Annotated in this window: 61 protein-coding genes, 1 tRNA gene and 1 pseudogene (1 of these 63 only partly in view); 31 read left to right on the top strand and 32 right to left on the bottom strand. The window is 71.2% G+C overall.

Going from position 1 to position 53,670, the window contains the following annotated elements; genetic code table 11:
* On the top strand, positions 1-541 hold the 3' end of the coding sequence (locus AB0D67_RS17295) for an MFS transporter (RefSeq protein WP_362935794.1). The gene continues 755 nt to the left of window position 1, outside the view; 541 of the gene's 1,296 nt are visible here — the last part of the coding sequence; the start codon falls outside the window, past its left edge; its stop codon occupies positions 539-541.
* Position 542: 1 nt separating this feature from the next.
* Here AB0D67_RS17295 and AB0D67_RS17290 read toward each other — a convergent pair whose 3' ends face one another.
* Positions 543-1,025, bottom strand: coding sequence for a PspC domain-containing protein (locus AB0D67_RS17290; protein ID WP_362935791.1), 483 nt, complete (start codon positions 1,023-1,025; stop codon positions 543-545).
* Positions 1,026-1,158: 133 nt separating this feature from the next.
* Between AB0D67_RS17290 and AB0D67_RS17285 the strand changes: the two genes are divergently transcribed.
* A complete protein-coding gene (locus AB0D67_RS17285; RefSeq protein WP_362935788.1) occupies positions 1,159-2,316 on the top strand; it encodes an acyl-CoA dehydrogenase family protein in 1,158 nt (385 codons plus the stop codon).
* 214 nt (positions 2,317-2,530) lie between these two features.
* Here the strand turns inward: AB0D67_RS17285 and AB0D67_RS17280 are convergent, their stop codons facing one another.
* Entirely contained in the window at positions 2,531-3,157 is a 627-nt protein-coding gene (locus tag AB0D67_RS17280; RefSeq protein ID WP_362935785.1) for a 3'-5' exonuclease, read from the bottom strand.
* 116 nt (positions 3,158-3,273) lie between these two features.
* Between AB0D67_RS17280 and AB0D67_RS17275 the strand changes: the two genes are divergently transcribed.
* Positions 3,274-3,346: transfer RNA gene (locus tag AB0D67_RS17275), tRNA-Lys, on the top strand.
* A gap of 239 nt (positions 3,347-3,585) precedes the next feature.
* Here AB0D67_RS17275 and AB0D67_RS17270 read toward each other — a convergent pair.
* Positions 3,586-4,077, bottom strand: a pseudogene (locus AB0D67_RS17270) (site-specific integrase); the annotation flags it as partial.
* On the opposite strand from AB0D67_RS17270, the gene AB0D67_RS17265 reads away from it, so the two are divergent.
* Positions 4,003-4,518: a hypothetical protein gene (locus AB0D67_RS17265; RefSeq protein ID WP_362935782.1), complete on the top strand. Its 516-nt coding sequence runs from the start codon at positions 4,003-4,005 to the stop codon at positions 4,516-4,518. The pseudogene AB0D67_RS17270 and the gene AB0D67_RS17265 sit on opposite strands and share 75 nt — an antisense overlap.
* A 464-nt stretch (positions 4,519-4,982) precedes the next feature.
* Here AB0D67_RS17265 and AB0D67_RS17260 read toward each other — a convergent pair whose 3' ends face one another.
* Positions 4,983-5,771 carry a hypothetical protein gene (locus AB0D67_RS17260; protein ID WP_362935779.1) on the bottom strand — a complete coding sequence of 263 codons (789 nt, stop codon included), beginning with the start codon at positions 5,769-5,771 and terminating at the stop codon, positions 4,983-4,985.
* Between the two features lie 29 nt (positions 5,772-5,800).
* Between AB0D67_RS17260 and AB0D67_RS17255 the strand changes: the two genes are divergently transcribed.
* From AB0D67_RS17255 to AB0D67_RS17195, 13 genes are all read left to right on the top strand, one after another.
* A complete protein-coding gene (locus tag AB0D67_RS17255; protein WP_362935776.1) occupies positions 5,801-6,076 on the top strand; it encodes a helix-turn-helix transcriptional regulator in 276 nt (91 codons plus the stop codon).
* On the top strand, positions 6,076-6,384 hold the full coding sequence (locus tag AB0D67_RS17250; protein WP_362936011.1) for a hypothetical protein: 309 nt from the start codon (positions 6,076-6,078) through the stop codon (positions 6,382-6,384). The genes AB0D67_RS17255 and AB0D67_RS17250 overlap by 1 nt, the downstream gene beginning before the upstream one ends.
* 351 nt (positions 6,385-6,735) lie before the next feature.
* On the top strand, positions 6,736-6,939 hold the full coding sequence (locus tag AB0D67_RS17245; protein ID WP_362935773.1) for a hypothetical protein: 204 nt from the start codon (positions 6,736-6,738) through the stop codon (positions 6,937-6,939).
* Complete coding sequence (locus AB0D67_RS17240; RefSeq protein WP_362935770.1) at positions 6,936-8,435, top strand: phage/plasmid primase, P4 family; 1,500 nt, start codon at positions 6,936-6,938, stop codon at positions 8,433-8,435. Before AB0D67_RS17245 ends, AB0D67_RS17240 begins: the two co-directional genes overlap by 4 nt.
* Before the next feature lie 183 nt (positions 8,436-8,618).
* The gene (locus AB0D67_RS17235) at positions 8,619-8,819 is read left to right on the top strand and encodes a hypothetical protein (RefSeq protein WP_362935767.1); all 201 of its coding nucleotides are present in this window, start codon (positions 8,619-8,621) and stop codon (positions 8,817-8,819) included.
* On the top strand, positions 8,816-9,172 hold the full coding sequence (locus AB0D67_RS17230) for a hypothetical protein (RefSeq protein ID WP_362935764.1): 357 nt from the start codon (positions 8,816-8,818) through the stop codon (positions 9,170-9,172). Before AB0D67_RS17235 ends, AB0D67_RS17230 begins: the two co-directional genes overlap by 4 nt.
* A 167-nt stretch (positions 9,173-9,339) precedes the next feature.
* Positions 9,340-9,954, top strand: coding sequence for a helix-turn-helix domain-containing protein (locus tag AB0D67_RS17225; RefSeq protein WP_362935761.1), 615 nt, complete (start codon positions 9,340-9,342; stop codon positions 9,952-9,954).
* Positions 9,944-10,237, top strand: coding sequence for a hypothetical protein (locus tag AB0D67_RS17220; protein ID WP_362935758.1), 294 nt, complete (start codon positions 9,944-9,946; stop codon positions 10,235-10,237). The genes AB0D67_RS17225 and AB0D67_RS17220 overlap by 11 nt, the downstream gene beginning before the upstream one ends.
* A gap of 2 nt (positions 10,238-10,239) precedes the next feature.
* Complete coding sequence (locus AB0D67_RS17215) at positions 10,240-10,632, top strand: helix-turn-helix domain-containing protein (protein WP_362935755.1); 393 nt, start codon at positions 10,240-10,242, stop codon at positions 10,630-10,632.
* A complete protein-coding gene (locus tag AB0D67_RS17210; RefSeq protein ID WP_362935752.1) occupies positions 10,629-11,288 on the top strand; it encodes a hypothetical protein in 660 nt (219 codons plus the stop codon). The genes AB0D67_RS17215 and AB0D67_RS17210 overlap by 4 nt, the downstream gene beginning before the upstream one ends.
* A 14-nt stretch (positions 11,289-11,302) precedes the next feature.
* Positions 11,303-11,887: a hypothetical protein gene (locus tag AB0D67_RS17205; RefSeq protein ID WP_362935750.1), complete on the top strand. Its 585-nt coding sequence runs from the start codon at positions 11,303-11,305 to the stop codon at positions 11,885-11,887.
* Between the two features lie 175 nt (positions 11,888-12,062).
* Positions 12,063-12,353, top strand: coding sequence for a hypothetical protein (locus AB0D67_RS17200; RefSeq protein ID WP_362935748.1), 291 nt, complete (start codon positions 12,063-12,065; stop codon positions 12,351-12,353).
* Positions 12,346-16,629 (top strand): hypothetical protein, encoded by a 4,284-nt coding sequence (locus AB0D67_RS17195; RefSeq protein WP_362935745.1) that lies wholly within the window; start codon positions 12,346-12,348, stop codon positions 16,627-16,629. Before AB0D67_RS17200 ends, AB0D67_RS17195 begins: the two co-directional genes overlap by 8 nt.
* A gap of 148 nt (positions 16,630-16,777) precedes the next feature.
* Here AB0D67_RS17195 and AB0D67_RS17190 read toward each other — a convergent pair whose 3' ends face one another.
* Together AB0D67_RS17190 and AB0D67_RS17185 are read right to left on the bottom strand one after the other, a co-directional pair.
* The gene (locus AB0D67_RS17190; RefSeq protein WP_362935742.1) at positions 16,778-16,999 is read right to left on the bottom strand and encodes a hypothetical protein; all 222 of its coding nucleotides are present in this window, start codon (positions 16,997-16,999) and stop codon (positions 16,778-16,780) included.
* Positions 16,996-17,238 (bottom strand): hypothetical protein, encoded by a 243-nt coding sequence (locus tag AB0D67_RS17185; protein WP_362935739.1) that lies wholly within the window; start codon positions 17,236-17,238, stop codon positions 16,996-16,998. Before AB0D67_RS17185 ends, AB0D67_RS17190 begins: the two co-directional genes overlap by 4 nt.
* Before the next feature lie 185 nt (positions 17,239-17,423).
* Between AB0D67_RS17185 and AB0D67_RS17180 the strand changes: the two genes are divergently transcribed.
* Together AB0D67_RS17180 and AB0D67_RS17175 are read left to right on the top strand one after the other, a co-directional pair.
* Positions 17,424-17,687, top strand: coding sequence for a winged helix-turn-helix domain-containing protein (locus tag AB0D67_RS17180; protein WP_362935736.1), 264 nt, complete (start codon positions 17,424-17,426; stop codon positions 17,685-17,687).
* 882 nt (positions 17,688-18,569) lie between these two features.
* On the top strand, positions 18,570-19,097 hold the full coding sequence (locus tag AB0D67_RS17175; RefSeq protein ID WP_362935733.1) for an HNH endonuclease signature motif containing protein: 528 nt from the start codon (positions 18,570-18,572) through the stop codon (positions 19,095-19,097).
* A gap of 334 nt (positions 19,098-19,431) precedes the next feature.
* On the opposite strand, the gene AB0D67_RS17170 is transcribed toward AB0D67_RS17175, so the two are convergent.
* The 8 genes from AB0D67_RS17170 to AB0D67_RS17135 all read right to left on the bottom strand — a co-directional run bounded on the left by AB0D67_RS17170 (position 19,432) and on the right by AB0D67_RS17135 (position 24,665).
* Entirely contained in the window at positions 19,432-21,450 is a 2,019-nt protein-coding gene (locus AB0D67_RS17170; protein ID WP_362935730.1) for a hypothetical protein, read from the bottom strand.
* On the bottom strand, positions 21,450-21,836 hold the full coding sequence (locus tag AB0D67_RS17165; protein WP_362935727.1) for a hypothetical protein: 387 nt from the start codon (positions 21,834-21,836) through the stop codon (positions 21,450-21,452). The genes AB0D67_RS17170 and AB0D67_RS17165 overlap by 1 nt, the downstream gene beginning before the upstream one ends.
* A complete protein-coding gene (locus AB0D67_RS17160) occupies positions 21,833-22,063 on the bottom strand; it encodes a hypothetical protein (RefSeq protein ID WP_362935724.1) in 231 nt (76 codons plus the stop codon). The genes AB0D67_RS17165 and AB0D67_RS17160 overlap by 4 nt, the downstream gene beginning before the upstream one ends.
* 72 nt (positions 22,064-22,135) lie before the next feature.
* Complete coding sequence (locus AB0D67_RS17155; protein WP_362935721.1) at positions 22,136-22,861, bottom strand: DUF2637 domain-containing protein; 726 nt, start codon at positions 22,859-22,861, stop codon at positions 22,136-22,138.
* Positions 22,858-23,199, bottom strand: a complete 342-nt coding sequence (locus AB0D67_RS17150; protein ID WP_362935718.1) for a hypothetical protein — start codon at positions 23,197-23,199, stop codon at positions 22,858-22,860. Before AB0D67_RS17150 ends, AB0D67_RS17155 begins: the two co-directional genes overlap by 4 nt.
* An 80-nt stretch (positions 23,200-23,279) precedes the next feature.
* Positions 23,280-23,741: a hypothetical protein gene (locus AB0D67_RS17145; protein ID WP_362935715.1), complete on the bottom strand. Its 462-nt coding sequence runs from the start codon at positions 23,739-23,741 to the stop codon at positions 23,280-23,282.
* A gap of 101 nt (positions 23,742-23,842) precedes the next feature.
* Positions 23,843-24,229, bottom strand: coding sequence for a hypothetical protein (locus tag AB0D67_RS17140; protein ID WP_362935712.1), 387 nt, complete (start codon positions 24,227-24,229; stop codon positions 23,843-23,845).
* A gap of 175 nt (positions 24,230-24,404) precedes the next feature.
* Positions 24,405-24,665 (bottom strand): hypothetical protein, encoded by a 261-nt coding sequence (locus AB0D67_RS17135; protein WP_362935709.1) that lies wholly within the window; start codon positions 24,663-24,665, stop codon positions 24,405-24,407.
* Between the two features lie 88 nt (positions 24,666-24,753).
* On the opposite strand from AB0D67_RS17135, the gene AB0D67_RS17130 reads away from it, so the two are divergent.
* The 4 genes from AB0D67_RS17130 to AB0D67_RS17115 all read left to right on the top strand — a co-directional run bounded on the left by AB0D67_RS17130 (position 24,754) and on the right by AB0D67_RS17115 (position 26,771).
* Complete coding sequence (locus tag AB0D67_RS17130) at positions 24,754-25,017, top strand: hypothetical protein (protein ID WP_362935706.1); 264 nt, start codon at positions 24,754-24,756, stop codon at positions 25,015-25,017.
* Between the two features lie 488 nt (positions 25,018-25,505).
* A complete protein-coding gene (locus tag AB0D67_RS17125) occupies positions 25,506-25,628 on the top strand; it encodes a hypothetical protein (RefSeq protein ID WP_362935703.1) in 123 nt (40 codons plus the stop codon).
* A gap of 147 nt (positions 25,629-25,775) precedes the next feature.
* A complete protein-coding gene (locus AB0D67_RS17120) occupies positions 25,776-26,258 on the top strand; it encodes a hypothetical protein (protein WP_362935700.1) in 483 nt (160 codons plus the stop codon).
* 246 nt (positions 26,259-26,504) lie between these two features.
* On the top strand, positions 26,505-26,771 hold the full coding sequence (locus AB0D67_RS17115) for a hypothetical protein (protein WP_362935697.1): 267 nt from the start codon (positions 26,505-26,507) through the stop codon (positions 26,769-26,771).
* Between the two features lie 122 nt (positions 26,772-26,893).
* Here the strand turns inward: AB0D67_RS17115 and AB0D67_RS17110 are convergent, their stop codons facing one another.
* Together AB0D67_RS17110 and AB0D67_RS17105 are read right to left on the bottom strand one after the other, a co-directional pair.
* Positions 26,894-27,112, bottom strand: a complete 219-nt coding sequence (locus AB0D67_RS17110; protein WP_362935694.1) for a hypothetical protein — start codon at positions 27,110-27,112, stop codon at positions 26,894-26,896.
* Positions 27,113-27,207: 95 nt separating this feature from the next.
* Complete coding sequence (locus AB0D67_RS17105) at positions 27,208-28,314, bottom strand: GNAT family N-acetyltransferase (RefSeq protein ID WP_362935691.1); 1,107 nt, start codon at positions 28,312-28,314, stop codon at positions 27,208-27,210.
* Between the two features lie 30 nt (positions 28,315-28,344).
* On the opposite strand from AB0D67_RS17105, the gene AB0D67_RS17100 reads away from it, so the two are divergent.
* Entirely contained in the window at positions 28,345-28,809 is a 465-nt protein-coding gene (locus AB0D67_RS17100; RefSeq protein WP_362935688.1) for a MarR family transcriptional regulator, read from the top strand.
* Between the two features lie 296 nt (positions 28,810-29,105).
* On the opposite strand, the gene AB0D67_RS17095 is transcribed toward AB0D67_RS17100, so the two are convergent.
* Positions 29,106-29,831, bottom strand: a complete 726-nt coding sequence (locus tag AB0D67_RS17095; RefSeq protein ID WP_362935685.1) for a LysR family substrate-binding domain-containing protein — start codon at positions 29,829-29,831, stop codon at positions 29,106-29,108.
* Positions 29,832-29,885: 54 nt separating this feature from the next.
* Here AB0D67_RS17095 and AB0D67_RS17090 point away from each other — a divergent pair, with 54 nt between their 5' ends.
* The 3 genes from AB0D67_RS17090 (at position 29,886) to AB0D67_RS17080 (ending at position 34,961) form a co-directional block, all read left to right on the top strand.
* Positions 29,886-30,251, top strand: coding sequence for a DUF5997 family protein (locus AB0D67_RS17090; protein ID WP_362935682.1), 366 nt, complete (start codon positions 29,886-29,888; stop codon positions 30,249-30,251).
* A gap of 166 nt (positions 30,252-30,417) precedes the next feature.
* A complete protein-coding gene (locus AB0D67_RS17085) occupies positions 30,418-31,758 on the top strand; it encodes an SWIM zinc finger family protein (protein WP_362935679.1) in 1,341 nt (446 codons plus the stop codon).
* Positions 31,755-34,961, top strand: coding sequence for a DUF6493 family protein (locus AB0D67_RS17080; RefSeq protein ID WP_362935676.1), 3,207 nt, complete (start codon positions 31,755-31,757; stop codon positions 34,959-34,961). The genes AB0D67_RS17085 and AB0D67_RS17080 overlap by 4 nt, the downstream gene beginning before the upstream one ends.
* Positions 34,962-35,029: 68 nt before the next feature.
* Here the strand turns inward: AB0D67_RS17080 and AB0D67_RS17075 are convergent, their stop codons facing one another.
* From AB0D67_RS17075 to AB0D67_RS17065, 3 genes are read right to left on the bottom strand one after another with little or no spacing between them, the layout of a single operon-like run.
* Entirely contained in the window at positions 35,030-36,067 is a 1,038-nt protein-coding gene (locus AB0D67_RS17075; protein WP_362935673.1) for a LacI family DNA-binding transcriptional regulator, read from the bottom strand.
* 16 nt (positions 36,068-36,083) lie between these two features.
* Complete coding sequence (locus AB0D67_RS17070; protein ID WP_362935670.1) at positions 36,084-36,413, bottom strand: hypothetical protein; 330 nt, start codon at positions 36,411-36,413, stop codon at positions 36,084-36,086.
* Positions 36,414-36,418: 5 nt separating this feature from the next.
* Positions 36,419-37,336, bottom strand: coding sequence for a DUF6772 family protein (locus AB0D67_RS17065; RefSeq protein ID WP_362935667.1), 918 nt, complete (start codon positions 37,334-37,336; stop codon positions 36,419-36,421).
* A gap of 152 nt (positions 37,337-37,488) precedes the next feature.
* Here AB0D67_RS17065 and AB0D67_RS17060 point away from each other — a divergent pair, with 152 nt between their 5' ends.
* Entirely contained in the window at positions 37,489-38,799 is a 1,311-nt protein-coding gene (locus tag AB0D67_RS17060; RefSeq protein ID WP_362935664.1) for an MFS transporter, read from the top strand.
* 74 nt (positions 38,800-38,873) lie between these two features.
* Here the strand turns inward: AB0D67_RS17060 and AB0D67_RS17055 are convergent, their stop codons facing one another.
* Together AB0D67_RS17055 and AB0D67_RS17050 are read right to left on the bottom strand one after the other, a co-directional pair.
* Positions 38,874-39,176 (bottom strand): alpha/beta hydrolase, encoded by a 303-nt coding sequence (locus AB0D67_RS17055; protein ID WP_362935661.1) that lies wholly within the window; start codon positions 39,174-39,176, stop codon positions 38,874-38,876.
* 25 nt (positions 39,177-39,201) lie between these two features.
* Complete coding sequence (locus tag AB0D67_RS17050; RefSeq protein ID WP_362935658.1) at positions 39,202-39,363, bottom strand: helix-turn-helix transcriptional regulator; 162 nt, start codon at positions 39,361-39,363, stop codon at positions 39,202-39,204.
* Positions 39,364-39,469: 106 nt separating this feature from the next.
* Between AB0D67_RS17050 and AB0D67_RS17045 the strand changes: the two genes are divergently transcribed.
* Entirely contained in the window at positions 39,470-40,075 is a 606-nt protein-coding gene (locus AB0D67_RS17045) for a hypothetical protein (RefSeq protein ID WP_362935655.1), read from the top strand.
* A 300-nt stretch (positions 40,076-40,375) separates the two neighbouring features.
* Here AB0D67_RS17045 and AB0D67_RS17040 read toward each other — a convergent pair whose 3' ends face one another.
* The 9 genes from AB0D67_RS17040 to AB0D67_RS17000 all read right to left on the bottom strand — a co-directional run bounded on the left by AB0D67_RS17040 (position 40,376) and on the right by AB0D67_RS17000 (position 50,152).
* Positions 40,376-42,550, bottom strand: a complete 2,175-nt coding sequence (locus AB0D67_RS17040) for a DEAD/DEAH box helicase (protein WP_362935652.1) — start codon at positions 42,548-42,550, stop codon at positions 40,376-40,378.
* Between the two features lie 214 nt (positions 42,551-42,764).
* Entirely contained in the window at positions 42,765-43,586 is an 822-nt protein-coding gene (locus AB0D67_RS17035; protein ID WP_362935649.1) for a hypothetical protein, read from the bottom strand.
* A gap of 94 nt (positions 43,587-43,680) precedes the next feature.
* A complete protein-coding gene (locus tag AB0D67_RS17030; RefSeq protein ID WP_362935646.1) occupies positions 43,681-44,487 on the bottom strand; it encodes an ABC transporter permease in 807 nt (268 codons plus the stop codon).
* Positions 44,481-45,197 (bottom strand): ATP-binding cassette domain-containing protein, encoded by a 717-nt coding sequence (locus tag AB0D67_RS17025; RefSeq protein WP_362935643.1) that lies wholly within the window; start codon positions 45,195-45,197, stop codon positions 44,481-44,483. The genes AB0D67_RS17030 and AB0D67_RS17025 overlap by 7 nt, the downstream gene beginning before the upstream one ends.
* Positions 45,198-45,323: 126 nt before the next feature.
* Entirely contained in the window at positions 45,324-46,001 is a 678-nt protein-coding gene (locus AB0D67_RS17020; RefSeq protein ID WP_362935640.1) for a response regulator transcription factor, read from the bottom strand.
* Positions 45,998-47,086, bottom strand: a complete 1,089-nt coding sequence (locus tag AB0D67_RS17015; RefSeq protein ID WP_362935637.1) for a sensor histidine kinase — start codon at positions 47,084-47,086, stop codon at positions 45,998-46,000. The genes AB0D67_RS17020 and AB0D67_RS17015 overlap by 4 nt, the downstream gene beginning before the upstream one ends.
* Positions 47,087-47,185: 99 nt before the next feature.
* Positions 47,186-48,127, bottom strand: a complete 942-nt coding sequence (locus AB0D67_RS17010; RefSeq protein WP_362935634.1) for an LLM class flavin-dependent oxidoreductase — start codon at positions 48,125-48,127, stop codon at positions 47,186-47,188.
* 108 nt (positions 48,128-48,235) lie between these two features.
* Positions 48,236-48,700 carry a MarR family transcriptional regulator gene (locus AB0D67_RS17005; protein WP_362935631.1) on the bottom strand — a complete coding sequence of 155 codons (465 nt, stop codon included), beginning with the start codon at positions 48,698-48,700 and terminating at the stop codon, positions 48,236-48,238.
* 30 nt (positions 48,701-48,730) lie between these two features.
* The gene (locus tag AB0D67_RS17000; protein ID WP_362935628.1) at positions 48,731-50,152 is read right to left on the bottom strand and encodes an MFS transporter; all 1,422 of its coding nucleotides are present in this window, start codon (positions 50,150-50,152) and stop codon (positions 48,731-48,733) included.
* Positions 50,153-50,236: 84 nt separating this feature from the next.
* Here AB0D67_RS17000 and AB0D67_RS16995 point away from each other — a divergent pair, with 84 nt between their 5' ends.
* Positions 50,237-51,106, top strand: a complete 870-nt coding sequence (locus AB0D67_RS16995; protein ID WP_362935625.1) for an AraC family transcriptional regulator — start codon at positions 50,237-50,239, stop codon at positions 51,104-51,106.
* Here AB0D67_RS16995 and AB0D67_RS16990 read toward each other — a convergent pair.
* A complete protein-coding gene (locus AB0D67_RS16990; RefSeq protein ID WP_362935622.1) occupies positions 51,016-52,854 on the bottom strand; it encodes an ABC transporter ATP-binding protein in 1,839 nt (612 codons plus the stop codon). The genes AB0D67_RS16995 and AB0D67_RS16990 overlap by 91 nt on opposite strands.
* Positions 52,855-52,962: 108 nt before the next feature.
* On the opposite strand from AB0D67_RS16990, the gene AB0D67_RS16985 reads away from it, so the two are divergent.
* Positions 52,963-53,541 (top strand): sugar O-acetyltransferase, encoded by a 579-nt coding sequence (locus AB0D67_RS16985; protein WP_362935619.1) that lies wholly within the window; start codon positions 52,963-52,965, stop codon positions 53,539-53,541.
* Positions 53,542-53,670: the final 129 nt, after the last annotated feature.

Below are 53,670 nucleotides of genomic sequence, written 5' to 3'. Positions count from 1 at the left end.
CGTGCTGCCCGAGGGGATCGCGACGCCGTACGCCGCCACGCTGACCGCCGATCCGGAGCGGATCTCCTTCGTCGCGGGCCTGCTCATGGGGTCGATGCCGACCGGTACGGTCGTCGGCGCGTTCTTCTTCAGCCGGTACGTCACCCCGTCCCGGCGTCTGCGGTCGATGGGGTGGATGGCGATGCTGACCTGCGCGCCGCTGATCCTGTGCGCGGCGCGGCCCCCGCTCGCCGCGGTGCTGGTCCTGTGGTTCGTCTCCGGCATCGGCGGCGCCTACCAGCTCGCGGCGAACGCCGCGTTCGTGCAGTGCGTGCCCGCCGAGCGCCGGGCGATGGCCTTCGGGCTCGTGCAGTCGGGCCTGCTCGCCGTCCAGGGGATCGGCATCCTCATCGGCGGCGCCGCCACCGCCGAGCTGGGCCCGGAGGCCGTGGTGGGGCTGGCCGGCGCGGCGGGTCTCGTCGTCGCCGCCGCGCTGGCCGTACTGTGGTCGGGATCCCGCAAGGAGATCATCGAGAGGGTCCGCGCCGAGGCGGCCGCCTGAGTCACACCCGCGGCTCGTCGTCCCGCCGCGGGTCGGTGTCCCGCGGAGTCGTCGGCGTGGCGTAGGCGTCCTGCGGGGCGGCCGGGCCGGAGTAGTAGGGGGCGGGGTCGGCGTAGCCGGGGTGGCCCCGGTCCGGGTGGCCCTGGGAGCGGTTCTGGCCGGCGTTCCTGGCCCAGTGCTCGGCCTTGGCCCAGTTCTCCCTGGCCTTGACCTTGGCGTCCTGCCAGGCCGGGTCGTCCTTGTGCTTGTCGATCAGGCGCTCCAGGACCGACGTCCCGGTGGTCTCCGAGGGCATGAGCAGCCACCCGACGAGGTAGATGCCGGCCCCGAGGCCGCCGAAGAACGTGGTGACCGCGATGACCACGCGGACGACGTTCGCGTCGATCCCGACGTACCGTCCGATGCCGGAGGCGACGCCCGCGACGACGCGGCCGTCCCTGGTCCTGTAGAGCCGCTTGACACCCGAGAAGTCGTTTTCTTCCATGTCCTCAGACTGCCCCGCGAGGGGTCCCGATCCCATCGGGATTCGCCCTGGTGCGACCCTGACCTTCCATCCGGCGGCATCCGGAATACCCTGACACCGGGCCCAGGGAGCCCCCGGGAGAAGGGAACAGTCCATGGACGACCTGCTGCGCATCGACGACACGCTCTCCGAGGAACAGCGCCTGATCCGCGACACGGTGCGGCGGTTCGTGACCGAACGGGTGCTGCCCCACGTCGGCGACTGGTTCGAGGAGGGCGTCTTCCCGGCGCGCGAGCTCGGCCCGGCGCTCGGCTCCCTCGGTCTCCTGGGGATGCACCTGGACGGCTACGGCTGCGCCGGCATGGACGCCGTCTCCTACGGCATCGCCTGCCGCGAACTGGAGGCCGGCGACTCCGGCCTGCGGTCGTTCGTCTCCGTGCAGGGCTCGCTCGCCATGTTCCCCATCTGGAGGTACGGCTCGGCGGAGCAGAAGGAGGAGTGGCTGCCCCGGATGGCGGCCGGCGAGGCGATCGGCTGCTTCGGCCTGACCGAGCCGGACCACGGCTCCGACCCGGGCGGCATGCGCACCCACGCCAAGCAGGACCCCTCGGGCGACTGGATCCTCAACGGCTCCAAGATGTGGATCACCAACGGTTCCATCGCGGACGTCGCGGTGGTCTGGGCGCAGACCGAGGACGGCATCCGCGGCTTCGTGGTCCCCACCGACACGCCCGGCTTCTCCGCCCCGGAGATCCACCGGAAGATGTCCCTGCGCGCCTCGGTGACCTCGTCGCTGTACCTCGACGACGTCCGGCTGCCCGCCTCCGCCGTACTGCCGGAGGTGCGGGGGCTGAAGGGCCCGCTGTCGTGCCTGTCGGAGGCTCGGTACGGCATCCTGTGGGGCGTGGTGGGCGCCGCCCGGGCCTGCCTGGAGACGGCCCTGGACTACGCCACCAGCCGGGTGCAGTTCGACCGCCCCATCGGGGCCTTCCAGCTCACCCAGCGCAAGCTCGGCTGGATGTACGTCGGCCTGGGGCAGGCCCAGCTCACCGCCCTGCACCTGGGGCGGCTGAAGGACGCGGGCGCCATCACCCCGCAGCAGGTCAGCTTCGGCAAGCTCGCCAACGTCCGCGCCGCCCTCGACATCGCCCGCGAGGCCCGCTCGATCCTCGGCGGCAACGGCATCACGCTGGAGTATCCGGTGATCCGGCACATGAACAACCTGGAGACCGTGCTGACCTACGAGGGCACCGAGGAGGTGCACCTGCTCACCCTGGGGCGGGCGCTCACCGGCCTGGACGCCTTCCACTGAACCGGCCGCTCACCGGCCTGGACGCCTTCCGCAGGGCCGGCCGTACGCGCCGGCGGCGGTCGGGTCCGTACCGGGGTGGGCGCCGGACGGCCGCCGGACGGCCGCCTCCACCGGCCGTGGGGGCGGCCCCGCCGAACCGCTTCATGGTGTCGGCCGCCTCGCCGCCTTCACGGCCGTGGGGGCGGCTCTCCGGGGGACCGCGCCGTCCGGTGCGCTACCGCTGGAGCGCCCGGCGCTGCGGCAGGCCCAGGGGGTGCCACTCGGGCGCCCGGGTCGCCGCCCACTCCAGCTTCTCCGCCCAGGAGACCCCGCGGCGCAGGTAGAACCGGAGCAGCTCGGCGGCGGCGCGGGCGTCGACCAGCGCGTGGTGGGCGTCGGAGAGCGGGATGCCCGCCCGCTCGCAGCAGGCCGACAGCGTCCACTTGCCGTGCGGGATGAACTCGGGGGCGAGCTTCTGGGTGCACAGGGTCTCGGTCAGCCACTGGCTCCCGGGCAGGTCCCGCAGGAAACGCAGGTCGAACGAGGCGTTGTGGGCCACCAGGACGCGCCCGGCGATCCGCGACCACACCTCGTCCAGCACCTCCTCGATCGCCGGAGCGCCGGCGACCATCGCCCTGGTGATGCCGTGGACGTGCGCGGGCCCGGTGTCCCGCAGGGGGTTGATCAGCGAGTGCCACTCGTCGACGGTCTCGCCGCCGGTGTCCAGGGAGACGAGCGCGATCTCGCAGATGCGGTCGCCCCTCGCGGGAGAGAACCCGGTGGTCTCCACGTCGACCACGACATATCCCTGCCGCGCGGACACCCGGTGCCCCGGAAGCGACTCCAACCCCCAGCTTGTCATGAACGCCAGCCTATGGGGCGGGAGTTCATGGTCACGCGGTGTTCGGCGAACCGGGAGACCCGGCGGGCCTGGCGACGGACGATAGTGGACACTATCCTCGGTACGCTGTCTTCAGCGGGGCGTTAGCTCAATGGTTAGAGCTGCGGACTTTTAATCCGTAGGTTCTGGGTTCGAGTCCCAGGCGCCCTACTCCTCAACCCCCTGTTGACCAGGGGGTTTCTTCTTGCCCGGAAATCCGTAGGTCCCTGAACACCCCCGGGGGAGACCGAAGGGAGACCGGCGGTTTCGGACGCCTCCCCCACCACGGCCCGCCGCGGCACCAGCGCGGCGATCGCTTCGGCCGCCTCCCGGGCCACCTCCGGCATGATCGAGGTGTAGGTGTCCGACGTGATCGTGATCGACGAGTGACGCAGCATTGCCTGAACGGTCGCCATGTCCACCCCAGCCGACAGACCCATGGTCGCCGCACCGTGCCGAAGGTCGTGCATCCGGATCGGCGGCAGGCCGGCCTCGAAGGCCAGGCGCTCGAACTGTTCGCTCACCCACGCCGGGTGAAGCTCGGAGCCGTCCTCCCGGGTGAACACCCGGCCCGTCTCCTGCCACGCCTCACCCCAGGCGAGCCGCTCGGCGTTCTGCCGGCCGCGGTGTGCGCGCAGGACCTTCACCGTGGCCTGGTCGAGGGCGATCGGCGCTTCGCTGGAATCGGTCTTCGGGTCGCCCTCCTCAACGTCCCACCCGACCTGAACGAGCTGCGTCCGCACGATCACCTGTCCGGCGTCGAGGTCGGTGTCCTCCCACCGTAGCCCGCACGCCTCACCGCGCCGCAGGCCCCGGAAGCCGACCAGGTGGAACAGGCCGTACAGCCGGTGCCGCGCCGCGTGGTCGAGGAAGACGCCGAGCTGGGCGGGCGTCCACACCATGACCTTGCTCGGCCGGGGCATCGCCGCCCAGACCTTCAGCGCGTTGACGGTCTTCCCGCCGGCCTCTTCCCGGGCCTGCTCCAAGGCGCGTTCGTACTCAGCCGTCCAGGCGGTCACGCGCTCCATCGTCCAGACCAGGCCCTTGGGCCGCTTGGCCGCCTCGAGCTTGACCAGCTTGGCCACGTTCTCCGACACCAGGCCCTCGCGCTGGGCGTCGCTCAACGCCGAACGCAGGGTCGCCCGGATGCGCTGCTTGGTCGCCGGACCGGTGACGCGCTGACCGCGCACCGCGGCGCGGACCGCGGGATCCTCCGACGCCTTGGCCGCCAGCAGTTCGGCGTTCTTGTCGTCGATGCCGGCGAACAGCGCGTCGAGGTGGGTGACCCTCAGCCGGTCCATCCGGACGTCGTCGAGGACGTGCAGGTGGATCCGGTGGTGTGACTCGTAGGCCAGGAGCGTTGACTTGCGGATGTCCCCGGTGCGCCGGCGGCGCGCGATCCACCGCGTCCAGAACTCGCCGAACGTCTCGGGGCGGAACGCCTGCCCGGCCTGGTACTTGCGTCGGATCTCGTCGAACAGCGGCATCGGGCCGCGGTTCCGGCGGGCGTCGAGGATCAGCTGCCGGATCTCCATGCGCGCGGTGTGCCCGTCCGGGCCGCTGTCGGGGATGGAGATCAGCCTCAGCGCGTCCTCGAAGAAGTTCGCCAGCTCGGCCTCTGTCCGGAAGCCGCCCACTCGGAGGTCGACGCGCTTGCCGTCCGGCGCGGCCGGCAGCTCGGCTTTGCCGTACCAGCTGCCGTGCGAAGGGTTCCACGACCCGTTCGCCCGGCGGAGCTTGGGGCACTGGGCGCCGAGCTCGCGGCCATCTTCGCCGCGGCACTTGCACCGTTTGAACGTCGAGACCTTCATTTGGACCGCCTGTTCGTGGGGAGCACCAGCAGGCCGCGGGCCCTCGCCTCCCCAAGCCATCGGTGGACCGTTGAGGGCTTGACCTCGTTCGCCTCTGCCAGCTCTTGCGCTGGCCTTGAGCTGATCGCGGCCAACCACAGGAACAGGTCGGCGACCCGCTCATAGAACGCGTCCGGCTTGCGGTACCCCTGAGGGACTTCCAGGCGAAGATCCGGCTGTCTCACCTGCATGGGGTCGGGCCGGAAGGCAAACGAGAGACTCTCCCCCGGCATGGAGTCCGCGACGGCGAAGGCCGGCTTAACCCACTCGGCGAGAACACTGCGGTGGGCGCGCTGGTTGATTGCTGCCTCGATACGGTCCCAAGGAATCGTCCGCAGGACGGTACTGCTCGCATCCGCACCACTTTGGGCAATCACCCGGAGCTCGCGAATCTCCAAAGGAGTCGTCGGTGTGACCTCGGGTGGCACCATCCGCACCCCCGGTTTCCCGTCGACGAACACCACCTCCGCTTTCTGAGTCCCTTCATCGCGGGGGCCGATACGGATGAACACCTGGACGCCGCCCTGCTCCAACTCGTCAGAGTGATAGCCGGCCCACCCTGATTGGGGCTGCGGCTCAAAGGTCAGCGCCTCCCGCCCGTCAAGGCTCAGCGGGATGACGTATGGCGGCGGCTCTATGTCCCTGATGTTCGTCACCCTGGCGACGCTAACGCCGGCGTCACCTTTCGTCAACGACAGCCACGACTCGCGGTAGTCGCTGCCCGAACTTACGTTAGTCGTTGCCATAACACACGATCTTGGTTACGGTGTTGGCCATGACTTCGAAAGTCGTTGCTGAAAATCCGGGAGCTTCTGCACCCGAACAGGGAAATGCTCTGGTTGTACGGGTCCGGGCCGCTCAGCTCCCCCCTCCGCGAGTGCGCCGCCGAATCCGTCGCGCCTCGAAGGCGTCCCTACGAGACTTCGCCGATCACCTCGGGGTCAGCGCCATGACGGTCCTGCGATGGGAGCAGGGGAAAGCCGAGCCGCGGCTGAGCCACGCCATCGCTTACCGGCGCCTCCTGGACGAGATCAGAGAGGCCACATCGTGATGACCGCCTCGCGGAGCCGAGAGACGAGAAAAACCTCAAGCAGCGACAACACCTCGCCGAAACACATGTCCCTCGAAGAGCTGCGCGCCCTGCCTGTCGCCGTCGACCTGGTGACCGCTGGCCGCGCCTGGGGATTTGGCCGCACCAAGTCACACGAACTCGCACGCCGCGGCGAGTTCCCCTGCCCCGTCCTGCGTATCGGCAACCAGTACCGAGTCACCCGCGCAGACCTGCTACGAAGCCTCAGCATTGATGTGGAGAACGTTCGCGATGAAGAGCAGATCAGCGGCCCCCATGTCGCCGCCTGATAGCGAAAACGGGCCCCGGAGCACCACCTCCGAGACCCGCCCGAACGACCAGATGGCCGCCAACACCACGGCCCACTCTAACCGCCCCCGCCGGACCCGTCACGTCTCCGGTCAGCTTCCCCTGATCCGCGTTGCCGACGTCCACCAGCCGCACCCCGGCCGGAAGCGGGCGGATGTCGTCCCGCACGATCAATGCCCCAGGTGCCGGTTCCAGCCGTCCCACTTCGTCGACTGGCCGCCGCCCGACACCGTTGAGAAGCGGTGCCCGTACTGCGGACTGCGGGACGAATTCACGCTGCAGGTCATCAAGGCCGGCCAGGGTGCCCGGCGTACGAAGAGGCGGGCCGCCTGATGACTGATGCGGAGAAGCTGCGCGCCCTCCTCGACGACTACGAGAGCCAGCGCAAGCGCGAAGACCAGGCGTTCGCCGAAGGCTTCCGGATCGGCTGGGACGACGGCTACAGCACCGGCTACGGCCGCGCCCTGGTCGAGATGGAAGAGGCATGGCACGCGCTCGCCGAAAAGGTGCGGGCGCTCGGGAAGGGACGGCAGTGACTAACCCCATGGACGCGGTGTTCGGCCAGCCCGACAGGGCGGGGCTGCGTGACCTCGGCTATGACGAGGCCGAGATCAGCATGCTGACCCAGCGGGAGCGTCGAGAGCAGCGCAAGCCGATGGTCCTAGATGAGGACCCCGCCCCGGCCGAGCCGTACACCGAACTCGGACACGCCCGCCGGGTGGTCACCGCCTACGGCGATGAGCTGCGCTATCTGCCGACGTGGAAGAAGTGGCTGGTCTGGGACGGCGCCCGATGGGAGACCGACAGCACCGGCAAGACCCAGCGGCGAGCCAAGGCCGTCGCCCGCGGCGCACTCGGCTGGGCTGACGAGATCGAGGACGAAGACATCCGGAAGCAGACTCTCGCCGCGGCCAAGCGGCTGGAGAGCTCCCGAGGCATCGGCGGGATCCTCACCCTCGCCGGGACCGAGAAGGTGGTCGCCCTCGACCCGTCCGAGCTGGACGCGGACCCGTGGCTGCTGAACTGTGCCAATGGCGTGCTCGACCTGCGCACGGGCGAGCTGCTCGACCACGACCCCGAGTTGCACCTGACGAAGGTCACCCGGGCCGCCTACAACCCGGCCGCCCCGGCGCCGAAGTTCAAGGCGTTCGTCGAGCGCATCCTGCCCAATCCGGACGTGCGTTCCTTCGTGCAGCGGTATCTCGGCTACGCCCTGCTGGGCACCGTCCAAGAGCACGTCCTCGCGGTCTTCCACGGGAGCGGGGCGAACGGGAAGGGAACGCTGACGAACACCGTGGATTACGTCCTCGGCGACTACGCGGTGACCCCGGACCCCGAGCTGCTCGCCGAGCGGACCGGCAACTTCCACCCGACGTCGAGCGCGAGCCTGTTCGGCGCCCGGCTCGCCGTGGTGCAGGAGTTCGACGAAGGCCGGCGTCTCGCCGAGGGCACCGTCAAGCGACTCACGGGCGGTGACCCGATCCCGTGCCGCCGGATGCGGGAAGACTTCTGGGAGTTCGACCCCAGCCACACCTTCATCCTGGCGACGAACTACCGGCCGGTCATCCGCGGCACCGACGAAGGCATCTGGCGGCGCCTGCGCTTGGTCCCGTTCGACGTCGTGATCCCCGAGGTGGAGCGGGACGGCAGCCTGCCCGATCAGCTCAAGCTCGAAGCTGACGGCATCCTCACGTGGCTGGTCATGGGCTACCAGGAGTGGCGGGAGAAGGGTCTCGCCGAGCCGAAGGCCGTGACCGACGCGACCCAGGCGTACCGCGACGACTCCGACCTGATCGCGCGCTTCCTCAAGGAGAAGTGCACCACGGCGGGCGCGCCGTCGGTCAACTCCACGATGCTCTTCGACGCCTGGTCGAGGTGGTGCACCGCCGAGGGCGGCGACCCCGGGACGCAGACCGCGTTCTCCAACACGCTGGTGCAGCGCGGGTTCGACAAGGGCCTGAGCGCTGGCCGCGCCACGTTCAAGGGAATCGGCCTCCTCGCCGAGCCTTCGAACCACTCTGACCAGCGATAACACGCCTCATGGTGAGGGTTGGTGAGGGTCTACGCATTAACTTCCTAGCAGGATTGTTACCGGTCGGTAGGTCCCCTGCTAGGAAACAAACGCACAGACCCTCACCAACCCTCACCACACCCACTCTGACCTGCGCTTAAGCACGGGTCTGATCCTGACAGCAACGAAGAGCAGGAGACCTCGATGGTCGAACTCAGCGGCAAGTACGTCGAACACTGCGACGAGGCCGAACGCTTGCTATCACAAGTCGGAAAGGCAGGCATCACGGCCTACGGCGAGCAGGCGCACATCGCCACAGCCCAAGTTCACGCCCTGCTCGCCGTGGCATCCGCAATCGATAACCTTCGTGCCGCCACCCATGACGCGTTGCAGGACCTTCGGTGACCACCCACCACGAAGCGCAGGAGCAGCGGGCCGCAGACCTCTTCGGCCTGCGGCCCTCCCGCGCCCGGATCTGCCCCCGCGTCGTCGCCGGCAAGCACTGCCAGGCCGACCACGGAACATGCGCGTGCCAGCGCCATCACCGACTGCTCGACCACGGCCGCATCTGGCTCGACCCCGAAGGCCACCACGTCCTCACCGGCGAGCCGTACAGCGTCGGCGGCGACGACCTCGCCGCCCTGGTCGCCGACATGGCCGACCTCGGACTGACGGTCAGCATCACCGGCCGCTCCCTCTGGAACCCCGGGCAGACGGTACTGATCCGCATCGCCGCCGACCGGCCTTCCACCGACTAGCCCATGACCACCTCGACCACGGCCGGACACCTCGGGAGCGCGCCCGGCCACGGGAACGCCATGCCACGGGAACACGCCCTCGACCCTGTCCCACGGTTGACCCGTGCGGCGGTTGACAATCCCGCCCCTGTCCCACTTTCCGCGTCAACGTCAAGGAGGCGACCGATATGACCCGAGGCTTGGGAGGCACCCTTCCAGATGGGACATACGCCGCCGCAGATCCGAGCGACCCGGGCACGGTCACGCTCTGGTGGGTCGTCGGCGGGAAGCTCAAGCCCTGGCCCCTCGACAAGCGGTGGGCGCCCCTCCCGCCGCGGCGACCCAAGGGCCTGGCGCCCGCGGAGCGCCGGGCATGGCGAGACGACTGGTACGCCAGCCACTACTACCCGTGGAAGGACGCGGTCATCGCGGCGATCGCGGCGGACCTTCCCGCCGCGGCGGCCCTGTTCGACGAGCTGGTGCCGCCGGAAGAGCGGCCCACCCCGGGCATGCTCCCCGTACGGCCGGCCCGCCAGCGACCCAGCAGGGCCCGACTCCCCAAGGGGGCGAAGAAGCCCAAGAGGGACAGCGAACTCCGGGAGGCGTTCACCGCCGCCGCACTCGCCAACGCCGGCATGTCGGTGCGTCGAGTAGCGAAAGCCCTCGGCGTCACCCGCTCGACCGCCTGGCGCCGGATCGAGGTAGGCAGGGTCGAGCACGCCGAACTGCTGGCGCGGATGGACCGCCTAAAGCGGGGCGGCCCGTTCGTCATGGGAGAGGGCGGGGCGCGCCATGACCTGTGACACTCAGGCGCGTCGCCTTGCCCTGGCCCTGCTCCGCCTCCGAGAGGCCGGCGACCGTCAGGGCATGGCCCTGCTCGCCGCGTCCCTCGATGCCGAGCAGGCGCGGGCGGCACTTCTCGCCCAGACCGAAAACGCCTCGGTCCTGTTCGAGGCGCTGTTCGGCACGGTGGTCGAGTCGTGGCTACCTCTCATTGCCGAGCAGTTCGGCCGTAGCCGTGACGACGTCGTGGACCACCACCCCGAGCGGCTCATCCTGCGCATGGCCTTGGCTGAAGGCGAGTAGCCATGACGTACGTGGAGAGCGGCGCTCTGGTCGCCGGGTTCGGGGCCCATGTCGTTGACCGGCTGCTCGCCCGCTACCTGCCGCCGCTGCTGCAGTCGACGCCGTTCACCGCCGAGCAGCGCAAGGCGCTGGAGGCCACCCGGGATGCCATCGCCCAGGCTGCGGACGCCTACACCCGGCAGCCCGTTGCCGGCGCGGCAACTCCGGTTGCGGCAACCGGGCCATCCTCGACCCGTGGGGAGATCACGACGGCGGAGGCCGCTGTGGTGCTCGGCGTGAAAGAGCGCCGGGTGCGGCAGCTCGCCGAAGGCGGACTTGGCCGGAAGGTCGGCCGCGTGTGGGTGATGGACCGGGCCGCGGTGCTGGCCTATCGAGACGAACGGAGATCGGCATGAGACCGAACGAGCTGCGACACAGTCGGAAGGAGCGGGCGGCCACCGCCGGGGAGGGGTTCGTGGCCCGGCTCGCGGAGGGCGCCCCGTGGGAGCGTCGGATGGCGGAACTGATGAGGTCCGGCGCCGATGAGTTCACGGCCCGCCGCCAGGCCCTCGCCGAGGCCCGCACCGGTACGGCCCCGCTGGGGGAGACGGTTCTCCCGGCGGCGGGCGGCCGGGCGGTCGCGCTGGTCGAGTCGGCCCGCGACGGCTACCCGCACGGGCAGGCCGGCGCGGCTGAGGTTGCCGCTCTGCCGCCCCGGTCGCGTGCCCTGTTCGAGCAGTGGCGGGCCGTGGGCCGCACCGACGACCAGGCGCTCACAGAGGTCCGCCGCTCCGGCCTGGTCGAAGAGGAGCAGCTGGAGGAGCAGTTCCGGGCCCGCGGGATGAGTCCGGAAGCCGCGCGGATCGCCGCCCGGGGCCGCGAGGGCGACGTGCCGCCGGCTGATCCTTTCGACGCGCTGGTGGAGGCGTTCCAGGGGTGCGGCCTGTCCCCGGAGGCGGCGCGGGTCGCCGCGATCGGCAGGGACAGGACCGAGACCGAAGCCCGCCAGGAGATGCAAGAGGCAGCCAGGGCGCACATCGCCGCCCGCACGTACGGAGGACGCACCCGATGACTACGAACACCGCTGTGAAGCCGAAGCCTCTCAGCGAGGCCATCGCCGACATCGCCCGCCTGGACGCCGCCGCTGAGCGGTGGGCAGGCGAGAGCAGGGCGAAGTCCGCCGAGCTGGAGACGTTCGAGGCGGAGGCGGCTTCCCGTCTCGTCGCCAGCCCTGAGGACGCCGACGCCCTGACCGAGCAGGCGCTTCGGCTGCGCACCGGCCTGGACCTGGCCCGGCGCACCACCGAGACCGCCCGGGACAAGGCGCTGGAAGGCCGCCGCAGCGTGCTGCGGGCGGCGGCCGGCGAACACCGGATGGAGGCCGCAAGCCTGCACGCCGAGGCTGACCAGCGTGAGGCGCGCACCAGGGAGCTGCTGGAGCAGCTCGCCGCGAATGAGGGGTGCGCCTTCGAGCCGTACCGGGAGCTCAACAGCTGGTTCCAGCACCGCACCCGCACCCAGCTGTCGCGGATGAAGGCCGCGAAGCTGGAGGCCGCGGCGGTGGAGCTGGAGCAGCTCGCCGACACGGGCACGGCTGAGCAGGTCACGCAGCGGGTGGCCAGGATCGCCGAGCAGGCCCAGACTCCCGCGCTCACGGCAGTGGCGGGCTGATGACCAGGGTGGGCGCCGAGGGCGGCGTTAACGTCACCGCGGCCGTGCGGACTCGTGCGGCGCGCGGATCGAAGGCCGAGAGGCTAGGTGTCGGCTCCTCTTGGAGGAGTGCGCGTTTTGGGGCTGTAGACCGGCCTGCGCTGCTCTCGGCGCCCACCCGAACCGAGGTGACGCTGTGAGCGAACAGACGTTCGACGAGCTGACCGGGCATCAGCAGCGCGCACTTCTGCGGCTCCACCGCATCGTGGCCGACCTCGGCGAGAACGACCTGATGTCCCTGGGCGGGATCTGCCACTTCCTCCGCTCGGACCTGCAGGGCGAGTCCGTGGTGTTCGCCGAGGTCCTCGACACGCTCAAGCGCCTGGTGGTCGCCGCGTGGCTGCAACGCCAAGGCGACCCGGACGCCGACCTCGACGAAGTCCTGACCCTCATCAGCCACGACATGCAGGAGTACCGAAATGGCTGATCGGTCAGTGAGTGTCCAGCTTCGGGCCGACGTCAAGCCTTTTATCGCGTCCATCGCTCAGGCGGAGGCGGCGGCAAGGCGACTCCGTAACACCCTGGGCGACACGTGGGAGCCATTCGAGCGGGAGACCCAGAAGCAGAAGCGGCGGGCCCCCAAGCAGGCCGAAGAGGTCGCGGGCGCGTTCGCCCGGTCGGTCTCCCGGTCGCTGGAGAACGCCTGGCGTGCCCTGCCGAAGATGACCATCACCGCCGACTCCACCGATGCTCAGACGCAGCTCGCTTCGATCCGCCAGGCGATGGTGACCCTGTCGGACCGGCGGATCGGCATCGACGTTGACGCCTCATCCGCCCTCGGCGAGCTGCGCGCCATTCAGATGGAGCTGGAGCGGCTGACCACCTCGGCTGACATCGATATCCGCGCGGACGCCGGCGCAGCCCTGGCGCAGCTGCAGAGCGTGCAAAAGGAGGTTGACCGGCTCGGTGGGGAAACCGCCCACGTTGGGGTGGACGTGGATGGCGCCGGCGCGCAGACGCAGCTACAAGGCATCAACGCCGAGGTGTCCCGGCTTGACGGCCGCACGGCCCGCGTCAAGGTCGACACCGACGTCATCGGCGCCCTGTCGGGTATCGCCGCGGTCGGGGCGGCGCTGACTGCTCTGCCTGTGGTGACGACGCTCGCGGTGGGGGTGAGTGCTCTCGGTGGGGCGTTCGCCGCGGCCGGGGTGGGAGCTGCTGGGTTCGCCGCGGTCGCGGTGCCGTCGATGGGGCGCGTGAGTGATGCGCTGAAGGCTCAGGAGGCGGCGGCGAAGGCCGCGGGCGGGGCGACGGGCGGGGCCGGCCAGTCCGCGGCTCAGGCGGCTCAGCAGGCGATGCAGCTGGAGCAGGCGGAGAAGCGACTCCGGGACGCCCAGTCCGACGCCAAGTCCGCCCAGGAGGATCTGACGCGGGCGCGGGAGGACGGCCGCCGGGCGTTGGAGGACATGAATTTCAGCCTCGACCGGTCGGTCCTGTCGCAGAAGGATGCTGCGTTGGCCGTGCGGGAGGCCGCGGAACGGCTGGCGGAGGTCAACGCTGACCCGAAGGCGACCAGCTTGGAGCGGGAACGCGCCGAGCTGTCGTATCAGCAGGCGTTGCAGCGCTCCGAAGAGCAGCAGGTCAAGACGCAACGAGCGATCAAGGACACCACCGCGGCGAACAAGGCCGGCATCCAGGGCACGCAGGAATACCAGCGCGCCCAGGAAGACGTCATCGCCGCCCAAGAGAAGGTCGCCCAGGCCGAACAGCAACTCAAGGTGCTGCGGCTGCAGCAGAAGGAGGCGATGTCCTCGGCGGGCGGTGCCGCTGGCGGGTTGAAGGACGCCCTGGCCGACCTGTCGAAGGAAGAGCGCGCCATGGTCAAGGACCTGGAGGCGTTCCAGAAGGGCTACCAGAGCTGGCAGCGGTCGTTGCAGCCGGACGTCTTCCCGGCGATCCGTCAGGGGATGGATCTGGTGCTGCTGGGGCTGGACAAGATCGGCCCCGGGGTGAGCGGCGCGGGCAAGGCACTCACGGCGCTGGGCAAGGAAGCCGAGACCGCGTTGCGGGGCCCGTTCTGGACGGACTTCTTCAACGACGTCAACACCAAGATCCCCGGCGCCGTCACGTCCCTTGGCCACGTCGGGATGGACGTCTTCACCGGCCTGGCCGGCGTGGTGCAGGCGTTCTTGCCGTACGCCGACGACGTCACCACAGCGCTGGAGCGGGGCTCGGAGAAGTTCGCCGACTGGGGTACGGGCCTCGGAGAGTCCTCCGGCTTCCAACGCTTCCTGCTGATGGTCCGCGAGGACGGGCCCGTCGTCGTCGATGCGCTGGGCAACCTCGCGACGGCCGCCGGCCATGTGGTCGAGGCGGCGGCGCCGTTCGCCGGCCTGTCGGTGACGGGCCTGTCGCTGCTGTCGGACGTGCTAGCCGGCATGTCCCCCGAGCAGATCCGCGGCGTAGCCCTCGCGGTCGCCGCGGTGTACGGGGCCGTCAAAACCGGCCAGGCCATCAGCGCCGGTACCGAGGCACTCGGGGTGTTGCGGGAGCGCATCAGCGGCACCGGGGACGCGGCGGGCGGCGCGAAGACCAAGCTGGGGCAGATGGCCGGGCTGCTGGCCGCCGGCGGCCCGTGGGGCATCGCGGTCGGCGCGGGTATCGGGGTGCTGGGCATGTTCGCGTCCAAGCACGCAGAGGCCGAGGGGAAGGTGCGGGAGCTCACCGACGCGATCAGCGCTGACTCCGGGGTGCTGGGGGAGAACACCCGGGCGAAGGTCGTGAACGTGCTGCAGACCGAAGGGCTGCTCAAGGCCGCCAAGGAGGCCGGGGTGAGCCTGCCGAAGCTCACCGATGCGATCCTCGGCAACAAGGACGCCTATGCCGAGGTCGAGGGGCAGATCCGCCGCGTCATCGACTCCGAGCAGGACAAGGCCGAAAGCGACTTCTCGCTCGTGTCGAGCGCTCTGGGACGCCGGGATGCGGCCAAGGAACTCATGGGCGCCCTGCAGGGGGAGAGCCAGAACATCCGGGAGGCGTCGGAGGCCGCGAAGTTCAACCAGGAGGCGCTGGGCGGGGCGGCGAAGAAGACCAACGAGGCCAAGAGCGCCGTCGACAACCTCAATGGCTCGCTCACCCTGTTCGCTGGCCGTACCGATGCCTTGCAGGCGATTCGCAACATGGAGAGCGCCTATAAGGATGCCACGGCAGCACTTCATGACAGCAACGGCCGGTTGAACGTCAACGCTGAGATGACCGCCCGGCAGAGAGACACGGTGATCACAGCCCGGGAGAAGTTCGCCGGCTACATCGAGTCGATTCGCGCCGCGGCGGACGGCTCGGAGGCACTGAGCGGCAAGACCTCGGACGCCACGGGGGCGGTGCTGGAGCAGCTGCCGCACCTCGCGAACCTGGCCGGCAAGAGCAGCGAAGCGAAAGCCGAGATCCTCAAGCTGGCGCAGGCGTACGGCATCAGCCGCGATGACGCGATCAAGGCCATGCGGGGCGGTGAGGACCTCGAAGAGGTCCTGAAGCGCCTGAAGTCGCCGCCGCCTATCCGTATCGACGCCGACACCTCGCCGGCGGAGGCGAAGTTCAAGGCGCTGCTGCGGAGCTTCGGCCTGGCGTCAGCGGAGATCCCGGTGGGTATCAGGGCACCGGGGACGTCGTCGAAGGCGCCGAAGCTCGGCGCGTACGGCGGAGTCTGGAACGCTGACGGCCGCGAGTACATGGCGAACGGTGGTATCCGCTCGGCGGGCTCCAGCCCGGCGGGGATGATCGCCAAGAGCCCGTACATGATCAGCGGCAGGTCCGGGCCCGACGTCGTGTTCGGTGAGGCGGGGTGGGAGGCTTTCATCCCGCTCGACCCGGGCAAGCGAAGCCGCGGCCTCGATGTCCTGGGTGAGGCGGCCCGCATCATGGGCATGGCGGTCGTCCCGGCGAAGATGAACGTCAACTCCGCGGGCGGGTCGAAGACCGGCGGCGGAGGGCTCACCGCCCCAGGCGCGGCGTCGGTGACGCTGACCGGCATCGACGCGCTCAAGTCGAGCATTGACACCACGGCTCTCGACCTGACGTCCTCCCTCGCGGGCGCGACGAGCACCCTGGACGTCACCCTCGGGGACGCTGGGTCGCTCACCACGGCGGTCTCCGGGGTTGGCTCGGTGGCCGGCCACCTGGCCGACGAGGTCACCGGGTGGGGTGAGGTCATCTCCGTGCAGGTGCCGCCGCTGACGGACGCGGTCGCGCAGCTCGGTGCGGCGGTGTCCGCGGCCACGGCGGCAGCGAAGGGCGACAGCGGGTCGAAGGCCGACGAGCTCAACCCGCGTGGCTCCTCGTCGAGCTCGGCGAAGGGCACCGCGTCGGGCGGCTACTCCCTGGCGGCGCTGACCGGCATGAACGCCGCGATGGCGAAGTACGTCGCGGACCAGAAGAAAGCCGCCGAGCAGAAGATCGCGATCAACACGGTGGCCGGCTCGTCGGGTGGGTCATCGGTGGTGTCGATGGGCGGCGGGACGAACTGGTCGACAATGTCGCGGCCGGTGCAGTCGAGCACCTACAGCAGCACCTCGGGAAGCAGCGGCGGCGGGTGGAGCTCGGCGGACGTGTCGACGATCACCGGGCAGCTCGCGACGGTCGTGACGCGCCTGGACTCGATGGAGCGCCGCATGCCGGTCAACATCGAGAACATGCAGGTCCGGGAAGAGGCCGACATCGGCCGGATCTCGGCTCAGCTGGCGTTCCGGCACGGTGCCCGGGGCTGAGCATCAACGAGTGAAGGCCGGACAGTCGCTTAGCTGTCCGGCCTTCGTTCCCCGTGCCTCGACACCCCTCCGAGAAGAGGACGGGGGAAGGTCCGCGGCGGGCCTCGACGTGCCGCGGACTCCTCCGGCCGGCGCGCGACCGGAAGCTCTACATGGGATCGCGGTACAGGTGGGCTATCGTGCGCGGGCTGGGGCGAATCGCATCCAGGAAGTCCAGCCACAGCTCTTGGAAGTCGGCCCTCTTGGCCATCAGTTCCTCATCCCCGCCGGACTCTTCGAGCGCGATCTGGCGGAGCCGCGCGAGCTTCTCGGGGTCGGCGCCGAGGCGGATGGCGCGGTCGTACCGGGCTTGGAGTTCCTCGGGGGTCACAGCTCGACCCCCTTCCGGCCCAGGGCGGCGGCGAGCTGCTTGCACAGGTCGCCGGCGGTGGGGGCGGTGAGGGTGTGGGATCCGCCGTCGGGGGTGGGGCCGGGGGCGTAGTAGATGCCGGCGGACCACCAGACGCGGTACGGCGGGTAGGCGCGGCTGATGGCGCGGATGAGGTCCGCGCGCCGCTGGGCGGTGAACTCGATCGGCGATGCGTGTTCGGGAGCCGTATCGTTGGCCATGGGTGGACCTCCATCGTCCAGCCGAACGGCCGTTCCGGTGTGCTCAGCACCGGGGCGGCCATTGTCTTGTGTGCGCTGCGTGGCGTCAGCGCCACCCAAAGATATGACGCGGCAGGGAGCGGTGTATAGCAGTAGGCCGCTACCTATACGTTTGTGCAGCTCAGCGTAGTTTTACAGTGAGGCGCATGGCAGATACGGACGTCCCGCCCTTCGAACCCGGACCGGCCCAATACACGTATGCGGCGCTCGCCGACCACATCGCCCTGCGGATCCGCGCCGGCGACCTCAACCCGGGCGCCCGGCTTCCCGGGGAACGCGACCTCGCCGTCGAGTACGGCGTCGCGATCGGCACCATCCGCCGCGCCGTCGCCGAACTCCGGAAGCGCGGCCTGGTCGTCACCTTGGCGGCCAAGGGAACCTTCATCGTCGAGCCGCCGCCCGCCGACTGAGCGCCGGATGGTCGAGGGTCCGCCCCGGGTGCGCGGGTCGACGAGGAGATGCTTTCCGCGTACGAGACCTGCTTGAGGTCCGTCTCGGGTGCGTGGGGTCGAGGGCCGCCACACTCTAGGAACTCGTAATACGAGTTCGTTCGCCCCGGGCGCGCGGGGTCGAGGGAGGGTGTGCGTCAGCTGCACACCCCGCCAGGAGGAACGATTCGTTCCCCCGTTCTTAAGGACAGCCTCAAAAATGGCCTGATCTGCGACTTTATGGGCGTCCATCACTTCCCCAATTGGGGAACCGCCAGCCTCGGGACCATGTTGGTGACGTCACCGACATGGTCCGCGCGAGGTCAGGAAGTTTCCGCAGGTCATCCCGCCGTCAACTTTCTTACGGCGGCGCCCCGGGCGGGTCGAGGTCACCTTGCCGCCTCCGGCAAGATCACGGAGGACGGCAGGAGCAACTCAACCATGGGCACCCCGCCCACGGCCGAGGCTTCCCGGCGCCGGGAAGCTTCCGGCCGGACCCCGCCGGACTAGTCCGGACCCTTCGTTGGCCACCCGTCATCACTGGTGACGGGTCGGGCGTTCGGTCTGCCGTTTTTCCCGGATCCGGGAAAAAGCCTGGTCGAAGGGTGGGATCTGTCTCCCCTCCGGGTGGGCGACAGTCCTTCCCGTGGGAGGCCAGTCGCAGGGGTACGCACCAGTGCGTACCCCGGGCGCCGGCGGGGCGTGGCACCTCGCGGAGGGGCCTGGGGTGCCACGCGGGAGAGGGTTACAGGTCAGAAGGGGTGCCACGGGCCGTGGCAGCAAGATCGTGGCGGGGTGTGGCACCTTCTCCGAGTCCGTGTGGCACCATCAAAAGCAAGATCGTGGCACCTAGAAAGGACCGTCATGTCTGACCGCGCTCACCATCTGGCGAAGGCATCTGAAAGGTTTTGGAGCAAGGTCGAGCGAAAGACAACGGAAGAGTGCTGGCTGTGGATGGGCGCCAGGAGACAGAAGGGCTACGGTCGATTCCGCGTCGAGGCGAACGGCCACGGCTACGCGCACCGGTTCGCCTACGAACTCCTGGTTGATGAGATTCCCGAGGGCATGACGATTGACCACCTGTGCCGTGTACCGTCATGCGTCAATCCTGCGCATATGGAAGTCATCACAGCGTCTGAGAACGCCTTACGCGCGGCCCGGAGCAGGGGTGTGTCAGTTTCCCCGAGTGCGCTCATAGAGCGCTTGCAGGCGCTCTATGACGCCGGGGTGCGTGACTTTGCCACCCGGGACATGAAGGCCCTATGGGAATCCAATGGGTTGTCCCGGCAGTGGGCCCAGAAGCACCTCAAGAGGCTCATCGAGGCTGAAGCTTTGGGCTACAGCGGTGAGCAGCAGCGGTATCTGTTGACGAAGCGTCCTGCCGTCGCGTAGCCGTGGCAGCAAGATCAACATGTGGTGGCGCGCATCCCACGCGCAGCCGTACGCGAGGAAACCCGTCTGAATCAGACGGGTTTCCTTCGGCCCCTCGCGCAGCCGCACGCGCGGGCCGGGCCTTGCACTTCCTTACGAACCCCTGACACGCGAGGGCCGCCCGGGGCCCGCGAAGGTGAAGAATCTACACCTGCTCTCAGATCTTCCTGGCGAGAGCAGGAAGATCTCATCGGGCAGCCGTGAGGGTGAGCGCGTCAGCAAAACGGTAAAACCTTTTTGCTGGAGTCGCAGGTGTTGGCGGTGAGCCCGTCAGGGTGACGGGCTCACCGCCAGCTCAGCCGACCTCGGGCCGCTCGGGCATCAGGTAGCGCTGGGCGTCGTCGTCGTAGCCGAGCACGTCGGCCTCGACCAGCTTCTTGAGTTGCTTCTGCGCCCACGCCCGGCTCATGTCCGTCGACTCCCACAGCGGCCTGAGATCGCGTGTGGCGAAGTCGCGGGCCCCGCCGTCCCAGAGCCCTTGGAGGTGCGCCATGAGCGCCTCTCCGCGCTGCTGAGGCGTCATGGTGACCTCGGATGCCGCGAACTCCCACGCCGGGTCGTCGGGCTGGTCGACGATCGGGTCATCGGGGCCGGCCTGAACCTCGGGGTCCGGGTCGTCCTCGGTCAGGTACTCATCCGCTACGTTGCGCACCTCCTCATCTTCGTCGTCTCCGGGGTCGATGGCGTGTTCCAGCGCCTCGGCCGGGGCGGCGAGCGCCTGGCCGCCGCCGGGAAGGCGGGAGATCGCCGCGGTGCCCTCGTCGACGGGCTTCGCCGCGGCCGGCCACTGCGAGGCGTGTTCGCGCATCGCGGCGTTCGCCCGCTCGTCGTCGAACCCGCCGGCGGAGTCGAGGCCCCAGGCGAAGGTCCGCATCGGCATCGCGATCCGCTCATCCGGGATGGACGGCGCGTCCCAGTACGTCATGCCGGGCTGCTTGTTGCTCCACAGCTCGGGGCGGGCGCCGGCGTCCTGCTGAGCTTCGCTCAGGCCGAACCCGGCGTCATGCCCGGACTCGACCCCGAAGCACGCCTTGGCGAGCTGGCCGCGCGCCAGGGTCGGCATCTGCGTGTAGTCGCTGCGCTGCAGGCTCATGACCACCGACCCGCCCGCCGAGCGGATCGCCTTGAGCATCGACAAGAACGCCTCCTGCTCCTTGTCGCTCAAGGCGTCGTAGACGTCGGGGAACTCCTCGATCCACACGACCCAGTACGTGAGGCCGCAACCGGGCTTCCACTTCTGCAGCTGCTTGGCGGCGAGCTGGTCGGTGCGTTCCTTCACCCGGGCCTGCACGTCCGCCAGGAGTGCCTTCGCGCCGGCCTTCGTGGTCTCGAAGCGGTGCAGCGCCTCGGCGAGCGGGCCCAACGTCTGCTCGCCCTTGGTGATGTCGATGGCGAACACCGCGGCGTCGTAGCGGGTGACGATCTCACCGAGCAGGTTCCATGCCCCGCCGATGCTCTTCCCCGATCCGGTCTGCCCCATGATCTGCAGGTGGTGGCCGACGATGACGTACGCGACTTCGTCGAGGTCCTGCCACAGCCCATGCCGGATCGGGTCGGCGATCGAGCCGCCCGGCCTGCTCGGTCCCGGCCACGGGATCGGGTGCTTCATCACCCGCGGGTCGGAGATGACGACCTTCGCTTTGCTCGCGTCGTCGGGGTCGATGCTGGTGATGACCGACCCAGGCGGCAACCCAATGCCGGACTCGATGTAGGGGACCTTCTTCTGCAGGTCCTCGGCGGTCTGACGGCCCGGCTCAAGCTGCACCGCGCCCTCGACCTTGTGTTCGGTCGCCGCGGTGGTGCGCGCCTCGACCGCCAGGCCGGCCCGCTCGGCGCCCTGCCCGAACAGGAAGGCGAGCGGGTCGGAGATCGCGCCCGGCGCATCCCACCCCTTCATCCTGATCACGGTCCGGATGTTCCAGGTGGCGCACAGGGTGAACCCTCCGATCAGCGCGATACGGCCCGTGACGACGGTGGCCGGACCGTTGATCGTGGCCGCCGTCACCCACAGACCGGTCAGCAGCGTCGTGGCGGTGGTGTGCGCCTTGCCCCACGGGCCGCGGGCGTGCGACTGGCCGTAGGTCACGCCGGTCAGCACGATCACCCCCACCGACATCAGGAACGCCGTCCAGGACGCCACGGCGGGATCATCGGTGTCGAGGATGAAGTGGAAGGCCGCACCGACGCCGAACAGCAGCAGCCCCACCACCCACGGCGAGGCGAGGGTGACCAGCTTGGACACGCCCTGAGCGGCGACCTTCTGCAGGCTCGACTCGGCATCGATGGTCGCGAGTTCCTTGCTCCGGGTGGCCATCACACGTCATCCCAGTTGAAGACGGGCTTCTTCTTGTCCTTGATCGCGGGGAGCTGCTCGATGAACTCCTTGCGGAACTGCTGGTGGAACTTCACCATCTCGACCGCGGATCCCTTCTGCAGCTCCGCGGCGCGCTTGAGGCGCCGCACCACGCGGCGGGCCCGCAAGCGCACGTCCGGGCCGCCGAGCAGGGCGAGCACCGGGTGCCCCTTGAAGCTGCGGATCAGCACGGCGTACAGCTCTTCGCTGGCCATCTCGAACTCGCCGCCGAGATCCCGGCACAGGGCCCGCCCGATCTGGGCGTAGTTGGTGATGGACACCGGGCCCTGCCACGGGATGTTCGACAACTCCGGGATGCGGGCCCGGCCCGGCCTGTCGGTGCTCACTGGCCGTCCTCCTCGACGTCGTCGGCCTCGAGCACGTCACCCTCGGCGACGTGGTTCTTGCCGGTCCGGTAGGCGTCGCCGACCAGGCGGGCGAAGTCCGCGGCGTCCCGGCGGAGCGGGCGGGCGCCGGCGAGCGCGGCCACCAGGTCATCGAGCGCCGACAGCAGCAGGCGCAGGACGGCGTACAGCCCCGCCCACACGCTGGGGCGGGGGGCATGGTGAATCATGGGGTCTCTCCTCTTCATGGGGAGGGCCCGCCCCGGGACTGTCTTGGTCGTCGGCCCGGGGCGGGCACAGGGTCAGGACGTGGCGAGCTGGTCGAGGTAGGAGCGGATCCGCGCGGCCCGCGGCTGACCCACCCGCAACTCAGTCTTGATGCGGGTGATCGACGGCACCCGGCCCTCGGCGAGCTGGTCGCCGTACCTGTCCGCGGCGACCGGGAACAGCTCATCGGGCGCGGGTGTGAGGACCGGCATCGGTGCAGGTGACGGCGCGGGTACGGCGGGTATGGCGGGCTGCTCGACCTCGCCGCCGGCGGGCTCAGCCGTACCCGGGCCGACCGGCTCGACCGGCACCTGTTCGGCCACTGTCCCGTCGACCCGGTCGAGGGTGTCAGCGGTGACACCCTCGGTGTCTGAAGTTCCAGACACCGGGACGGCGCCGCGTCGGATCATGCCCATCAGCAGCTCGTAGGACAGCACCAGGGCGACGGCCGGCCAGGCGGCGACGATCGCGCCGACCGGGCCGTGAGCCCACCCGTGCGCGACGTTCGCCGCCAGGGTGGCGAGGATGCCCAGGGCGAGCGTCCAGCGCGCCAGCGCGGGCACAGGGAGGCGGCGGCGGGCCGCGTCCAGCAGCACCATGGAGGACGCGAAGATCGCGCCGTCGATGGTGAGCGGCACCAGGTACGCGGTCAGGCCGGACTCGCCGTTGGCCACCACGACCTCGAAGGCGTGCCGGTAGCTGACGACCGCGGCGACGGCCGCCAGGAGGACGACAACAACTGTTGTGCAGACGCGGATCATGCCTCACCGTCCAGGGTGCGGGCGACGTCGCCGAGCGCAGAGGCGAACTCGCCGAACGAACGGATGTCGAGGCCACCGAGGATCCGCGACCAGTCCGCCGCGATCGGCCAGTCAATGTCCGTCAGGAAGCGGCGGCCCTCGTCGACGAACGACAGGCGCACCACGATCGGAGACGGGCCGCCGGCGGTGTCGGCCTGGGCGTAGCGGAGCATCACCTCGCCGGGGCCGCTGAACGGGCCGACGTAGGCGAGGTGGAGGCGCTGGCCGGGGGTGTCGGCGCTGTGGTCGGCGACGCACCACTTGGGGCACGGCGCGGGGGACTGTACGGTCTCAGACACGATCTCGTCTCCTGCTCTACTCAGGGGTTCGGGGTCGAGGCCCCGGGCCGGTGTCGCCACACCAGCCCGGGGCCGTCTCGCTACTTGGGGATGTTGACGAGGCTCTCGGCGAACGCCCGGACGGCGGCGAAGTCCAAGCCGGTGAAGTACTCCGACTTGTTGCCGCCGATGCGGATGCCCGTCGATTCGCAGTGCTCGATCAGGGCTCGCTCGTTCTGGTACCACCCCGTGTGCGCGGGGGACAGCCACTCGTCGGTCAGCTCAACGCCGTGGCGCGCGGCCTCAGCGCGGTGCTGGAGGATGCGCCTGCGACCGCTGTCGGTCCGCCCGACCTTCACGGTTCCGCTGCTGAAGGCCAGGACGTAGAGGTGACCGGCCGACTGTGGGGTGTTCTCCAGGCGCTCCGTGGTCTTCTGGGCGAGCATCTCCGGCGTGAGGGAGGGTTCTCCGCTGGGGCCGTGGATGATCAGCCGCAGGCGGGAGATCCGTTCGGGCGAGAGGGGCGGGGCCTGGTCAACCTCGCATCGGATTTGCTCCTTCATTCCCTCCAAGGTGAGAGGGTGCACCTTCCCGCAGTGATGCGGGGCGCGCGCCTGGTTGTTGGTCGTCACGGAATCCTCTTCTCGGGATCGGGGCCGTCTTGCTAGGAGGGGTCGGATTGGCCGCGGGCGTCGGCGACCCGGCGCAGCAGGACGCCGGCGAACTCCTCGGCCTCGGCCAGCGACAGGTAGAACACGAAGCGGTCGGAACCCTCGACGACGCACACCCGCGGCTCGGCCTCGCGGTAGCCCTGGATGAGGTCGATCAGCGCGACCTGGGGCCGGTAGTTCGGCCGGGTGGGCGACCCGTAGTCGACGAACTCCATCGTGGTCAGCTCGACCGCCTCGTAAGCGCCGTCGTGGTGGCGGTCGTCGGGGTGGTCGGACGCGCTATGAGGGGTGCTGCACCAGTCCGGGCACGGGCCGGTGAGCCACGTGGGCACCTCGGCGTCGGCGGGACGGTCAGCAGTGGGGGCCGTACGCTTGTCCATCAGGTGAGGGACCTTTCCGAGAGGTGGTTCCGATCCAGGGCCCGTTCCGGTGGTCGAGACCGGGCGGGCCCGCCGTGCGTTGGGAGGTCTGGCCTTCCGCTCGCCGTAGCTCTCGGGGAGGTACGGCGAGCGCAGGGCCAGCCCTGGGGCGGCCCGAAGGCCGCCCCGCGGGGCCCTAGTGGATGGCGATGAGGTGCTTGTCCTCGCCGTCGATGGTCACGGCCGCGACCTGCTGTCCGGGGGTGAGCATCTGTGAGTTGCGCTGGGTGGTGAGGCTGACGCCGTCCTGAGTGGCCATGGCCTGCAGCGTGGCGTCCACCAGGTCCCGGGGGAGGTCGACCAGGGTGACGCGGATCGCGTCGAGGCGGACGGGCCGGCCGGGGCGGCCCAGGGAGGCGCGGGTGTAGGCGGCGAGGATGCGGTCGGTGGTGGCCATGTTCGCTCCTTTGTTGCGCTTCTCTGTTGCGCTAAACACTAGCGGTCCCCTATGGCTACCGCAACCCTGTTGCGCTAATCTGTTGCGCATGACGAAGAACCCGCTTGAAGCCCTCGATGACAGCACCCGCCGGTACCGCGAGACCGAGGCGGAACACGAGAGGTCACGCACGGCCGTGATTGCCGACGTGGTGTCCGCGCTCAAGGCCGGCGAGAGGCCGACCGACGTCGTGAAGCGATCACCCTTCACCGATGCGTATGTGCGGAAGCTCGCCAGAGAGCATGGCATCGAGGCCAAGCCGAGAGGCGGCAAGACAGCAGAAGCGATCTCAAGGAGCGCCGGCGCTGAGTGAGTGGATGCGGGCGGGTGGGCGACGCCCGCCGCATCATGATCCGGATGGGAGACCGAGGGGGACCGTCGGGAGACCGGCAGGAACACACACCGCCGGTTCCGGGCGTTCATGCCGACACAGAGCGGCATACGGAAGCGCCATCTACCAGGCGAAACGTTCGGGGACGGCATCACTCGCCACCGTCCGGCACGTCTCCCAATGCTCTTTTAATCCGTAGGTTCTGGGTTCGAGTCCCAGGCGCCCTACCTCACTGAACTGGGCGGACTTCCCGATCGTCATGACCGGGGAGCCCGCCCGGTCGCGTTTCCCGCCGCGTCCGTCACCGTCGCGGCGGGAAACCAGCCGCGAGCGGCTGGCAGAGTTGCGCGGCACCCGGCTCGCCGAGATACGCAAGCTCTTGGGTGTCTCCCAGAAGCTTCTCGCCGCGCGCACGGGCGTCTCCCAGGCGCGTGTCCCAGGCGCGTGTCCCAGGCGCGTGTCCCAGGCGCGTGTCCCAGATCGAGCACGGCCGGATCGGCGGCCTGGACACCCTGCGTTCCTATGTCGTCGCGCTGGGCGGGACGCCGGACGTGGCGGCGGACTTCGGCGACCATGCCGTGAGGGTCGCCTGAACCACCTCCGGATGTGGGCAGAAGAGTACGCCGTTGGCCATCGATCTCAGCCGCCGAACCCGGTACGCATGGCCTCCATCAGGCCCGTGAACCTGAACGCTGCCAGGCAGCGGTCCGCCAGGACGTCCGACCCGAGAGAATGGCTGAATGCGTCGATTCGATGCCGCGGGGGCCGGCCTCGTCCCCGGGCAAACGGTCCGGGCTCGGGTGATCGCCCATCAACCGTGGGGCGTCAGCGTGGTGATCCCCGGGCATGAGGACATCGGTGCGTCCATAGACGCCGCCGTGATCGATAGCCCATCGGGCAGCCCCCGCGCCCTTCCTGAGGAGTACCCCCGGGTCGGCACCGAGGTTGACGCCGTCGTCCAGCAGCTACGCCGTTACACCTCGCCCGCCTGGGCACGGTTGAGCCTGCGCAGCCAAGACCTGGAACGCTTCCGATGGGGATGCGATTTCTGCGGCACACCGGCCGTCTTGAGCCCGGGAGGCGACGGCGTGACCATGGACGTCCGCAGCGCCGACGGCCCCGGCAGCACCGCCATCATCGCCCACCGCGAGTGCCTCGCCATCCGGCTTCATACCCGAAGCCTCGAACCGGTCCGTATCCGCTCAGTCGGGCGAAGGCCGTAGATCCCTCGTCAACGAGATCCGGAGCGTACGCGGAACGCCTGGCCTGCCTCGATCAGGTGGCGCAGGGCCGATGGCCGGATTCCCAGCCGCAGTTTCGTCTCGATCCACTCGTCAAGGCTGCGGCGCGCCGCCGCGCGGCCCGCCAGAACGCCACCCCCGAGGTTGCTCCAGCCATCGGGTCCTGACCGCTGTGCTCCTCGCATACATCTGGACCTTATCCGGACACGGCGCTTACGATCATCGGCTGTGACTCCCCTCGGCCTGCTTCTCGTTCTTCTTCCGCTGGCGGCTTTCGGCAACGCCGCATACCGCGCGCGACGACGTCCCACGGAGTCAGCGGCGATCTTCCGGCGGGCGTTCTTGGCCACCGGTGTCGCCTTTTTTGGAATAGCCCTGCTGATGATGCTCGGTATTTTTGACACGTATCGGCCCGAGGCCGCCGACCTGATCATCAAGCTGGGCTTCGGCATGATGATCGGCGGCGTGGCCTGCGCGATCACCGAGCGCAGGTGAAAGCGGGCCCTCCGGCGGGCCCCAGGTCCGGGGTGATCGCCGACCGTGAACGCCGGCTTCGTGGTGGCTGAGGTGAGGGCCTGATCGTCCCGCCTGCCACGTCCCGGCCCTCGGCCGTCTGCTCATCCGAGTCGGTGCCGCCTATCACGCAGGTGAGCGGCACGCTCCGCCGCCATGCGTTCCCGTCGCTCCTGCACCAGGATTTCTTGAGGAGTCGGCACCCGTCGTTTCTCGTGCCTGATCGCCAGGCGGATCGCCCAGTAAAGAGCGATGAAGAACAGCAATACCGGTATGGCCCACATCATCAGCAGTAGCAGAATACCGGTGAACCCGATCTCCATTTGATCCTCCCCGTGGGGAGAACCAGCATGCCCGATCTCACGGATCGCGTCCATCGACTGCTTCGCCGCCCGTCCCCGTCGAGGCGGCGGTCCCGTCATTCCGCCATCGCCGGTTCTCCATCGGGAAGCCCGACGGCGGCATCCGCGGACACGAGCTTGGTGAGGACGGCCTCCGCGCCATCGGACGACTCCGTACGGTAACCCTGGGCGTGGTAAAAACTGAGGTTGCGCAGGCTCCGGGCGCCGGTGGACAGCACGACGCGGCGGCAGCCGGCGTCGGCCGCGGTTTCGGCCTCGCGCAGCAGCCAGCGCCCCACGCCCTGGCCGCGCAGGTCGGGGGCGACGCCGAGGCGGCCCACGTGCCAGTCGTCCTCCATGCGGCGCGCGCGCACCATGCCCAGGAGCCGCCCGTCCCGCCACAGGCCCGCGGCCTGCCAGCCGGCCAGCCATGCGCGCACCTCATCAAGCGACTCCTCCAGGGCGGGGATGGCCAGGGTGTCGTTGGCCACCGCCTCCTCCACCCAGCAGCACCGCTGGAGCACCAGGACCTCTGGAGCGTCGTCCGGGGTCAGCGCTCTCACGTACGACCCCGGCAGCGGCACCGCCCCCGGACCCGAGCGGATTCGCTCGCGCATCGGCCGCAGGGCGTGAGCGAGGCGGACGAGCTCGTCCAGGACCCCGACGGCGGCCTCGTCGCGGCCGGCGTCCGGACGGATCCGCCCGCCGTCCACCGTGTCGGCGATGCGCAGGGCGACCGTGGCGCCCAGCGGCACCAGCCGCAGCGTGGTCACCACCTGCTTGGCGTGCTGGACAGACCGGGTGCCCGCCGAGGTGTTGCCGTAGCTGACGAACCCCATCGGCTTCCACGCCCATTCCCGGTTCAGGTAGTCGAGGGCGTTCTTGAACGTCGCCGGCATGCCGTAGTTGTACTCGGGGGTGACCGCGATGAAGCCGTCCGCGGCGTCCACCATCGCGCTCCACCGCTTGGTGTGCTCGTGCCGGTGAACGCCGGAGGCCGGCTCCTCCTCCTCGTCGAGGAACGGCAGGGCGAGGTCGCCGAGGGTCACCGGCAGGAGATCCACGCCCAGTTCCGCGGCGTGTGGCGCGATCGCGTCGATCAGCCACCGGCCCACCGCCGGGCCGAGAGCGCCGGGACGGGTGCTGCACACGAGGACGAGGACTCGCAAAGATTTCGTTGACATGTAAATGAACGTAGCCGGTAACTTGTTTACATGTCAAAGAGATGGTCCTCCGAGGCGGTGCGCTGGCTCGACGCGGACGAGGAACGCGCCTGGCGCGCCCTGCGCCGGATGATGGTCGCGATCCAGTCGCGCACCGCGCACGACCTGGCCGAGATCGGCCTGTCCGAGCCCGACTACGAGGTGCTCAGCACGCTCTCCGAGCGTCCGGGCCACGCCAGCACGCTGCGCGAGCAGGCCGCCAAGATGGGTTGGTCCCGCAGCCGCCTGTCGCGGCACGCCAGCCGCATGGAGGCCCGCGGTCTCGTGCGGCGCGAGCCCGACCCGGACGACGGCCGGGGCTGTTACCTCGTCCTCACCGAGAACGGCCTGGAAACGCTTGAGGACGCGGCCCCGATGCACCTGGAATCGGTCCGCCGCCACGTCATCGACCGGCTCTCGGCCTCCGACCTTTCCGTCCTGGAGGACATCGCCCGCAAACTGGAAGAACCCGCATGAACGTCACCCGAGGAACCGGGCTTCCCCCAACGGCTCGGACACCGGCGGTGCGGCATCAGACCTCCGGGTCCGGCGGCCGGTGGCGTTCGAAGCCGGGGAGCGGTTCATCGCGGCGCCGGCGCCGCGCCTGAACGCGGTCGGCGACGGGTCACCACCGGGCGATGAGCGGCGTTTCCGGTTCGTGCCGCCGCCAGGACCCGGCGAGACGGACCAGGCGACCCGATGCCGACCACCGTCGACGATCCGGTCGCACGGGCGGAAGGACATGGCTTCGCCCACCCCGCCTGATCCACGGTTCAGCGGGGACGGTGGCCCTTCCTGCCCCGGCCGGGCTGCGCGCCCCGGCGGCCCGATCCGCCCGGAGCGGGACTCCGCGGCTGCTTCCGCGCCTTCGCCGGAGCGGGTGCGGGCGCGGGCGCGGGGGTACGGCCTCGCGTGCTGTTCGCCGTACGGCCGCGGACGATGCCGATGAAGTCCTCCACCAGATCGGTCGTCGCCTCCGTGGGCCAGGCCAGCGCGACCTGCGACTGCGGCGCCTCCAGGACCGGCCGGTAGGTCAGGTCTCTGCGGTGGTGCAGACGCGCCAGCGACTGCGGGACCAGCAGCAGCCCGGCCCCCGACGCCACCAGCTCGATCGCCTCCGCCGTCGTGTCCGGACGTGTGAAGGCCGGCAGCCCCGGCGGAGCGGCCCATTCGAGGGTGTCGTCCATCGGGTGGAGCACCTCCTCGTCGGCGAGGTCGGCGACGGTGACCTCGTCGGCGGCGGTCACCAGGTGGTCCTTCGGCACCACGACCACGGTGGTCTCGACGTAGAGAGGGATCACGCTGAGCCCCTCGCGGGCCACGGGCAGCCGCACGAGCCCGGCGTCGGCGTCGCCGTCGTGCAGCGACCTCACCGCCTCGGCGGCGGCCACGGGGACCAGGGTGAGCGGAACGTCGGGCACGCGCTCGGCCCAGACGCCCGCCCATTTGGCGGGCGTCACCCCGGGCACGTAGGCCAGCCGGAACTCCCTGTAAGTCACCTCCTCACGGTACCGGTGTCCGGGGAGGCGGCTTCGCGCCCTACCCTTGACACCATGACCAAGCCCAAGACCACCCAGACGATGAAGCCCGCGACCGCGGCCAAGAAGCTGGGTGTGCTCCTGGAGGCCACTCCCGCCGAGTTCCAGGAGGGGGTCGTCTCCAGGGATGAGCTGAACGCGCTGCAGGCCGACCCGCCGGCGTGGCTGGCCGATCTGCGACGCAACGGGCCGCATCCCCGGCAGGTCGTCGCCGTGAAGCTGGGCGTCTCCAACTCGGGACTGGCCAGGGGCGGCGTCACCGGGCCGCTCACCACCGCCGAAATCGACGCCATCAAGGCGGAGAACCCCGAGTGGCTGCAGCATGAGCGGTCGGTTCAGGCCGAGGTGCGCAAGGAGGCGCAGCGCCTCAAGCAGCGCTAGGTGCTGTTTTGTGGATCTTCGCCGTAGCGAGGATCCACAAAACAGCACCTAGCCGGACCGTGGAAGCGGCGGTCCGGTTCGGTCCGCCGCCGTCCAGACCCGCGCCGCCGCCGTCCGGATCGGCCGCCGCGCCGGTTTGTCGGTGGGGCGATCTAACGTCCCGGCCATGACTTCAGCGACGCAGGCGTACACGTACGCCGCGCCCTCCTCCCTCGTCGGCGGCCGTCTCGGATTGGCGACCTCCGGCGGGCGGGCTCTGTCCGGCCCCGTCGTGGCCCCCCGGTTCTTCAGCGGCGTGGTGACCCAGGCCGCCCCCGCCGCGGCGGCCCTGCTCGGCGTCGCCGATGTGGCGCTGGCCCGCTACCACCAGCCGCAGGCGCGGCCCGGCTGGGTGCGCGACCCGGTGGTGACGTGCAACGGGGACCGGCTGCGGTTCGAGTCGTTCTCGGCCTGCGGCGGCGTGTACGCCCGGCTTGATCTGCTGAGCGGCGCGCTCGACGGCGAGGTGTTCGACCGGGGCACCACCAACGTCGACGTGAACGCGCCGCTCCGGGAGGCGCTGGCGCGCGTCGGCGCGCGTGACCCGTTGCACCTGGGGGTGGGCCTCGACGAGCTGGTCGTGACCACGATGGACGGCGCGGTGGTGGAGAAGAAGGTCCCCCTGCCCGAGCGCTGGTTGCGCGGCTTCGCCGAGGTGCAGGTCATCGCCTCGGGCATGGACCAGCGCGGTGAGCTGACCGGCATGACGGCGGTGCGGTTCCTGCGCGGGCTGCCCAGGAAGGGCACGGTGTGGGTGACGCAGGCGGGGCGGGAGCCGAAGGTCTCCGACCGCCGGGTTCCGGGCTCGGTCCGGCTCGCCGATCCCGGCCGGCTCGGCACCCTCCTGCCGCTGCTGCGCTTCGCGAAGTCCCTCCGGGTGTACGGCCCGGCCGACGCCGCCTCCGATGCCGCCTCCAGTGCCTGGGAACTGGAGCTCCCGGGCATGCGCTACACGCTCGCCCTCTCACCCGAGCGCTGGCGCGGTTTCTCCGGCGAGGGCGCGGTGCTCGACGACCTGGCCACCGACGAGGCCGAGGACGACGCCGACGTGGTGGGCATGCTGCTCAACTTCGAGCCCGAGGTCGAGATCGGCCTGCTGGCCGACCGGGCGGGCATGCCCGCCGACCGGGTGCGGGCCGCGCTGACGCGGCTCGGCGTCGCCGGGCGGGTCGGCTACGACCTGTCGGAAGCCGCCCACTTCCACCGTGAGCTGCCCTATGACAGGGACAACGTGATCGTGCTCAACCCGCGGCTGGCCAAGGCGCGCAGGCTCGTCGAAGCGGGTGCCGTGCGCGTCGACGGCGAGTCGGTCACCGTCCGCACCCCGGGCGGTGAGCGCCGGGTCTCGCTGGCCGACGGTTCCTGCACCTGCGAGTGGTGGTGGGACCATCGCGGCTCCCGTGGGCCGTGCAAACACGTGCTGGCCGCCCGGATCGTCGCCCGCGCCGCCGTGGAGGTCTCCCCGTGAGCCTCTGGACGGAGATCTGCGACCTGGTGGCCCGCAACCAGGTCCACCGCCTGGCCGATCGGCTGGTCACGCTCACCGAGGAGGAGCACGCCGAGCTGGGCGGGCGGCTGCCCGGCCTCGTCAAGGAGCTGCGCCGTGTCCGCACCGAGCAGGTGCGCGCCCAGCGTCCCGGCGACTTCGAGGAGATGGCCTCCTGGGAGGTCGGCGAACTGCTCGACGAACTGGCCGGCGCGCTGCTGCTGGCCGGTGTCGGCGTCATCACCGGCCCGGCGGCCGCCGTGACGTGGATGACCGGCCGCGACGTCAACCGCCGCTGGGCCGAGGACCCCGACGTCGCCCAGGTGTGCCGGGTGGCGGCCGCCCGTCCCCCGGAATGGCGTCGTGACGTCGCGGTCCGCCTGGCCCGGCGGGTGCGCCGCCCCGCCGACCGCGTCGCGCCGCTGGCCGTGGCGCTGCTGCGGGAGTCCGGCGCCGCGCCGCCCGACCACGACCCGCTGGTGGCCGCCTGGCTGGCCGCGCCGAGCGTGGCCGATGACCCGCTGGCCCCCGTGCTGCTGCCTCGTGTCTTCACCGCCGACGGCGCGGGCCGCGCCCTCCGTGACGAGCGGCTGGAGCCCCTGCCGACCCGCTGGCTGGCCGCCGCCGCCCGCGAGCTGCCCAGGGAGCAGGTGCTCGACGGTTGCGTGAGCCGTTTCCTGCGCGGCGGCGAAGCACAGGACCTGCGGTTCTTCGTCCGGCTGCACAGGCTCCTCGACCCCACGCCGGCGGAGACCATGCCCCGTCTCCGCGACTACCTGCGGCTGTTGCCGTCGGCTCCGGGCACGGTCGCCGAGCTGGCCACCGAGCAGGTGCGTGAGGCGATGCCACTCGACCACGCCGATCTGGTCGAGGCGGTCGAGGCGCTCACCTTCCGGGAGGAGGCCAAGTTCGCCGCCAGGGGCCTGCGCTGGCTCGACCATGCGATCCGGGCCACGCCCGAGACGGCCGCCGACTTCGTGACCGCGCTGACCACGGCGTACGCGCACAGGTCCTTCGACGTGCGCAACCGCGCGGCCGAGCTGACCCTGAAACACGCCGGCCTGCTCGCCGGCCGTGTCGGAGAGATCCTCGAAGGCGCCCGTCATCTCCCCGCCGACCTGGGTGCGAAGCTCGCCGAGCGGTTCGGCGGCGAGGTCCCGGTCGAGGAGATGCCGGAGCGGAAGGAGTTCCCGCCGCTGCCCGAGCCGGCGAAGGCACAGCGGTTCCCCGAGCCGTCGATCCTCCCCGGCCATCACGAGCACTGGATCGGCCAGGAGCGCTGGCTCGCGGCCTTCGTCGCGGGGATCGCCGAGAACAGGGAGGAGCTGCGTCGCAGGCTCAGGTCCCACGTCGAACGGGACGACGGTCACTGGCGGTCCGGGGATGTTCGCCTCGGCTCCGGCGACTGGCGGGCGGCGCTGTCCGCCGAACTCGTCACTCCCGGGAGCGTGCCGGAGCCGCCGCCGATCGGGCCGGAGAAGTTCTGGGACAGCGCGAGCCACTCCGTGGGAGTACGCGTCGTGACCCGTGGAGAGGAGCCCGATCCCGAGCCGGGGCCCCGGCGGATCATGGTGGGCGGCGCCTACCGGCCGGGCCGCTACCTCGACGACGACGCCCCGCTGCGTGCCTTCTTCATCACCTGGAACAGCGACGACGGTCCGGACGAGGCGGTGGCCCGCGAGGGCGACCGGCGGATTCCCTTCACCGGGGGCCGCATCCACCTGTACGGTTCCCCCGCCGACGTCGAGCGGCCGTGGCGTTCCGGCGCCGGGGAGGGCGAGGAGGTCCACGATGACGGGCCGCCGGATCGCTCCCGTCCGGTGCCGATGAAGCCCGGCGCCCTGTACGACGATTCCGAGGAGGCCATGCCGTCCTTCGTCCTCGACGGCGCCTATGAGCGGATGGCCGGGCTCGGCGTGGATCCCGCTCGGATCGCGGCGATGCGGACGGGGCAGCGGGTACCCCCTCCGGGTCCGGACGAGCCGCTCGTGGAGGTGACCGTCGTCTTCGTCCCGCCCCGGCTGCGTTCCTTCATGCCCCAGGAGTTGCCCGAGCACGACGAATGGCGGCGGCGCAACCGGCTGCCCCACCCCAATCGCGTCTCCCCGCCCCACGACTTCCTGCTGCACCGCTACGCGGAGCTCGCCGAGGCCCTGCGAAACGACGCCCTGCCGCCGGTGCTGCTGTCCACGCCGACCTGGATGAGCGGCCACCTCGACCCCGACGTGCTGGTCGACCGGCTGGAGACCTGCGCCGCCGCCGGGGTGGAGCCGCTCCCGGCCGACCTGGCGCAGGCGCTGCTGCGGCTGCCCAGGGGCGGCCACCCGGCCGCGGCGGACCGGGCCGCCAAGGTCGACTCGGAGGCGGCGCACTCGGCCGCCCGCTGGCTCGCCGGCGACGGCATGGCCGACCCCGAGTGCGGCCACCTGTGGCGCCACATGGTGGACGCGTCCATGGTCGAGTTCGGCGACGACGAGCCGGAGTACTTCACCGAGGTCAGGCTGCAGCCGGTGTTGCGGGTGACGGCCCCGACCGGTCATCGCCTGATCGACGAGGTGCTGCTGCGTCAGCCGTTCGACTGGATGGTCGACGAGTTCGGCGGCACGCTCCAGGCATGGCCTGCCATCCTGCCCTCGCACCGTGAGGTCGTGGCCGTCAACCTCCTGCCCTTCCTGCTGCGCGGCCACTGGGGCACATGGGCGACGCCCTCGGAGCTCACCGGCCTGGAGGTCGCCCAGGGCCCGATGGGTGAGTCCACGGCGGTGATCCTCGCCTTTCTCCTGGCCGGCGGCGTGCCCGGCGTGATCCCGCTGCTCCTGCGCATGGCCGCCGGGGGCGAGCTGCCCGCCGAGGCGATCGGCCGCCAGCTCGCGCTGGTGCTGCGCCGCACGTGGCGGGAGACCCGCCCCGCCGTCGCGACCCTGGCCGAGCTGGCCGACGCCGGCGGCCACCACGAGGTGTGGCGCATCCTGCGCGCCTTGCTGCCCGGGATGTTGCCGGGCGAGGGGCGGCGTATCACCGTGATCCACGCCGAACTCGTCGCCTTCGCCGCCGACGTGGCACGCTGGACCGGCGCGCGGGGGGAGATCCCGGTCGTCGCCGAGTTCGCGCGCAGCCGCCGGACGATCCGCTTCGTCCACGAGTGCAGACGCCTCCACGCCCAGCTCACCGCGGCCACGTCATGACCATGGCCTCGGGGGGAGAGTGATCGGCCCGGAGCCGTGCGGGTCCGCGCTTTCCGGCGCGGGCCCGCTCACCCCGTCGACCGGCGTTCGACCAGTTCGGCGGGGAGCCGGGTGCTGGTCCGTGGGCGGTCCGGCTCGGCGATCCGGCGCAGCAGCAGGTCGACCGCGGCCGTGCCCGCCTCGTCGGCGGGCAGCCGGATCGTGGTCAGCGCCGGCTGGAGGTACGCGGCGAACGGGTGGTCACCGTACCCGAGCACTCGGACGTCCTCGGGTACGGCCAGGCCGCACTCCCGGACGGCCCGGTAGACGCCCAGCGCGAAGTAGTCGTTCGCGGTGATCACCAGGTCCGGGTGGTTGTCCGGGGTGATCAGGTTGGCGGCCAGGGCGTAGGCGTCGTCGGGCCGCCAGGGCAGGCTGGCGCCGCTCGTGCGGCGGGTGGGCACCTTCAGCACGAGCGAGTGCTCGTGGGCGATGCCCAGCTCGTCGAGCGCGCGGCGGAAGCCCGCGACCCTGGCGGCGACCGTGCTGACGCGGAGGTCCTCCTCCAGCAGCCAGATCCGCCGGACGCCGGGACGGGCCACCCGGACCATGGCGTCGGCGACGGCCGCCTCCACGTCGATGCCGACGAAGTCCAGCCCGCGGCCGGGGATGTCACGGCTGATCTGCACCACCGGGATGTTCGCCTCGACGAGCCCGTCCCACACGTCGCTCCTGGACTCGGTGGCGACGCCCAGCACGCCGTCCACGCCGAACCGCAGGAGCTCCTGCACCGCGCGCTCCTCGTTCTCGTCGGAGTCCTCGGTCACGAGGAGCAGCACGGAGTAGCCGGCGGCGCGGCACCGCCGTTCGACCGCGGAGATCAGCGCGGCGTAGAACGGGTTCGACGGGTTGGTGATGACCAGGCCGACGACCATGGTCCGGCCGGACACGAGCGAACGGGCGTGGCTGTTCGGGACGTACCCGAGCCGCCTGGCCTCGGCGACGACCAGTGCCCTGGTGCTCTCGCTGACCTGGTCCTTGCCGGTCAGCGCCCGGGACACGGTGTTCGCCGACAGGCCCAGCCGGTCGGCGACATCGCGTAGCGTCACCCGTTGCGAACGTGCCATCCCGTCACCCTCCGGCTCAGCTCTTGCCGACCAAGTAGATCCGAAGTCTGGCAGCCGGGGCCTCGTCGCCGGAAACCCGGCAGCGTACCCGCAGCCACTGGCCGAAGCCGGTGATCGTCCAGCTCGTCATCCCGGGCGTCTCGACGCGGACCGGCGGCACGTCGGCCGGGCACCAGGTCAGGCCGTCCGGCGAGATCTCGGTGGTCAGCTCCAGCGTCCCGGTCAGCTCGTACGCCTGGACGAAGAAGCGAGCCTCCTGGGCCCACGGCAGCTCGTACGGCTCGGTGGCGAGCTCGTCGTTCACCAGTGCGGCGCGCTCCAGCACCGCGGTCATGGTCGATCGCATCGTCGTCACCAATCCACCGAGATGAGCACGGAGTCGAGGAAGAGGAAGTTGCGGATGTCGGCGTGGGTCCGGACGGAGAAGTAGAAGTTGAGCAGGTTGTCCAGGGTGCTGTAGCGGTCGGGGTAGATCGGCACCGGGACGTCTCTCATGTCCATGACCCGGTCGTTGAGCCGGAGTTCCACGTTCGACCGCGTGCGGGTGTCGATGTCCCAGCGCAGGTAGTGCCAGTTGATCTTGGTGGGCACCTCGTTGACGCACATCTCCAGCGGCTCGTCGAAGTACCGCCAGTCGTCCGGGTTCGGCGCGGTGAAGTCGGCGGCGTACGGCAGGGCGAACTTGCCCTCCTGGTGGTCGCGCGGCGTCGGCTCGGGCACCACCGGGTACATCCACCGCTGGGTCATCTCGCCGTCGAGGTTCGTGTTCTGGTAGCGGATGACGTTGTGGTACCGCACGCCGTTGTCCGCGCAGATGTCGGTGGCCACGGTGAACGCGCCGAACTGCGACTCCGACGGGTGCCGGTTGCCGTCCCAGGCGACGCTCGCGGGCAGTTCATGGCCGACGGTCGCCTCGGCCTTGAACGCGAAGTGGGCCTCGATGCGCACCAGGCCCCGCCCGGCCATGGTGAGCCGGCGGATGCCGGTGGCCGTGTGCCCCCGGTGGGCGCGGGTGGCGAGCTTCAGCGCGTAGTTCCCGCTGAGCGTGCCGTGCGTGCCGACGTCGAAGAACGAACAGGAGGAGAGCTGCGGTGGCCGGAAGTCGCGCATGTGGTCGTCGACCGTGCCGAGGTCGCCCCGGCCGTTGTAGTTGCCGATCAGCTCGGTCCAGCCGTGGGTGGTCGAGTCGAACCGGTCGAAGCACAGGATCCGTCCGAGCGGATCGTACTTCGACAGGCCGGCGTCGGTGGTCGGCGCTGCGAGTCCCATGCGCAGTCCTCTCTCATTAACGCTCATGTGAACAGCTCGGAGACCGAAACTCTTGACCTGCCGAGCAGCTCACTCGTAGTGTTGCGGCCACATTAACGTTAATGGTCCGAATGCGGGGGCGCAATCCGCAAGCTGTGATGAGGGAGTCAACGATGACAAGGCGGCTCAGCCGGGCCACGATCGCTTCCACCGTCGGCACCGCACTCGAGTGGTACGACTTCTCGCTCTACGGCACCGCCGCCGCGCTGGTGCTGCCCCTCGTGTTCTTCCCCTCCGGCGACCCGGTGGCGGCGACCCTGTCATCGCTCGGCACCTTCGCCGTCGGGTTCTTCGCCCGGCCCGTCGGCGGAGTCATCATCGGCATCCTCGGCGACCGCGTCGGCCGCCGCACGATGCTGTTCGTCACCCTGCTCCTGATGGCGACGGCCTCCACGCTGATCGGCCTGCTGCCCTCCTACGCCGCCGTCGGCCCGATCGCGCCGATCATGCTCGTGGCGCTGCGCGTGGTGCAGGGCCTCGGCGCAGGCGGCGAGTACGCGGGGGCCATGCTGATGTCCGCCGAGCACACCGAGACCCGGGCGCGCGGGCTGAACGCCAGCGTGCCGACCCTCGGCAACGCGATCGGCTCACTGGTCGCGACGGGCGTCTTCTTCCTCGTCTCCTCGGTCATGCCGCACGAGGCGTTCATCGACTACGGCTGGCGCATCCCGTTCCTGCTCAGCATCCTGGTCGGCGTGGGCGGCGTGATCGTGCGGCTGAAGGTCTCCGACACCCCCGAGTTCCGCGAGGCACGGGAGAGCGGCGACAGCGTGCGGGCGCCGCTGCGGGCGCTGTTCGCCTCCTCCCGCCACAAGATCATTCCCGGCATGCTCATCAGCGTCGCGCCGAACGTCATCAGCTATCTGCCGTCCGTCTACGCCCTGACCTACCTGACCACGCACGTGCACGCCGAGGCGTGGATCGGCCTGACCGCCGTGGTGATCGCCAACCTCGTCAAGATCGTCACCGTGCCGACCGCGGGCTGGCTGTGCGACCGGTTCGGGCGCCGCCCGGTGATGGTCACCGGATCGGTCGCGGCGGCGGTGCTGTTCTATCCCTTCTTCTTCATGCTCGACACCGGCACGCCCGTCGTGATCTGGGCCGCCTTCGTGATGATCTTCACGCTCTGCAACGACCTGACGCTCGCCTCGCAGGCCACGATGATGTCGGAGCTGTTCGACGTCCGGTACCGCTACACCGGCGTCACCTTCACCCGGGAGATCGCCGGCGCCGTCGTCGGCGGCTGCATCCCCTTCGTGGCCGCCTGGCTCGACGGCTGGTCCGGTGGCCAGATCTGGCCCATCGTGCTGGTGTCCGCCCTGCTGTGCCTGCTCTCGGCGCTCGGCACCCGGTTCATCAGCGAACCCGACCATCTGCGGCGGCCCTCACCGGTGACGGCGCGCAGCGGCGGCACGGCCGCGTAGTCCACGCACCGGCCCCGAGACGCGGGCGTGCCGTACCGGCGGGGCTCCTCGCGGAGCGTGTTCCACCGCGATCATCACCCCGCCGTGTGCGCGAGGATGGCGGCGGCCAGTTCCTCGTGCGCCTCCGGCGGCAGCGTGTGCCCCATGCCCTCCACGATCATGAGCCGCGCCCCCGGGATCCGCTCGGCGATGACCGCGCCATGGCCCGGCTTGACGGGATCGTGGCTGCCCTCGATGACCAGCGTGGGCGCCTGCACCCGGTGCAGCACGCCCACCGGCTCGAAGTCGGGCCTGGCCATGGCGGCCAGCCGGTGGTTGGCCACCGCCGACAGGTCACGGGCCCGCTCGTGGATCCGCCTCGGCGCCGAACTCTTCACTCCAGATGTTCACGTTCCGCATGCCTCACAGCATGCCGTCCCCGGTCACGGGCGCCTTCTGTAGAACTACCAGTCGCGCCAGGTCCGTACGTGAGCCGATGCCCAGCTTCGGATAGATCTTGTACAGGTGGTACTCGACCGTGCGCGGGCTCAGGAAGAGCCTGGCGGCGATCTGCTTGCTCGACAACCCGTCGGCGACCAGGCCCGCGATGCGCAGTTCCTGCGGGGTCAGCGTGTCCAGCGCGGACGTCGGCGGGAGCGGCCGCCTCGTGGAGCGCCGATCGGATGAGCGGATGGCGGAAGCGCACGCTCGTGCCCGACACCCCGGCCAGTCCGCTCTCCTCCAGCTCGGCCGGCGCCGCCCGCCCGGTTCCCGTATCCGTGCCGGGCGGCGTCGGCCGCCCGGCGGACAGCCGCTCGGTGACGCGCAGGACCAGGTCGAGATCGGCCTCGACGGCGGCGACCAGGGCGGCCAGCCGGGCGGGATCGGACAACCCGGCCACCCGATCGCCGAAGAGCCGGGCGCCGCCGGGCAGCGGATCGGGCAGCGGTTCGCGCCCGGCGAGCTGCGCGGGCGTCAGGCGGGCGGCGATCTCGCCCAGGGCGAGCGGGTTCGCGCCGGTGAGCGCGACGAGCTCCCACCTCACCCGGGCGGGCAGCGTACCGTGGCGGGACTCCAGCAGCTCGTCCGCGGCGGACTCGGCCAGGCCGCGCACGTCCACCGTCGACGGCACACCCTTGACCGGAGCCTCCCCGCGTACGGCGAGCAGCATCGCGATCCGTTCCGTCCCCGGCCGCCTGGCGGCGAACAGCAGCGCGTCGGCCGAGGCCTGATCGACCCACTGGAAGTCGTCGACCACGCAGACCAGCCCGTCCGGAACGGCCGCCTCGGCCAATAGCGAGAGCACACCGGCCCCCACCAGGAACCGTCGCCGGCCCGCGCGATCACCTCGTCGAGTGCGCTGATTTCCGCAGATCTGCCGTAAAGCACGAAAACCCACTGTAGAAGGCCCCGTACCGCCGTCCGCCGACGGCCGTGTCATCCCCCGCGCACGAGGACCGTACACGGCCTCCGCCGAACCGAGCCGGACGCGCGGCTTCGCCCCGATCTCCGCCCCGGCCGCAGGATCAGGTCCGCCGGTCCCCGCCGCGGCGATCCGCCGTCTCACCGGACGCTCAAGGAACGTTCTACCGGACGCTCAAGGAACCAGCGCGAGCCGTTCCTGTTCCTCCTGCACGATCCGGCGGGCCAGCGCCTGCTCGGAGACGTCGATCGCGTCGGGGGTGGACGCGGCGACCTCGCTGTGCCGGGCGTAGTCGTCGAACAGCCTGGCCTTGGTCCCCAGGATCTCGAGCATGCGCTGGTCGACGCTGTCCGCCACCAGGAGCCGGTGCACCTGGACCTTGCGGACCTGCCCCATCCGGTGCGCGCGGGCCACCGCCTGGCTCTCCATCGTCGGCTTGACCTGGGGCTCGCAGAGGATGACCACGGAGGCGGCCTGGAGGTTGAGGCCGACCCCGCCCGCCTGGATCTGGCTGAGCAGCACCGCGTGCCCGGAGGAGGCGGCGAAGTCGTCGACGATCCGCTGACGGCGGGCGGCGCCGACGTCTCCGGAGATCGGCCCGTGGAGCCGTCCGCCGAGGGCGTCGTGGACGGCGGCCAGGACGTCGCGGAAGTAGGAGAAGACCACGACCTTGAGGTCGTTCTCGGCCGCCTCGTCCACGAGCTCCCGCAGTCGCTGCAGCTTGGCGGACCTCCCGGGCACGGCGTAGGCGGCGCGGCGCATCGCCATGAAGTTCCCGCCGGTCACGGCCTCGCGGTAGGCGGCCAGGTCCTCCGGGCTGAACTCCTCCCACTCGTCCACCTGCACCAGGTCGGGCAGCTCGGTGAGGACGTCCCGCTGGTTGCGGCGGAGGTAGACGGGCGCGACGGCCCGCCGGAACGTCTGCGGCCCGGTGAAGGTGTTGTTCAGCTGCACCTCGGAGAGCAGACCGGGCTGGAGATGGCCGACCAGGGCGCAGAACTCCCCGACGCGGTTCTCCATCGGGGTGCCGGTCAGGAAGAGCACCCGGCCGACCCGGTCGCACCAGCCCGCGACGGCCTGCGAACGGCGCGTCTCCGGGTTCTTCACGTAGTGCGCCTCGTCGACCACGAGCATCCCGACGGGGACGTCCTCCCGGATCCGGAGGCGGTGCAGCGTGTCGATCGTCGTCACGGCGACCCCTCCCCTGCGGGTCCACTCCGCCAGGGCCGCGGCCCGGTCGGCGCCGTGCAGGGCGTACGCCCTGAGCCTGCTGCGGTTCTCGATCTCCCGCATCCAGTTGATCAAAACGCTGGCCGGGCACGCCACCAGGAAGTGCGTGTCGCCGCGGGCCCTGAGGTGGGCCAGGGCCGCGATCGCCTGGACGCTCTTGCCCAGCCCCATCTCGTCCCCCAGGATCACCCGGCCCTGGGCGAGCGCGAACCGGGCGCCGAACGACTGGTAGCCGCGGAGCGAGACGTTGAGATGGGTGTCGTCGAGCTCCTGGCCCTTGACCCGCGCGGCGATGTCGTCGGGCAGGAACCCCTCGGTGGCGGCGCGGCCGGGCCCGATGCCCAGGATCTCGCCGAGGAGGCCGTGGTACTCGGGAGCGCGGACCTCGAAGTCGATCCAGACCTCCGCCTCGGACGGTTCCGGGCGGAGCAGGTCGGTGGTGACCTGGGCGAAGAGCAGCCTCAGACCATCGTCCCCGGCCCGGTCGAGCGCGGCGGCGACCTGCTCCGCGGCCTCGCGTGCCCGGTCGCGGCCCCGCGCGCCCGCCAGCAGCATCAGCACCCGGCTGCGCGCCGGGGCCGCGACGGGCACGAGGGGCTCCAGCTTCTCCCTGAGCGCTCCGGCGGCCTCGCAGGCGCGGGACAGGTCGGGGCCGGGAGCCAGCAACCGGTGCAGGGCGACGAGCAACGCGGTGGTCCCGGGGTCCCGCCGGTCGACGTCGATCCGGACGGTGACGGACTCCTCCGCCGCCTTCGCGATCTGCGCGGCGGCCGCGTGCACCTGGGCCGCCGTACGCGCCCCGATCCCGGGCAGGAGCTGGAGCCCGTACGGCGTGTCGTCCAGGACCTGCCGGACGGTGGCGTAACCGGCCTGTTCGAGGGCCCCGAGCCGCAGCCGCCCGCCGGTGACGTCCTTCAGCCGGGCGACGGGCATCGAGCCCAGCTCTTCCCGCGCCCGCTCGGCCCGCACCTCCGACACCGCCCGCCGGGCGTCGGCGTCGGCTCGTCCGCTGTCGGCCAGCAGGGCCCCGGCCGCGGCCAGAAGACCTTCGGCCTCCGACAGGAGGCGCCTGATCTCCTTGGGGGCGAGTGGGATGGATTGCCGCGTGATCCCGTCCACGTTCCAGCTCCTCCGCCGTGATCCGGGCCGCCGCCGCCTCCAGAGAGATCACTCAGGAAGATCGGCCGTCAGGCGATCGTCCGTGTGGACTTTAACATTGTCTGTCCGTTTGGAACCGGGCTTTCGACAGTGGTTTCGATCCCAGGGCTCCCGCCGCCGGGAATTCCCGCCCGGCCGTTCCACCGCCTGATCGTGGAGCCGGAGCCGATCCGGCTCACCGGACGCGACCGGTGGAGGACGGCCGCCCGCGTCCGCGGGCCCGCTGACCGTTCCGCCGTACGGTGACCGTCCAGGCGGCGCCGACGAGGACCGCGGCCCACGTCGCGACCACCAGCAGCGCCCCCGGACGATCCAGTGCGACGTCCGGGCCCTCGGGCAGGCCGAGGAGACTCAGCATCGCCTCGTGCGGCAGCAGCCGTACCACCCCGGGACTGAGACCTCGCAGCATCGGCGACACCAGGACCGGCAGGACGACCAGTACGGCCAGCGGAACGACGACCGTCCTCGCCAGCACGGCGAACCCGTACGCCACCAGGCCGAGCGGCAGGCAGGCCGCCGCCTCGGCGAGCGCGCCGCCGACCGCCTCGCCCACGCCCGCGCCGGTGTCGCCGAGCGCGTGCCGCAGGAGGTGACCCGGCAGCATGACGGGGAGCGCCGCGACGGCGAGCACCGCCAGGATCGCCAGGAGCTTCGACAGGAAGAACCGGTTGCGGTCCGGCACCGCCAGAAGGCTCACCCGGATCTGGCCGCCCCGGTACTCGCCGCCCGCCGCGAGGACCGGCACGGCCACGAGGGCGTACACCGGGGCCAGCAGCACGACGCCGAGCCGGGCGATCGGGGTCTGCCCGTCCGGGCCGGCGACGTGTACGGCGTCCGAGGCGGCCAGCAGGCCGACCAGCGTGTGGCCCGTCAGGGCCAGGGCGAGCGCGGCCCACGTCGCGGGCAGGGTACAGATCTTGGTGAGTTCGGCGCGGACGAGATCGGACAGCCTGATCCCGCCCGTGTCCGGCGCCCGGCCGGCCGGGGCGGCGCTCATCGCGCGCCCGCCGGTTCCGGGGCGACGGCCACCGCGTGTCCCGCCGGTTCCGGGGCGGTGGTCACCGCGCGGACGGCGGGTCTGGGTGCGGTGGTCACCGCGCGTCCCGCCGGCCGAAGGTGATCGCGGCCGCGACGACGGTCAGCAGCGGCCAGGCGACGAGCACGGCCACGGCGTGTCCCGGGCCGGCGGACAACCTGAGTCCGTCCCCGGGGACGAGGATCAGGTTGCGGCCCGCGCTGAGCGGGACCAGTGCGTCGAGGGCGGGGGCGGAGGCGGCCAGGGCCTGGCTCATGGTCAGCGCGGTCAGCGCCACCGTGACCAGGACGCCGGCGAGGGTGCCGCGGGCGATCACGGTGACGGCGAAGGTGACGAGGCCGCTCAGGACCGCGTAGGCGAGGAACTTCGCCTGGGCGGTCCACGCGGCGGCGCTCGTCACCAGGCCCGGGTCCCAGTCCCTGGTCGTGACGTACGTGAACATCGTGCTGATCGCGGCGATGACGAGGGAGGCGGACAGCAGGAAACCGCCCGTGGCGAGTGTCTTCGCCCCCATCAGCAGACCTCGCCGCGGAACCGCGAGCAGGGACGTCCCGAGCTGACCGGCACGGAACTCCTGGCCCGCGATGACCGCGGCGACGCAGGGCAGGAACAGGCACATCTGGAACGACGACGCGGCCAGGTACTCGACGAGCGCCTCGTGGGCGGGCCGCACGACGCCGGGGAACCGCTCGATCATGCCGTCCGCGGTGATCCGGCTCACCGCCTCCGTGTCGGCGCCCACGTTCTGCACCTGTATGAGCACGTGCAGGCCGACGACGACGCCGGTGAGGAGCCACACCGCGCGGAGCGTGGTGATCTTGGTCAGTTCCGCCCGGACCGCGGCGAGCAGGTCCCTCACCACCGTCCCTCACCTTCCCGGTCCCCGGTGAGCGCGAAGAAGGCCGACTCCAGCGACGGATGTCCCGCGCTGACGTCGTCCAGCGTTCCACGGGCGACGATCCGGCCTCCGGCGATCACGACCGCGTCGTCGGCCGTACCGGCCATCTCGGTCATCAGGTGGCTGGACAGCAGCACGGTGCGGCCGGACGCGGCGTACCCGCGCAGGAGGTTCCGCACCCGGCGGATGCCGTCCGGGTCGAGCCCGTTCACCGGCTCGTCCAGCACCAGGACCTCCGGGTCGCCGAGCAGCGCCGCGGCGATGCCGAGCCGCTGCCCCATGCCGAGCGAGTAGCCCTTCACCCGCCGCCCGGCCGCGTCCGTCAGCCCCACCAGTTCCAGCACCTCGCGCACCCGGCGGCGGGGTATCCGGTTGCTCTGCGCGATCCAGGTGAGATGGTCGGCGCCGCGGCGCTCGGGCACCGGACCCGCTCCGTCCAGCAGCGCCCCCACCGTGCGCAGCGGATGCCGCAGATCGCGGTAGCGCCGGCCGCCGATCAGCGCGGTGCCGCCGTCCGGGTGGTCCAGGCCGAGCAGCACTCGCAGAGTCGTCGACTTGCCCGCCCCGTTCGGGCCGAGGAAGCCGGTGACCCGGCCGGGCCGTACGGCGAAGCTGACGTCGTCCACCGCGGTCTTCCCGCCGTACCGCTTGGTGAGCCGTGTGATCTCTATCATCCGTCACCTCGTGTCTCGCGTCGGGACACTCAGCATCCGGCCGCGCGGCGGGCGGGCGCGTCCCCCGGAAGTGGACATCCGGGGGACGTTCCGTCGTTCCCCGCCCGGACGATCCGCGGAACGGGGTCAGCGCGGCCCGTGCAGCAGGCCCGCCTCGTGGGCGAGCACGGCCAGGTGGGTGCGGTCCCTGACGTCCAGCTTGGCGAAGACGCGGCGCAGGTAGGTGCGGACCGTCTCCAGGCTCAGGCACAGCTCGTCCGCGATCTCCTGGTTGGACAGGCCGCGGGCGACCAGCCGGATCACCTGCAGTTCCCGCTCCGACAGCACCCGCCGGGTGAACGCGTGCCGCTCGTCCGGCCGGCGCGGGCGGAGCCGGTCCAGCAGCCGTACGGTCACCTCCGGGGCGAGCATGGCGTTGCCCGCGTGCACCACGCGGACCGCGTGCAGCACCTCTGCCGGGGAGGCGTTCTTCAGCAGGAAGCCCGACGCGCCGAGGGCGAGTGCCTCGTGCACGTACTCGTCCAGGTCGAACGTGGTGAGCATCACGACCCGGGTGCTCGTCTCCGCCAGGATGCGCCGGGCCGCCTCCAGCCCGCCGGTCCCCGGCATCTGCACGTCCAGGAGCGCGACGGACGGCTTCAGCGCGGCGACCAGCCGGGCCGCCTCCGCGCCGTCGGCCGCCTCTCCGGCGAACCGGAAGCCGGGGGTGCGTTCGAACAGCTTCCGGTACGCCCCGCGCAGCCCCGCGTCGTCGTCGGCGAGGAAGACGGGGATCGGCCCGGACCCGGGCTCCGGCCCGTTCACGAACCACCCCTGACGGGCAGCCGGGCCTCCACCTCGAAACCGCCGCCGGTCCGGGCGCCCCACACCACCGTCCCGCCCACCAGCCGGGCCCGTTCCCGCATGCCCCGCAGTCCGGTCCCCGAGCCCGCGACCGGCGCCCGGCCGTCCGTCCCCGGGGCGCCGCCGTCCCTGATCCGCACCGCCAGCACGTCGCCCTCACGGCGTATCCGGACCGTGCACCGCGCGCCCGGGGCGTGCCGCACCACGTTGCTCAGCGCCTCCTGCGCGATCCGGAACGCCACCGCGCCCACCGCCCCGTCGCCGACCGCCTCACCGGCGTCGACGCGGGCGTCCACGTCGACGCCGGCGGCCCGGGTCGCCTCGACGACCTCCGCGAGCGCGTCCAGGCCGGGCCCCGGCCCGCCGTCCGCGGCGCGCAGCGCGCGCACCAGCCCCTGCACGTCCTCCAGCGCCCTGCGCGCGCAGGTCTCCACCTCCGACAACGTGTCGCGCAGCTCCTCCTCCCGGGCGTCCGGCAGGCTGAGGACCACCCCCGACCGTGCGAGGATCCCTCCGAGCGCGTGCCCGACCACGTCGTGGACGTCCCGCGCCGCCTCCAGTCGCGCCCGCATCCGCTCCGCCTCCCGCGCGCTCGCGATCCGCCCGCCGACGGCGGTGCCGAGCAGCCACGCCGCGCCCAGCGCGGCCACCGCGAGCAGCACCTGCCGCCCCGGCCCCGCCGCGTCCCCCTCCGGGATCGCGGTGACCATGGCCAGTCCGGTGAACACCCCCGCCAGGGTCCCGGCCACGACCCGGGTACGCCGCGCCCGCTCGATCGCGAGCGGGTACAGGCACCAGGCCGCGGCCAGCATGGGGTCCTGGCACACCCCCAGCACCGTCCCGGCGACGGTGGCGGCCCCGGCCGCCAGCGTCGCCGCGAACGGCGCCCGCCGCCGCAGCACCATCGCCCCGGCCGTCACCCCGGCCAGCGCCGGCCCCGCCACCGCCGGCCACGACCCCGCCCCGATCGCCGGCCACACCCAGAACATCCCCACGACGCCGGCCGCGGCACAGCCATCCGCCAGATGCCGCGTCACCCCTCGCATGCTGAGCACCGTAGGCGAACGAACACGGGACGGCCATAGCCGGCCCGGCGCCGGGCCCTGCCCTTCTCGGTGTCTCCGGCCGCGAGCACCCGGCCACGATCACCCGTGACGCCGCTCACGCGGTCCCGGGTCTCCGGGACCGGCGATCGCCTCGCGGACGGCCGGGACGATCTCCTGGGCCCAGCGGGCCAGTGTGGTGGGATCGGCGACGCCGTGGTCGGCGGAGAAGAGCACGAAGCCCGACGCGCCGTGCTCCAGCACGGCGCCGGTCAGCTCCTCGGCCCACTGGTCGACGGAGCCGCCGATCCAGCGGCCCTCGTGGTCCCGGGTGGCGGGCAGCGGCCGGTCGGTGACGCGCCCGGGGAAGTTGAAGACCGTGCGGATCTCGTCCGGGGCGCGGCCGACGGACGCCGCCGCCTCGTCGATCACCGGCCGCGACGTCCGGTAGCGCTCGCTGAGCCAGTCGGCCGCGTGGCCGGGGATCCAGCCGTCGGCGACGCGGCCGGTGGCGGCCAGGCTTCTCGGCCCGTTCGACCCCGTCCACACCGGCACCGCGGCCACGGGCGCGGGCTCGATCCGGCGCACCCGGTGGTGCCTGCCCTCGTAGGTGACCGGGGGACCGCCGCCCGACAGCTTCTTGATCAGGACGATGGCCTCCTCGAAGGCGTCCACGGCGTCGCCGGGCGTCTGCCGCGGCACCCCCATGTCGGCGATGCGGTCCCACAGCCCGCCCGCGCCCATGCCCAGCACGACGCGGCCTCCGGACAGCGCCGACAACGACGTCACGGTCCTGGCCAGCATGGGAGCGGGCCGGGTCGGCAGGTTGGTGACATTGGCGAAGCCCGCGATGCGCTCGGTGCGGCCGAGGATGAAGCCGAGGGCGGCGTAGGCGTCCAGCCGCGCGCCGAGGTAGGGGTGGTCCGACAGCGAGAAGACGTCGAGCCCGTCCCGCTCCGCCTGCTGGACCATGCGCAACAGCTCGGGTATGTCGCCGAGGTCGGAATGCGCGCCGAAACCGAAGACCACATCAGATGCGGACAAGACACTGCCTTTCCGTAGTGCGAGGAGAGCCGACACGAGAGAAAAATGGCTACAGTTCGCATCGCGAACAATATTAGTTCGTGATGCGAACTGCAACCCCTCTCCCGGTCAGGGCGAGGCGTCCGGCTCCATGAAGACGGCGGGCACCTTGTTGTCCGTCACCACGCGGCCGAGCAGGGCGGCGAGCATGTCGCGCTCCGCCGGGACGAACCCCGAGGTCAGCTCCTCGATCCGGCGGCAGGTCGCGGTGTAGAACTCCTCGGCCAGCCTGGCGCCGCGCCCGGTCAGGGCCACCCGTACCGCACGGGAGTCCTCGAGGTCGGGTCGGCGCCGGACCAGGCCGTTGCGTTCGCTGCGGTCCACCAGGCCGGTCAGGCTCGACTTGGCGAGGCCGAGCATCGCGCCCAGCTCGCCCATGCCGTACGGCTGCGCCATCAGCACGCACAGCAACTGGCCCTGCTGCTGGGTGATGCCGTACTCGCGGGCGGAGTCCACATAGACGGCGTTCACCAGGAACGTGGACCGCACCAGCGCGGCCACCACCCCGATCGGGCCGTCGGCATTCTTGCTCATTGGCACAGAGTAGCGAATTCGTGGTACGAACTATCGGCTTCCGTCCCTTTCGGCGCCGGACGCGGAGGAGACGGTGCGACGGGCCAGAGCCACCCGCACGGCGCACGCCGTTCCGATCGCGAGGAGGACGACGCAGGCGGCGGTCACCCGCAGGAGACCCTCGGCGGAGGAGGGCGCCGCGAAGTAGACGCTCCCGAGTCCGGCGACGGCGGTCACCCCGGCGAGCACGGGCCCGGTGGAGTTCAGCGCCGAGATCGCCGACGCCAGCCGCGGCTCCACCAGAGAGGTGATCTGCGCCATCAGCGGACTGTACCCGGCGGCGTGACCGGCCCCGGCGAGGAACAGCAGCGGCATGGAGCCGAGCGGGTCCCACCGGTCACGGTGGAGGAGCACCAGCAGGGCCGCCCCCACCGCGAACATCACCGGCCCCGCCACCGGCAGCGCGCTCTGCAGCCACCGCGGGTAGCGGTTCCAGCTCAGGCTGAGGGCGCCGAAACCGAGGGTGTACGGAACGAACGCCAGCCCGGCGTGGAGCGGGGAGTAGCCGAGCGCGGTCTGCAGGTGCAGTGTCAGGGTGAACAGGAAGACGGTGTAGCACCCCATGATGATCCAGCAGGCCGCCAGCCCCGGCCCGGTTCCGTCGGGCCGCAGCGCCGCCGGGTCCAGCAGCGGATGCCGCGCTCTGGTCTCATGGCGGACGAACGCCACCAGCAACATGACACCGCACGCCAGCGAGATCCACGTCCAGGCGGGCCAGCCGTGGTCCCGGCCGAAGATGAGCGGGACGGTGAGCGCCGTCATGGCGACGGTCAGGAGCGCCACTCCGGCCGGGTCGAGCCGTACCCGCCGGTCCGCGCGGTGGTCCGGCAGGATCCGCGGGCCGGCCGCCAGCAGGATCAGGCCGATCGGAACGTTGATCAGGAAAATGGGCCGCCAGGAGAGGCCGAACAGGTCGGCGCCGACGATCAGGCCCCCGATGACCTGCCCCAGCGCGACTCCCAGGGCGAGCACCATGCTGTAGACGCCGATCGCCTTACGGCGTGCCGCTCCGTCCCAGTGCATGTGGACGAGGGCGAAGATCTGCGGCGTGAGCAGCGCCGCCCCCATGGCCTGGACGACACGGGCGAGTACCAGCACGATCGCGTCAGGGGCCAGTCCGCACAGCAGCGACGCCCCGGTGAACCAGCCGAGCCCGAGCAGGAACGCACGCCGGTGTCCGATGACGTCGCCGATCCGGGCGCAGGTGACCAGCAGCACGCCGGTGGTCAGCAGGTAGCCCGACACGACCAGCTGGATCTCGGCGCCACCCGCGTGCAGGCTCTCGCGGATGGTCTCCGCCCCCACCGACACGATCGACCCGTCCATGGACGCCATGGCCTGCCCGGTGAGCAGCACGGCCAGCATCCGGTTCCGGTGGGCGGCCGTCACCGGCGGAGGAGAAAGATTGATCATGCATCCAGCGTCGGCCGTCCATGCCCGTCCGTCTTGAACGAATATGCGGATGGCGCTGTCGGTGGTGATGCGTAGGGTTGTCCGGTGCGTACCGCGAAGAGGCTGGTCGAAAGCCCGCACTTCATGATCAACGTTGTCGAGTGCGAGGACGACCACGCCGGCTGGTCCGTTCCGGAGACGTCATCCGCGGCCGAGATCGTGCTGGTCCGGCGGGGCCGGTTCCGGCTGGACTCCCAGGGCCGGCGGATGACGGCCGAGCCCACCGTCGGCTACCTGCACCGCCCGGGGTGGGAGATACGCTTCGCCCACCCCGCGGGCGGTGACGTGTGCACCTCGATCACATTCGTCGGCGACGCGCTGACGGCCGGGCTCGATGCCGCCCGTTCTCCCGCGGTCCACGTGGACGCGCGGCTCGAACTGGCCCATCACCTGCTCCTGCGTACCGGCGCCGACCCGGACTTCGCCGCCGTCGAGGCCGTCCTGGACCTCCTGCTGCTGGCGCTCCGCGAACAGTCCCGGGACGCGCCTTCGCCGGGACGGCGGGAGCTGGCGGACCACGCCCGGGAGGCGATCCTCTCCGGCGAGCCGGACTGCGCCGACCTGGTGGCCCTGGCCAGGCGTTTGGGGACCTCCCCGGCCCATTTGAGCCGCACCTTCCGCCACCACGTGGGCATGCCACTGAGCCGCTACCGCAACCGGGTGCGGGTGAGCCGCGCGCTGACGCGCATGGACCAGGGCGAGACGAACCTCGCGGCGCTCGCGGCCGGCCTCGGCTTCAGCGATCAGGCCCACCTGACCCGGGTCATGCGCGACGAGCTGGGCCACACGCCCGGCCGGGTCCTCACCCTCCTCGCCTCCGCGTCTCAGTCGGCGCCCGTCGCCTCCAGGAGCGCGTCCTGGGCGTCGTCGTCGATCAGGAAACCCCCGGACTGGTGGTGCCAGAGCCGTGCGTAGGGCCCCTGGGCCCGGAGCAGTTCGCCGTGGGTGCCCTGCTCCACGACGCGCCCCTGGTTGAGGACGATGAGCCGGTCCATGCGGACGACGGTGCTCAGGCGGTGCGCGACGACGAGCGCGGTGCGGTCCTGCATCAGGTTCCACAGCGCCTCCTGGACGAGGATCTCGCTCTCGGAGTCCAGGGCGCTGGTCGCCTCGTCCAGCAGCAGGATCGGGGCGTCGCGCAGGATGGCGCGCGCGAGCGCGACGCGCTGCCGCTGGCCGCCGGAGAGCTTGACGCCGCGCTCGCCGACCAGGGTTTCGAACCCGTCCGGCAGCGCCTCGACGAACTCCGTGACGTGCGCCGCCTCCGCGGCCCGGCGGATCTCCGCCTCGGTGGCCCCCGGCCGGGCGAACGCGATGTTGTCGCGCACGGACCGGTGGAACATCGCGGGTTCCTGGGGGACGTAGGCGATGAGGCCGCGCAGGTCGGCCTGGCGCATCCGGGCGATGTCCTGCCCTCCGATGAGGATCCTGCCGCCGTCCACGTCCATGAGGCGCAGCAGCAGCCGGGTGAGGGTGCTCTTGCCGCCGCCGGACTGGCCGACCAGCCCGATCCTGGCGCCGCCGGGGATGTCCAGGTCCAGGTCCCGGAACAGGGGCGGGCCGCCGCCGTACCCGAACGTCACCCGTTCGAACGTGACGCCCGCGCCGGACGGGCGCAGCGGCTGCGGGTCGGCCGGGTCGACCACGGTGGGCGGCACGAGGAGCAGCTCGGTGAACTGGGCCGCCTCGGTGAGCAGGCTCTCCATGCGCCGGTAGATCTGGTTGAACTCGAACATGATGCCGATCGCGTTCGAGTAGTAGGTGAACGTCACCACGATGGCCTCCGCGCCGAGGCCGCCCCGGAGCGCCACGGCGAGGAGCAGGCCCAGGGAGCTGGTGAGCACCGACAGAGGGGCGACGACGGTGTCCACCCGGAGGTTGCCGTAGTCCCAGGACCGCAGGGACAGCCTGCGCTGCTCGGCGGCCCTGACCCGGTACTCCGCGGCCTCGCGTTCCTCGGCGGCGAAGGCGCGGACCGTGTCCATGTTGGTCAGCACGTCGGCGACGTGGCCCGACACCAGCACCCTGGCGGCCTCGCGCTCGTCGACCAGCGCCTGGCGGCGGCGGATGAGCGGGGCGATGAGGAGGCCGGTGACGGCGATGAGGCCCAGGAGGACGAGGACCAGCAGCGGGTGGTACCGCCACAGGACCACCGAGGCGAAGAGCAGGGGCACCACCTTGGCGATGATCGAGAAGGTGAGCGTGTCGAAGAAGTCCTCGAACCGGGAGGAGAACCCGATGACCCGCTTGGTCAGCGCACCGGCGAAGTTGTCGTGGAAGAACGCGGTGTCCTTCGCCATCAGCTCGTCCATGCCGACCACGCCGAGCCGCTCGATGCCCCGGGCGTCGGTGCGGTTCAGGAAGTGCAGCCCCAGCCGCCACAGCGCCTCGCCCGCCAGCAGCAGCGCGCCGAAGCCGAGGACGTACGGCAGCAGCGCGTCGAGGGTGCCGTCGCCGCCGCCGGCCAGGTGCCCCACGAGCCCGGCCACCATCAGCGGCGCCAGGTAGGCCAGGCAGATGTTGCCCATCGCCGGCAGCGCCAGCGCGGGCACCGCGATCGGCCACTGGCGCCGCACCTCGCCGCAGTAGTGGCGCAGCGCCAGCAGGACCGCCGACCTGCGCGCGGCCGGACTCTCCTCGGAGCCTTCGTGTGATCCGGTCACAGCCGCCCCCACCCCTCCCCCGGACGCCTACCCCGCCTCGGTCATGCTGCCCCAGGGCCGTACGGCGGAGCGAACGGTTTTCCCGTCACCCCGCCTAGGGTCGTCGTCATGACCGACTTCTTCGCCGGGGACCCCCGCACCAACCGCGAGCGCATGCTGGCCGGAGACCTGTACATCGCCGACGACCCGGAGTTGGGGGCCGCCCTCGGACGCGCCGCCGCCCTCGCCCACCGGTACGGCGAGCTCTACCACGCCGACCAGGGGGCCGCCCGGTCCGTCCTTGAGGAGCTGCTCGGCTCGATCGCCCCTGACGCCCACATCCGGCCGCCGCTGTACGTCGACTACGGCTCCCACATCACGGTCGGTTCCGGCACGTTCGCCAACTACGGGCTGACCGCCCTGGACGTGGCGCCCATCACCATCGGCGACGACGTGCAGATCGGGCCGAACGTCCAGCTGCTCACCCCGACCCATCCCGTCGAGCCCGAGCCGCGGCGCGCGAAGCTGGAGGCCGCCAGGCCGATCGTGATCGGGGACAACGTCTGGCTCGGCGGCGGCGCCATCGTGCTCGCCGGGGTGACGATCGGCGCGAACAGCGTCATCGGCGCCGGCGCCGTCGTCACCAGGGACGTCCCCGCCAACGTCGTCGCCGTGGGCAACCCGGCCAGGGTGGTCCGCCACCTCTGAGGGAAGCCGGACGGCCCTCGGGTGAACCGAGCCAGACGGGCTTCCGGCCGGTTCTCCTGGCCGTCCCCGCCCGTCGCGCCCGCGGCGGACGGGGACGGGGGTGTCAGGAGTTGGTGGGGAAGCCGAGGT

It is taken from the genome of Streptosporangium sp. NPDC048047 (assembly GCF_040653115.1).
In the GTDB taxonomy this organism is placed as follows: domain Bacteria; phylum Actinomycetota; class Actinomycetes; order Streptosporangiales; family Streptosporangiaceae; genus Streptosporangium.
The sequence above is the reverse complement of the archived record's forward strand: the minus strand, read 5'-3'. Positions and strand labels throughout refer to the sequence as shown.

Excerpts from the sequence above, each read along its gene's own strand:
- AB0D67_RS17290 (WP_362935791.1), bottom strand. The coding sequence starts at position 1,025 with ATGGAAGAAAACGACTTCTCGGGTGTCAAGCGGCTCTACAGGACCAGG.
- AB0D67_RS17285 (WP_362935788.1), top strand. The coding sequence starts at position 1,159 with ATGGACGACCTGCTGCGCATCGACGACACGCTCTCCGAGGAACAGCGC.
- AB0D67_RS17280 (WP_362935785.1), bottom strand. The coding sequence starts at position 3,157 with ATGACAAGCTGGGGGTTGGAGTCGCTTCCGGGGCACCGGGTGTCCGCG.
- AB0D67_RS17260 (WP_362935779.1), bottom strand. The coding sequence starts at position 5,771 with ATGGCAACGACTAACGTAAGTTCGGGCAGCGACTACCGCGAGTCGTGG.
- AB0D67_RS17255 (WP_362935776.1), top strand. The coding sequence starts at position 5,801 with ATGACTTCGAAAGTCGTTGCTGAAAATCCGGGAGCTTCTGCACCCGAA.
- AB0D67_RS17250 (WP_362936011.1), top strand. The coding sequence starts at position 6,076 with ATGACCGCCTCGCGGAGCCGAGAGACGAGAAAAACCTCAAGCAGCGAC.
- AB0D67_RS17245 (WP_362935773.1), top strand. The coding sequence starts at position 6,736 with ATGACTGATGCGGAGAAGCTGCGCGCCCTCCTCGACGACTACGAGAGC.
- AB0D67_RS17235 (WP_362935767.1), top strand. The coding sequence starts at position 8,619 with ATGGTCGAACTCAGCGGCAAGTACGTCGAACACTGCGACGAGGCCGAA.
- AB0D67_RS17225 (WP_362935761.1), top strand. The coding sequence starts at position 9,340 with ATGACCCGAGGCTTGGGAGGCACCCTTCCAGATGGGACATACGCCGCC.
- AB0D67_RS17220 (WP_362935758.1), top strand. The coding sequence starts at position 9,944 with ATGACCTGTGACACTCAGGCGCGTCGCCTTGCCCTGGCCCTGCTCCGC.
- AB0D67_RS17215 (WP_362935755.1), top strand. The coding sequence starts at position 10,240 with ATGACGTACGTGGAGAGCGGCGCTCTGGTCGCCGGGTTCGGGGCCCAT.
- AB0D67_RS17210 (WP_362935752.1), top strand. The coding sequence starts at position 10,629 with ATGAGACCGAACGAGCTGCGACACAGTCGGAAGGAGCGGGCGGCCACC.
- AB0D67_RS17195 (WP_362935745.1), top strand. The coding sequence starts at position 12,346 with ATGGCTGATCGGTCAGTGAGTGTCCAGCTTCGGGCCGACGTCAAGCCT.
- AB0D67_RS17185 (WP_362935739.1), bottom strand. The coding sequence starts at position 17,238 with ATGGCCAACGATACGGCTCCCGAACACGCATCGCCGATCGAGTTCACC.
- AB0D67_RS17180 (WP_362935736.1), top strand. The coding sequence starts at position 17,424 with ATGGCAGATACGGACGTCCCGCCCTTCGAACCCGGACCGGCCCAATAC.
- AB0D67_RS17175 (WP_362935733.1), top strand. The coding sequence starts at position 18,570 with ATGTCTGACCGCGCTCACCATCTGGCGAAGGCATCTGAAAGGTTTTGG.
- AB0D67_RS17170 (WP_362935730.1), bottom strand. The coding sequence starts at position 21,450 with ATGGCCACCCGGAGCAAGGAACTCGCGACCATCGATGCCGAGTCGAGC.
- AB0D67_RS17160 (WP_362935724.1), bottom strand. The coding sequence starts at position 22,063 with ATGATTCACCATGCCCCCCGCCCCAGCGTGTGGGCGGGGCTGTACGCC.
- AB0D67_RS17155 (WP_362935721.1), bottom strand. The coding sequence starts at position 22,861 with ATGATCCGCGTCTGCACAACAGTTGTTGTCGTCCTCCTGGCGGCCGTC.
- AB0D67_RS17145 (WP_362935715.1), bottom strand. The coding sequence starts at position 23,741 with ATGAAGGAGCAAATCCGATGCGAGGTTGACCAGGCCCCGCCCCTCTCG.
- AB0D67_RS17140 (WP_362935712.1), bottom strand. The coding sequence starts at position 24,229 with ATGGACAAGCGTACGGCCCCCACTGCTGACCGTCCCGCCGACGCCGAG.
- AB0D67_RS17135 (WP_362935709.1), bottom strand. The coding sequence starts at position 24,665 with ATGGCCACCACCGACCGCATCCTCGCCGCCTACACCCGCGCCTCCCTG.
- AB0D67_RS17130 (WP_362935706.1), top strand. The coding sequence starts at position 24,754 with ATGACGAAGAACCCGCTTGAAGCCCTCGATGACAGCACCCGCCGGTAC.
- AB0D67_RS17120 (WP_362935700.1), top strand. The coding sequence starts at position 25,776 with ATGCGTCGATTCGATGCCGCGGGGGCCGGCCTCGTCCCCGGGCAAACG.
- AB0D67_RS17110 (WP_362935694.1), bottom strand. The coding sequence starts at position 27,112 with ATGGAGATCGGGTTCACCGGTATTCTGCTACTGCTGATGATGTGGGCC.
- AB0D67_RS17105 (WP_362935691.1), bottom strand. The coding sequence starts at position 28,314 with ATGTCAACGAAATCTTTGCGAGTCCTCGTCCTCGTGTGCAGCACCCGT.
- AB0D67_RS17100 (WP_362935688.1), top strand. The coding sequence starts at position 28,345 with ATGTCAAAGAGATGGTCCTCCGAGGCGGTGCGCTGGCTCGACGCGGAC.
- AB0D67_RS17090 (WP_362935682.1), top strand. The coding sequence starts at position 29,886 with ATGACCAAGCCCAAGACCACCCAGACGATGAAGCCCGCGACCGCGGCC.
- AB0D67_RS17085 (WP_362935679.1), top strand. The coding sequence starts at position 30,418 with ATGACTTCAGCGACGCAGGCGTACACGTACGCCGCGCCCTCCTCCCTC.
- AB0D67_RS17075 (WP_362935673.1), bottom strand. The coding sequence starts at position 36,067 with ATGGCACGTTCGCAACGGGTGACGCTACGCGATGTCGCCGACCGGCTG.
- AB0D67_RS17070 (WP_362935670.1), bottom strand. The coding sequence starts at position 36,413 with ATGCGATCGACCATGACCGCGGTGCTGGAGCGCGCCGCACTGGTGAAC.
- AB0D67_RS17065 (WP_362935667.1), bottom strand. The coding sequence starts at position 37,336 with ATGGGACTCGCAGCGCCGACCACCGACGCCGGCCTGTCGAAGTACGAT.
- AB0D67_RS17060 (WP_362935664.1), top strand. The coding sequence starts at position 37,489 with ATGACAAGGCGGCTCAGCCGGGCCACGATCGCTTCCACCGTCGGCACC.
- AB0D67_RS17045 (WP_362935655.1), top strand. The coding sequence starts at position 39,470 with ATGGCGGAAGCGCACGCTCGTGCCCGACACCCCGGCCAGTCCGCTCTC.
- AB0D67_RS17035 (WP_362935649.1), bottom strand. The coding sequence starts at position 43,586 with ATGAGCGCCGCCCCGGCCGGCCGGGCGCCGGACACGGGCGGGATCAGG.
- AB0D67_RS17025 (WP_362935643.1), bottom strand. The coding sequence starts at position 45,197 with ATGATAGAGATCACACGGCTCACCAAGCGGTACGGCGGGAAGACCGCG.
- AB0D67_RS17015 (WP_362935637.1), bottom strand. The coding sequence starts at position 47,086 with ATGCGAGGGGTGACGCGGCATCTGGCGGATGGCTGTGCCGCGGCCGGC.
- AB0D67_RS17005 (WP_362935631.1), bottom strand. The coding sequence starts at position 48,700 with ATGAGCAAGAATGCCGACGGCCCGATCGGGGTGGTGGCCGCGCTGGTG.
- AB0D67_RS17000 (WP_362935628.1), bottom strand. The coding sequence starts at position 50,152 with ATGATCAATCTTTCTCCTCCGCCGGTGACGGCCGCCCACCGGAACCGG.
- AB0D67_RS16985 (WP_362935619.1), top strand. The coding sequence starts at position 52,963 with ATGACCGACTTCTTCGCCGGGGACCCCCGCACCAACCGCGAGCGCATG.